The organism is Brachybacterium sp. AOP42-C2-15, from assembly GCF_052377065.1.
Lineage (GTDB): Bacteria > Actinomycetota > Actinomycetes > Actinomycetales > Dermabacteraceae > Brachybacterium.
Map to the genome: position 1 here is coordinate 1 of NZ_JBQSWK010000022.1, position 56944 is coordinate 56944.

The 56944-nt window shown below is 70.1% G+C and carries 50 protein-coding genes and 1 pseudogene (1 of these 51 cut by a window edge); 31 read left to right on the plus strand and 20 right to left on the minus strand.

From position 1 onward, the window contains the following. Nucleotides 1-407, plus strand: a pseudogene (locus tag ACT3SQ_RS12465) (hypothetical protein); the annotation flags it as partial. Nucleotides 408-556: 149 nt separating this feature from the next. Here ACT3SQ_RS12465 and ACT3SQ_RS12470 read toward each other — a convergent pair. After that, nucleotides 557-4024: a bifunctional proline dehydrogenase/L-glutamate gamma-semialdehyde dehydrogenase gene (locus ACT3SQ_RS12470; protein ID WP_444592139.1), complete on the minus strand. Its 3468-nt coding sequence runs from the start codon at nt 4022-4024 to the stop codon at nt 557-559. A gap of 264 nt (nt 4025-4288) precedes the next feature. Here ACT3SQ_RS12470 and ACT3SQ_RS12475 point away from each other — a divergent pair, with 264 nt between their 5' ends. Beyond that, nucleotides 4289-4657, plus strand: coding sequence for a hypothetical protein (locus ACT3SQ_RS12475; protein ID WP_444592138.1), 369 nt, complete (start codon nt 4289-4291; stop codon nt 4655-4657). Between the two features lie 43 nt (nt 4658-4700). On the opposite strand, the gene ACT3SQ_RS12480 is transcribed toward ACT3SQ_RS12475, so the two are convergent. Further along, nucleotides 4701-5309, minus strand: a complete 609-nt coding sequence (locus ACT3SQ_RS12480) for a thymidine kinase (RefSeq protein WP_444592137.1) — start codon at nt 5307-5309, stop codon at nt 4701-4703. A 28-nt stretch (nt 5310-5337) separates the two neighbouring features. Next, the gene (locus ACT3SQ_RS12485; RefSeq protein ID WP_444601175.1) at nt 5338-6570 is read right to left on the minus strand and encodes a GNAT family N-acetyltransferase; all 1233 of its coding nucleotides are present in this window, start codon (nt 6568-6570) and stop codon (nt 5338-5340) included. A gap of 66 nt (nt 6571-6636) precedes the next feature. On the opposite strand from ACT3SQ_RS12485, the gene ACT3SQ_RS12490 reads away from it, so the two are divergent. The 5 genes from ACT3SQ_RS12490 to ACT3SQ_RS12510 all read left to right on the plus strand — a co-directional run bounded on the left by ACT3SQ_RS12490 (nt 6637) and on the right by ACT3SQ_RS12510 (nt 13172). After that, nucleotides 6637-7611: a sugar phosphate isomerase/epimerase family protein gene (locus ACT3SQ_RS12490; RefSeq protein ID WP_444501904.1), complete on the plus strand. Its 975-nt coding sequence runs from the start codon at nt 6637-6639 to the stop codon at nt 7609-7611. 77 nt (nt 7612-7688) lie between these two features. After that, on the plus strand, nt 7689-8720 hold the full coding sequence (locus ACT3SQ_RS12495) for a 3-oxoacyl-ACP synthase III (protein WP_444501903.1): 1032 nt from the start codon (nt 7689-7691) through the stop codon (nt 8718-8720). A gap of 53 nt (nt 8721-8773) precedes the next feature. Continuing rightward, complete coding sequence (locus ACT3SQ_RS12500) at nt 8774-11407, plus strand: alpha/beta fold hydrolase (protein WP_444601180.1); 2634 nt, start codon at nt 8774-8776, stop codon at nt 11405-11407. Next, on the plus strand, nt 11404-12396 hold the full coding sequence (locus ACT3SQ_RS12505) for an NAD-dependent epimerase/dehydratase family protein (RefSeq protein WP_444501902.1): 993 nt from the start codon (nt 11404-11406) through the stop codon (nt 12394-12396). The genes ACT3SQ_RS12500 and ACT3SQ_RS12505 overlap by 4 nt, the downstream gene beginning before the upstream one ends. Nucleotides 12397-12467: 71 nt before the next feature. After that, nucleotides 12468-13172, plus strand: a complete 705-nt coding sequence (locus ACT3SQ_RS12510; protein ID WP_444601176.1) for a vitamin K epoxide reductase family protein — start codon at nt 12468-12470, stop codon at nt 13170-13172. Between the two features lie 85 nt (nt 13173-13257). On the opposite strand, the gene ACT3SQ_RS12515 is transcribed toward ACT3SQ_RS12510, so the two are convergent. From ACT3SQ_RS12515 to ACT3SQ_RS12525, 3 genes are all read right to left on the minus strand, one after another. After that, on the minus strand, nt 13258-14577 hold the full coding sequence (locus ACT3SQ_RS12515) for a TRAP transporter large permease (RefSeq protein WP_442332486.1): 1320 nt from the start codon (nt 14575-14577) through the stop codon (nt 13258-13260). Nucleotides 14578-14579: 2 nt separating this feature from the next. Continuing rightward, nucleotides 14580-15224: a TRAP transporter small permease gene (locus ACT3SQ_RS12520; protein WP_442332487.1), complete on the minus strand. Its 645-nt coding sequence runs from the start codon at nt 15222-15224 to the stop codon at nt 14580-14582. Nucleotides 15225-15293: 69 nt separating this feature from the next. Continuing rightward, nucleotides 15294-16349, minus strand: coding sequence for a TRAP transporter substrate-binding protein (locus ACT3SQ_RS12525; protein ID WP_442332488.1), 1056 nt, complete (start codon nt 16347-16349; stop codon nt 15294-15296). A gap of 343 nt (nt 16350-16692) precedes the next feature. Here ACT3SQ_RS12525 and ACT3SQ_RS12530 point away from each other — a divergent pair, with 343 nt between their 5' ends. The 3 genes from ACT3SQ_RS12530 to holA are packed head-to-tail and all read left to right on the plus strand — an operon-like array spanning nt 16693 to nt 20900. Next, complete coding sequence (locus tag ACT3SQ_RS12530) at nt 16693-17517, plus strand: helix-hairpin-helix domain-containing protein (RefSeq protein ID WP_442332489.1); 825 nt, start codon at nt 16693-16695, stop codon at nt 17515-17517. Further along, entirely contained in the window at nt 17514-19877 is a 2364-nt protein-coding gene (locus ACT3SQ_RS12535) for a ComEC/Rec2 family competence protein (RefSeq protein WP_442332490.1), read from the plus strand. Before ACT3SQ_RS12530 ends, ACT3SQ_RS12535 begins: the two co-directional genes overlap by 4 nt. A 36-nt stretch (nt 19878-19913) precedes the next feature. Continuing rightward, nucleotides 19914-20900, plus strand: a complete 987-nt coding sequence (gene holA / locus ACT3SQ_RS12540) for a DNA polymerase III subunit delta (protein WP_442332491.1) — start codon at nt 19914-19916, stop codon at nt 20898-20900. A gap of 94 nt (nt 20901-20994) precedes the next feature. Here holA and rpsT read toward each other — a convergent pair whose 3' ends face one another. Together rpsT and ACT3SQ_RS12550 are read right to left on the minus strand one after the other, a co-directional pair. Further along, nucleotides 20995-21261, minus strand: coding sequence for a 30S ribosomal protein S20 (gene rpsT / locus ACT3SQ_RS12545; protein WP_444501901.1), 267 nt, complete (start codon nt 21259-21261; stop codon nt 20995-20997). A gap of 270 nt (nt 21262-21531) precedes the next feature. Beyond that, nucleotides 21532-22164 carry a type II toxin-antitoxin system PemK/MazF family toxin gene (locus tag ACT3SQ_RS12550; RefSeq protein WP_442332493.1) on the minus strand — a complete coding sequence of 211 codons (633 nt, stop codon included), beginning with the start codon at nt 22162-22164 and terminating at the stop codon, nt 21532-21534. A 64-nt stretch (nt 22165-22228) separates the two neighbouring features. Between ACT3SQ_RS12550 and ACT3SQ_RS12555 the strand changes: the two genes are divergently transcribed. The 6 genes from ACT3SQ_RS12555 (at nt 22229) to ACT3SQ_RS12580 (ending at nt 29071) form a co-directional block, all read left to right on the plus strand. After that, on the plus strand, nt 22229-23887 hold the full coding sequence (locus ACT3SQ_RS12555) for a circularly permuted type 2 ATP-grasp protein (protein ID WP_442332753.1): 1659 nt from the start codon (nt 22229-22231) through the stop codon (nt 23885-23887). Further along, a complete protein-coding gene (locus tag ACT3SQ_RS12560) occupies nt 23874-24791 on the plus strand; it encodes an alpha-E domain-containing protein (RefSeq protein ID WP_442332754.1) in 918 nt (305 codons plus the stop codon). Before ACT3SQ_RS12555 ends, ACT3SQ_RS12560 begins: the two co-directional genes overlap by 14 nt. An 87-nt stretch (nt 24792-24878) precedes the next feature. Then, nucleotides 24879-26804, plus strand: coding sequence for a translation elongation factor 4 (gene lepA / locus ACT3SQ_RS12565; RefSeq protein WP_442332755.1), 1926 nt, complete (start codon nt 24879-24881; stop codon nt 26802-26804). Beyond that, the gene (locus ACT3SQ_RS12570; protein WP_442332756.1) at nt 26801-27520 is read left to right on the plus strand and encodes an MOSC domain-containing protein; all 720 of its coding nucleotides are present in this window, start codon (nt 26801-26803) and stop codon (nt 27518-27520) included. The genes lepA and ACT3SQ_RS12570 overlap by 4 nt, the downstream gene beginning before the upstream one ends. Further along, complete coding sequence (hemW, locus tag ACT3SQ_RS12575; protein WP_441442915.1) at nt 27517-28665, plus strand: radical SAM family heme chaperone HemW; 1149 nt, start codon at nt 27517-27519, stop codon at nt 28663-28665. Before ACT3SQ_RS12570 ends, hemW begins: the two co-directional genes overlap by 4 nt. 25 nt (nt 28666-28690) lie before the next feature. Continuing rightward, nucleotides 28691-29071 carry an iron chaperone gene (locus ACT3SQ_RS12580; RefSeq protein WP_441442916.1) on the plus strand — a complete coding sequence of 127 codons (381 nt, stop codon included), beginning with the start codon at nt 28691-28693 and terminating at the stop codon, nt 29069-29071. Between the two features lie 75 nt (nt 29072-29146). Here the strand turns inward: ACT3SQ_RS12580 and ACT3SQ_RS12585 are convergent, their stop codons facing one another. Together ACT3SQ_RS12585 and ACT3SQ_RS12590 are read right to left on the minus strand one after the other, a co-directional pair. After that, nucleotides 29147-29848 carry a DUF4870 domain-containing protein gene (locus ACT3SQ_RS12585; protein WP_442332757.1) on the minus strand — a complete coding sequence of 234 codons (702 nt, stop codon included), beginning with the start codon at nt 29846-29848 and terminating at the stop codon, nt 29147-29149. 122 nt (nt 29849-29970) lie between these two features. Beyond that, entirely contained in the window at nt 29971-30849 is an 879-nt protein-coding gene (locus ACT3SQ_RS12590; protein WP_441442918.1) for a DUF3097 domain-containing protein, read from the minus strand. Nucleotides 30850-30974: 125 nt separating this feature from the next. Here ACT3SQ_RS12590 and hrcA point away from each other — a divergent pair, with 125 nt between their 5' ends. The 3 genes from hrcA to ACT3SQ_RS12605 all read left to right on the plus strand — a co-directional run bounded on the left by hrcA (nt 30975) and on the right by ACT3SQ_RS12605 (nt 34024). Next, entirely contained in the window at nt 30975-31985 is a 1011-nt protein-coding gene (gene hrcA, locus ACT3SQ_RS12595; protein ID WP_441442919.1) for a heat-inducible transcriptional repressor HrcA, read from the plus strand. Nucleotides 31986-32090: 105 nt separating this feature from the next. Then, nucleotides 32091-33215, plus strand: coding sequence for a molecular chaperone DnaJ (gene dnaJ / locus ACT3SQ_RS12600; RefSeq protein ID WP_441442920.1), 1125 nt, complete (start codon nt 32091-32093; stop codon nt 33213-33215). 20 nt (nt 33216-33235) lie between these two features. Beyond that, nucleotides 33236-34024, plus strand: coding sequence for a 16S rRNA (uracil(1498)-N(3))-methyltransferase (locus ACT3SQ_RS12605; RefSeq protein WP_441442921.1), 789 nt, complete (start codon nt 33236-33238; stop codon nt 34022-34024). A 4-nt stretch (nt 34025-34028) separates the two neighbouring features. Here the strand turns inward: ACT3SQ_RS12605 and ACT3SQ_RS12610 are convergent, their stop codons facing one another. After that, nucleotides 34029-34757 carry a TetR/AcrR family transcriptional regulator gene (locus ACT3SQ_RS12610; protein WP_441442922.1) on the minus strand — a complete coding sequence of 243 codons (729 nt, stop codon included), beginning with the start codon at nt 34755-34757 and terminating at the stop codon, nt 34029-34031. Nucleotides 34758-35032: 275 nt separating this feature from the next. Between ACT3SQ_RS12610 and ACT3SQ_RS12615 the strand changes: the two genes are divergently transcribed. After that, nucleotides 35033-36544 (plus strand): GMC family oxidoreductase, encoded by a 1512-nt coding sequence (locus ACT3SQ_RS12615; RefSeq protein WP_441442924.1) that lies wholly within the window; start codon nt 35033-35035, stop codon nt 36542-36544. Nucleotides 36545-36902: 358 nt separating this feature from the next. Here ACT3SQ_RS12615 and ACT3SQ_RS12620 read toward each other — a convergent pair whose 3' ends face one another. Further along, nucleotides 36903-37445 (minus strand): NADPH-dependent FMN reductase, encoded by a 543-nt coding sequence (locus ACT3SQ_RS12620; protein ID WP_441442925.1) that lies wholly within the window; start codon nt 37443-37445, stop codon nt 36903-36905. A gap of 77 nt (nt 37446-37522) precedes the next feature. Here ACT3SQ_RS12620 and ACT3SQ_RS12625 point away from each other — a divergent pair, with 77 nt between their 5' ends. The 6 genes from ACT3SQ_RS12625 to leuA all read left to right on the plus strand — a co-directional run bounded on the left by ACT3SQ_RS12625 (nt 37523) and on the right by leuA (nt 43801). After that, nucleotides 37523-37897 carry a histidine triad nucleotide-binding protein gene (locus ACT3SQ_RS12625; protein ID WP_441442926.1) on the plus strand — a complete coding sequence of 125 codons (375 nt, stop codon included), beginning with the start codon at nt 37523-37525 and terminating at the stop codon, nt 37895-37897. Continuing rightward, nucleotides 37894-38940 carry a PhoH family protein gene (locus tag ACT3SQ_RS12630; protein ID WP_441442927.1) on the plus strand — a complete coding sequence of 349 codons (1047 nt, stop codon included), beginning with the start codon at nt 37894-37896 and terminating at the stop codon, nt 38938-38940. The genes ACT3SQ_RS12625 and ACT3SQ_RS12630 overlap by 4 nt, the downstream gene beginning before the upstream one ends. A 2-nt stretch (nt 38941-38942) precedes the next feature. Continuing rightward, on the plus strand, nt 38943-39404 hold the full coding sequence (gene ybeY / locus ACT3SQ_RS12635; RefSeq protein ID WP_441442928.1) for an rRNA maturation RNase YbeY: 462 nt from the start codon (nt 38943-38945) through the stop codon (nt 39402-39404). Nucleotides 39405-39450: 46 nt separating this feature from the next. Beyond that, nucleotides 39451-40785, plus strand: a complete 1335-nt coding sequence (locus tag ACT3SQ_RS12640) for a hemolysin family protein (protein WP_444601177.1) — start codon at nt 39451-39453, stop codon at nt 40783-40785. Next, nucleotides 40775-41761: a GTPase Era gene (era, locus tag ACT3SQ_RS12645; RefSeq protein ID WP_441442930.1), complete on the plus strand. Its 987-nt coding sequence runs from the start codon at nt 40775-40777 to the stop codon at nt 41759-41761. Before ACT3SQ_RS12640 ends, era begins: the two co-directional genes overlap by 11 nt. Nucleotides 41762-42091: 330 nt before the next feature. After that, the gene (leuA, locus tag ACT3SQ_RS12650; protein ID WP_441443054.1) at nt 42092-43801 is read left to right on the plus strand and encodes a 2-isopropylmalate synthase; all 1710 of its coding nucleotides are present in this window, start codon (nt 42092-42094) and stop codon (nt 43799-43801) included. Nucleotides 43802-43895: 94 nt separating this feature from the next. Here the strand turns inward: leuA and ACT3SQ_RS12655 are convergent, their stop codons facing one another. Next, nucleotides 43896-45011 carry an EamA family transporter gene (locus ACT3SQ_RS12655; RefSeq protein ID WP_441442931.1) on the minus strand — a complete coding sequence of 372 codons (1116 nt, stop codon included), beginning with the start codon at nt 45009-45011 and terminating at the stop codon, nt 43896-43898. Between the two features lie 91 nt (nt 45012-45102). Here ACT3SQ_RS12655 and ACT3SQ_RS12660 point away from each other — a divergent pair, with 91 nt between their 5' ends. Both ACT3SQ_RS12660 and ACT3SQ_RS12665 read left to right on the plus strand, forming a co-directional pair. Beyond that, complete coding sequence (locus tag ACT3SQ_RS12660) at nt 45103-46029, plus strand: LysR family transcriptional regulator (protein WP_299304017.1); 927 nt, start codon at nt 45103-45105, stop codon at nt 46027-46029. A 75-nt stretch (nt 46030-46104) separates the two neighbouring features. Beyond that, nucleotides 46105-48402, plus strand: coding sequence for a M28 family peptidase (locus tag ACT3SQ_RS12665; protein ID WP_444601178.1), 2298 nt, complete (start codon nt 46105-46107; stop codon nt 48400-48402). A 67-nt stretch (nt 48403-48469) separates the two neighbouring features. On the opposite strand, the gene thpR is transcribed toward ACT3SQ_RS12665, so the two are convergent. Both thpR and ACT3SQ_RS12675 read right to left on the minus strand, forming a co-directional pair. Next, complete coding sequence (thpR, locus tag ACT3SQ_RS12670; RefSeq protein WP_441442933.1) at nt 48470-49057, minus strand: RNA 2',3'-cyclic phosphodiesterase; 588 nt, start codon at nt 49055-49057, stop codon at nt 48470-48472. Continuing rightward, on the minus strand, nt 49057-49773 hold the full coding sequence (locus tag ACT3SQ_RS12675) for an EcsC family protein (protein ID WP_441442934.1): 717 nt from the start codon (nt 49771-49773) through the stop codon (nt 49057-49059). The genes thpR and ACT3SQ_RS12675 overlap by 1 nt, the downstream gene beginning before the upstream one ends. Nucleotides 49774-50000: 227 nt before the next feature. On the opposite strand from ACT3SQ_RS12675, the gene recO reads away from it, so the two are divergent. Beyond that, nucleotides 50001-50735 (plus strand): DNA repair protein RecO, encoded by a 735-nt coding sequence (recO, locus tag ACT3SQ_RS12680; protein WP_441442935.1) that lies wholly within the window; start codon nt 50001-50003, stop codon nt 50733-50735. A 47-nt stretch (nt 50736-50782) separates the two neighbouring features. Next, on the plus strand, nt 50783-51589 hold the full coding sequence (locus tag ACT3SQ_RS12685) for an isoprenyl transferase (RefSeq protein WP_441442936.1): 807 nt from the start codon (nt 50783-50785) through the stop codon (nt 51587-51589). A gap of 26 nt (nt 51590-51615) precedes the next feature. Here the strand turns inward: ACT3SQ_RS12685 and ACT3SQ_RS12690 are convergent, their stop codons facing one another. Genes ACT3SQ_RS12690 through ACT3SQ_RS12710 form a run of 5 tightly spaced genes read right to left on the minus strand, consistent with a single transcriptional unit; the run spans nt 51616 to nt 55490 of the window. Beyond that, nucleotides 51616-52224, minus strand: coding sequence for a DedA family protein (locus ACT3SQ_RS12690; protein ID WP_442331696.1), 609 nt, complete (start codon nt 52222-52224; stop codon nt 51616-51618). Then, entirely contained in the window at nt 52221-52691 is a 471-nt protein-coding gene (locus ACT3SQ_RS12695; RefSeq protein WP_441442938.1) for a Fur family transcriptional regulator, read from the minus strand. Before ACT3SQ_RS12695 ends, ACT3SQ_RS12690 begins: the two co-directional genes overlap by 4 nt. Before the next feature lie 35 nt (nt 52692-52726). Continuing rightward, entirely contained in the window at nt 52727-53650 is a 924-nt protein-coding gene (locus tag ACT3SQ_RS12700) for a metal ABC transporter permease (RefSeq protein WP_441442939.1), read from the minus strand. Further along, complete coding sequence (locus tag ACT3SQ_RS12705) at nt 53647-54489, minus strand: metal ABC transporter ATP-binding protein (RefSeq protein ID WP_441442940.1); 843 nt, start codon at nt 54487-54489, stop codon at nt 53647-53649. Before ACT3SQ_RS12705 ends, ACT3SQ_RS12700 begins: the two co-directional genes overlap by 4 nt. Continuing rightward, nucleotides 54486-55490, minus strand: a complete 1005-nt coding sequence (locus ACT3SQ_RS12710) for a metal ABC transporter substrate-binding protein (protein ID WP_441442941.1) — start codon at nt 55488-55490, stop codon at nt 54486-54488. Before ACT3SQ_RS12710 ends, ACT3SQ_RS12705 begins: the two co-directional genes overlap by 4 nt. A 137-nt stretch (nt 55491-55627) precedes the next feature. Between ACT3SQ_RS12710 and ACT3SQ_RS12715 the strand changes: the two genes are divergently transcribed. Further along, on the plus strand, nt 55628-56944 hold the 5' portion of the coding sequence (locus tag ACT3SQ_RS12715; RefSeq protein ID WP_441442942.1) for a glycine--tRNA ligase. 75 nt of this gene lie beyond the right edge of the window; 1317 of the gene's 1392 nt are visible here — the first part of the coding sequence; its start codon is at nt 55628-55630; its stop codon lies beyond the right edge, outside the window.

The following is a 56944-nucleotide window of genomic DNA, read 5'->3' on the forward strand; positions in this document are numbered from 1 at the left end:
TCCACGGAAGGGGTGCCCGCAGGCTCCAGGCGGCGGTAGCGCAGGTGCGTCGCGACAGCGATTCGCCCGCCGAGACCACGCTGCGGCTCGCCCTGGTCAGGGCCGGGCTCCCGGAACCGCTGGCGAATGTGCGCCCGGTCGGTGGAGTCGACAGGCTCGGGGCCGGGATCGATCTCGGCCAGCCCGATCTGCACTGGCCGACGTGGCGGGTCGCGCTCGAGCACGACGGGCCCACTCATCTCACTCCGGAGCAGCAGGCGAAGGACATCGCCAGGGGCGAGCGGCGGGCCCGGGCAGGATGGGTCGAGGTGCGCACCACGGCTGAGGATCTTCAGTACGGCTGTCGCAAGGCCGTGGACCGTGTCCGCGACGCCTTGCTTCGGCAGGGCTGGACGGCGTCGGCGTGACCACGGCGAAGCACCGAGATCGACGTACGGAGCAGGATGCTTGTTGCAATCTGTACCGAACGTCGATCTCGACGCGAGCCGGGGCCGGAGGGGGCCGAATCGGCGCGAGACGACGCGAGCCGGGTGCGAGCTGCGTGCTGGGTCGGGGCTCAGTCCCGGCCGCGGGCCCAGCCCTGGCCGCCGGTGAGATCCAGCGGGTGGGGGAGCGGATTGCCGTAGCGGTGATCCGTGGCGCTGATCGCCTGCTCGTGCAGGAACGGGAGCAACTCGATCCGTCCGCTGGAGACCACCACTCCGGTGAACAGTGCCACCTCGATGTGCTCCGCGATCGCCCGGCGCAGCGCCGCGTCGGGCTCGCCGATCAGACGGATGCGGGACTGGGTGAGGGCGGGGATGCGACCTGCGAAGGCGACGCTGTCCTCGAGCGTGACCGCGGTACCCGCCGCTTCGGCGACGGAGACCAGCTCATGGTCCGCGACGGAGACCTCCACCTCGGCGCCGACGGTCGCTGCGGCATGCAGCACCCGCTCGAGCTCCTGCGGGGCTGCGCCGGAGGCGGCGCGGATCAGCACCGGGAGCGGCAGGTAGCGCAGCACGTTGATCTCCCCGTGCAGCTCCTGCACGTCGCGGGGAGCGAAAGTGCTCGAGAAGTGCTCGCGGTCGCTGTGTCGTGCCGAGGCCAGCCAGGTCTCTGGGTCGGACAGCGCGTCGGAGGTGGCGGGGGCGTCGGCCCAGTCCATCAGGTGGACCAGATAGTTCGGCCCGCCCGCCTTCGCGGTCTGGCCGATGGCCGAGCGCTTCCAGCCGCCGAAGGGCTGCCGTTCCACGATCGCCCCGGTGATACCCCGGTTCACGTAGAGGTTCCCGGCCTCGACGTGCTCCGTCCACCAGGCGACCTCGGCGGGCTCGAGCGAATGGAGCCCGGCGGTGAGCCCGAAGGCGGTGCCGTTCTGGATCCGCACCGCCTCCTCGAGGGACTCGGCGTGGATGACCCCGAGCACCGGTCCGAAGTATTCGGTGAGGTGGAAGGCGGAGCCCTCCTCGACACCGGTGCGCACGCCCGGGGAGAACAGGGTGCCGGAGTCATCCAGCTGGCGGGGTCGGGAGAGCCAGGCCTCACCGTCCGCGAGCTCGGTCAGCCCCGAGCGGAGCTTCTCACCGGGGGCCTCGACCACGGGGCCCATCTGTGCGGTCGGGTCGGTGGGCCGGCCCACGTGCAGGCTCAGCACCGCGTCGGCGAGCTGTGCGGTGAAGCGCCGCGAGGTGGTCACGGATCCTACGGTGATCACCAGGGAAGCGGCGGAGCACTTCTGGCCGGCGTGGCCGAAGGCGCTGGCTGCGACATCGCGGGCTGCCAGGTCGAGATCCGCCTGCGGGCTGACGATGATCGAGTTCTTGCCGCTGGTCTCGGCGAGGATCCGCAGCTCGGGCCGCCAGGAGGCGAACAGTGTGGCGGTGTCTGAGGCACCGGTGAGGATCAGCTGATCGATCCGCGGGTCCGAGATCAGCGCTCGGCCCACCTCGTCCTCCGGCACATCGACCAGGGTGAAGACGTCCTGGGGGACACCGGCCTCGTGGAGAAGCCTGCCTATCAGTGCGCCGCAGCGACGAGCCTGCGGAGCGGGCTTCATGATCACGCTGCTGCCGGTCACGAGTGCGGCGAGAGCGCCGCCGGTGGGGATCGCGACCGGGAAGTTCCAGGGCGGGGTGACCAGTGTCAGCGGCCGGGCCGTGGCCTGCAGATCGCCCTGCCGGGCGAGCTGCTCGGCCTGTTCGGCGTAATAGAGCGCGAAGTCGATCGCTTCGCTGACCTCCGGATCGCCCTGCTCGAGGGTCTTGCCGGTCTCCGCCGCCATCACCTCGAGCAGCTCGGCCCGATGCGCAGCGAGGGTGCCCGCCACTCGGCGCAGGATCCCGGCGCGCTTCTCCACTCCCAGACCCACCCAGGAAGGCTGTGCGGTCAGGGCGCGGGAGATGGTCGACGTGACGGCCTCCACGGTGGTGAGTCGCGCGGCGCGGGCTTCCTCGTCGCCGATCTCAGAGCCGCGGATGCGATGGGTGAGCTGCGCGGCCCACTGCTGGTTCGCGGGGGTCGAGAGGTCGGTGTCGGGGGTATTGCGGAAGGCGCCGGGCACCGCCGGCAGGCCGGGGGAGCCCAGCTGCAGCACGCCCCGACCCCCCACGACCTCGGCGATGCGGTCCTGGTCCCGATGGGTGGGCAGGGAGGTCTCCCGCAGCGCCCGCTCCAGGGCGCCGGTGAACCGCTGCCGCTCCCGCTCGAAGAGCTCCTCGGAGGTGTCCAGCTCGAACGCGGCGGACAGGAAGTTCTGCGAGGAGGCATTCTCCTCGAGACGGCGCACCAGGTAAGAGACGGCGACGTCGAAGTGGCGCGGGTGCACGATCGGCACGTACAGACGCATCGTGCCGGTGGCCTCGCGCACCACGGCCTGCTGCCCAGGGGCCATCCCGGCGAGCATCTCGAACTCCACGCCGTGGCCGGGACCGGCACCGATGTCTCGCTCGCGCATCAGCAGGTGCGCGAAGGCGACGTCGAAGAGGTTGTGGCCGGCGATGCCCAGGTGGACCGCGTCCAGTCGGCTGGGGTGCAGCGCCTCGAGCAGCATCCGCTTGTACTGCGCGTCGGTCTCCTCCTTCGACAGCAGCGGCGCCTGCCTCCAGCCGTGCACCGAAGCCTCGACCTGCTCCATCGCCAGGTTCGCGCCCTTGACCAGGCGCACCTTGATCGGAGCACCCCCGGCCGCCACCCGCCGCTCGGCGAAGCGCCGCACCCGGGCCATCGCGGAGGGCGCATCGGGCAGGTAGGCCTGCAGCACGATGCCCGCGTGGAGGTGCTCGAGCTCGGGACGGTCCAGGAGCTTCTCGAAGACCTGCAGGGTCAGCTCGAGATCCCGGTACTCCTCCATGTCCATGTTCAGGAAGGTGGGCTGCTCCCGGCGGGCGGCATCGAGGTAGAGGGGAAGCAGTGTCTCGACCGTGTGGTCTACCGTCTCGGCGGTGGCCCAGAGCGGCAGATGGTCCACGAGCGAGGAGACCTTGATCGAGACGTAGTCGATGTCCGGGCGGGCCACCAGCTCACGGAGCCCCTGCATCCGGCGGGAGGCCTCCTGCGCGCCGAGCACCGCTTCGCCGAGCAGATTGATGTTGAGCTCGGTGCCGTCGGCGGTGAGGCGTGCGATCGAGGCTCCCAGCTGGCGGGGGCGGGCATCGAGGATGAGGTGGCCGACCATGCGACGCATCGCGGCCTGAGCGGTGGGCACCACCACGCTCGGAGCGAGGGAGGAGGCGACGCCGCCGAGCCCCAGCACCCGGCGCAGCGGCGCCGGCAGGAAGGCCGGCGGGTCCTGGGCGAGGCGGCGGAGCTCCACGGCTGCGGCGCGCGGATCCTCGGGCCGGATCACGCGATCGACGAAGGCGAGGGTGAAATCCAGCCCTTTCGGGTCTCTCAGCAGATCGGAGAGCATCCTCGCGGGCCCCGGCACCGGGCGGAGCGCTGCCGCATGCACCCAGCTGTGGACCTGCGCGGCGACCTCCTCCACGGTCAACGAGGTGGTGGGGGAGTCGTCGAGCGGGGACTGCGAGGTGGGTACGGGGGACAACGAAGTCTCCTTCTCGTTACTGATCAACGCGGCATTGCGATCCTCTGATCGTAAGTCCTCGCCGAGCCTACGGGAGGGGCCGCGGAGACTCGGAGGTGGAGGTTCTGTGACCGAAAGGGAACCGAAGTGGGACGAGCGCGTCAGGCCTGAGGACAGGCCCGCTCACGGAGCTGCAATGGACCGCTCGGTCGGTGAAGTCCTTTCCCGACGCGCCTCCTGTGGCACGATGCGTGGCACAGACACCGGACGATGCTGGAGGCAGTGATGAAGAAGTTCATTTTCCTGGCCGGACTCGCGATCGGCTTCGTGGTCGGATCCCGTGCAGGTCGCGGACCCTATGAGTCGCTCGAGCGCACCGCACGGCAGGTGGCCGACGATCCCGAGGTCCAGCGACGTGCCGCGCAGGCGAAGGACACCGCGAACAGGGTCGCCCATGACACCGCCGACGCAGTCAAGGAGAAGGCCCCCGAGGTCGCCTCGAACGTCCAGGGTGCGGTGGCCGACGCGGCCGGCAGCGCCAAGGAGCGGATCGGCAGCGCTCGTGAGGATCACAAGAGCGGCGACGAGAGCTCCACCAGCCCCCATGCCGGTGGCGACGCCGAGGTGGGCGAGGACAAGCCGCTCAGCTCCTGAACAGTTCAGCTCCCGAGCAGCGCAGCTCCCGAACGCGCCGGTGTCACCCCAGGACGGTGACGCCGGCGCGTTCCTGCTCCTGCATGAAGCAGGGCCCGCACAGCGACATATAGGTCACCTCCGCACCGTCGATCGCCACCTGCTCCCCTTCGAAGACGAAGCGGCCGTCGACCATGCGGCAGTTGAACTCGGCCTGCGAACCGCAGCGGCACATCGTGGGCAGCTTCTCGATGTTGTCGGCGAGCTCGAAGAGCCGGCTCGCACCGGGGAACATCGCGGTGCGGAAGTCAGCGCGCAGCCCGTAGCAGATCACCGAGATCCCATCCTGCTTGGCGATCTTGAAAAGATCTCCGATCTGCGAGGGCTCGAGGAACTGCGCCTCGTCCACCAGCACGCAGTGCAGCGGGCGCAGCCCGCGCTCGTCGGCCGTCGCATGGACCCGGGCGCGCACATCGTCACCGGCGGCGGCGAGCACATCGACCAGGCGCCTGGCACCGCCGCGGGCCACCACCCAGTCCTCGCCCTTGGTGTCCAGCGCGGGCTTCACGGTGAGCGTGGCCAGCCCGCGCTCGTCGTAGTTGTACGCGGTCTTGATCAGTGTGTCGGACTTGCCGGAGTTCATCGCTCCGTACTTGAAATGCAGCTTGGCCATGCGGGTGCTCCGGAGTTCGAGGTCGGGATCAGAAGGCGTCCATGACGCTCGGCCGCGGACCGGCCAGCAGAGCATCCAGGAAGGTCTCGGCGGCCGGGTCGGCCGCTGCGGTGAGGTCGAGGCGACGGGCATCGGCGAGGGAACGCCCGCCCATCAGCAGCAAGGAGGCGGCATGGATGTCGAGGCGGACGGTGCCGAGGACCTCCGGCACCCTGGCACTCTCCGGCTCCGCCGCGATCGTGCCGCTGTCCGCGGAGACCAGGAAGGTGCCGGCGGCGCGGCAGGTGCCTGCAGGGACAGTCCCGTCCTCGACGACCAGGCGGATGCGGCCGCTCAGCTGCTCCGGTGCGCGGCGGGCGCGGAGGGTCGCGGCGGTGTCGATCACCCGCATCATCACCAGCGGCACCGGTTCCGGGCTGGGGCGGGTCCCGGCGCCGGGGAGCACATCGAGCACGGGGTCCTCGGTGCGCACCCGCAGCCGGACCAGCTCCGTGACCGTGGACCAGGAGCCCAGGGATCGCAGCAGGGCCAGCCGATCGGAACGGGTGCGGCCCATCAGCTCGTGCACGTCGAGGCCGACGCCGCGGGGGTCCTGGCCGTGCCGGGTCCAGGACAGGTAGCCGTGATTGGTGCCGAACTCGTCCTGGAGCAGCAGCGCGGACCAGCCCGCACCGGGCAGGCCCTCGGCGAACAGGGGAGGCTCTCGGCGGAGCATCGCGTTGTCGCCCGCGCTCAGGCGGTGGTAGAGCTCCCGCAGGCGGGGCATCGTGGCCGCCGTGACCGGGACCAGGCGCCGGTCCGGCACGGCGGGGATCCGCTGCAGCTCCACCAGCGGCACGATCAGCGACTGGCCCCGCGCGACCACCTGGTAGCCGTACCGGCGGTAGATCGCGGGATGCGAGGGATAGAGCATCGAGACCGGGAGGCTCTCCGCATCGCAGCGCGCGATCACCGCGGTGAGCAGCGTCCTGAACAGCCCGTCGCCGCGGTGGGCGGGGTGGACGACGAGACCGGCGATGCCGCCGCAGCCCACCAGGCCTCCGCCGAGAGTGATCTGGTCATGGCGGATCCGGGCGCCTGCGGCGAGGACCCCGTCCAGACCGCCCGGCAGCCCGGACGCATCGATGCCGAGCGCGGTCTCACCAAGGGAGAAGTCCTGCGGAGCGGCCGCGGAGGAGGGATCGTAGGACCCTCCGAAGGCACCGGAGCTCATCGTCTTGTAGGTGACGAAGTCCTGGGCGGTGAGATCTCGAACAGGCATGCTGAGGAGTCTAGGCGCGCCCGCTGTTGCATACTGACGAGGCCCGCTCAGCCCCGAGGAGATGCCGTGAGTCCACGCCGTGACCGTCCGTCGACGGACGCTTCGTCGGGCACTGCCCGAAAGCCCTACACCCGGCCCAGCACCGCCCAGCGCACCGCCCGCGAGAAGCTGTCCAAGCGGCTGTCGGCCGGCGATCCCCGCAGCGACCAGGATCCGCAGCGCCGGATCCCGGTGGGTCTGTCCACCTCCTCGGTCTTCCCCGCCGGGGTCGAGGAGGCGTTCCGGCTCGCGCACGAGATCGGGTACGACGGGATGGAGGTGATGGTCTCCTACCCCAAGGACAGCCAGGACCCGAAGCTCCTGCGCGAGTACTCCGAGCGGTTCGAGCTGCCGATCCTCTCCCTCCATGCGCCCACCCTGTTCCTCCTGCAGGGCCTGTGGGGTCGGGACGCCTGGGTCAAGATCGAGCGCACGATCGAGATCGCGAAGGAGCTCGAGGTGCCCACGATCGTGGCGCACCCGCCCTTCCGCTGGCAGGGCAGGTACGCGCGAGGATTCGTCGAGGGCGTCGCCGCGCTCGAAGAGGAGCACGGGATCGCGATCGCGGTGGAGAACATGTACCCCTGGCGGCTCGGGGTGCGGGAGCTGCTGAACTATCTGCCCGACCACGACCCCACCGACGAGGACTACGCCCACGTCACCGTCGACCTCTCGCATGCCGCGACCGCCGGCGATGACGCGCTGGAGATGATCGAGCGGCTCGGGGACCGGCTCACCCATCTGCATCTCGCCGACGGCTCCGGGAACTCGACGAAGGATGAGCACCTGCCCCCGGGCGAGGGGAACCAGCCCTGCGCCGAGGTGCTGCGCCGCCTGGCCAACCGCGGCTGGGAGGGGTCGGTGCTGCTCGAGGTCACCACCAGCAGCAAGCCCGAGATCCGCGAGCGCACCCTGCGACAGAGCCTCGCCTTCGCACGCCACCACCTGGGGCACCTGCTCGAGGACGGGGACGAGGGCGACGTGGGATCGGCCACCCCTTGAGCGTCTCCTCAGGCATGGGTGGAAGAATGACGCGATCCGGCCACGACACACACAGACTGACGAGGTAGCGCACGCTGATGGGGAACGGGAACACAGGGATCGTCCACAGGAACACCAGCCTGCTCGCGATCGAGATGAGCCTTCCGCAGGTCACAGTCACCTCGGATGAGATCGACGAGATGCTCACGCCGGCACGCAAGCGCCTGCGTCTGCCCAAGGGCGTGCTGCAGCGGGTCGCCGGGGTCTATGAGCGCCGCTGGTGGCGCGACACCCAGAACGGCTGGAAGCAGGGCGTGGTGCTCGCCGCCGAGCGCGCCATGGCCAAGGCCGGCATCATGCGCGACCAGGTGGGGCTGCTGATCAACGCCTCCGTCTCCCGCCAGCACCTCGAGCCCGCGGTCTCCACCGGGATCCACCACTCGCTGGGCATGCCTCCCGGCTGCATGAACTTCGACATCACCAACGCCTGCCTGGGCTTCGTCAACGCGATGACGATGGCCTCGGCCATGATCGATTCCGGGCAGATCAAGTACGCCCTGGTCGTGGGCGCGGAGGACGTCGAGGAGGTGCAGCGCGGGACCGTGGAGCGACTGAACTCGAAGACCTCCACCCGCGCGGACTTCAACAACCAGTTCGCCTCGCTGACCCTGGGATCGGGCGCCGCCGCCGCTGTCCTCGGACCGTCCGACGAACACCCGGAGGGCCACCGCCTGAAGCACACCCAGGCCCGCGCCGGGACCGAGCATCACGAGCTGTGCGTGGCGGACATGCACGACATGCGCACGGACTCCGCCGGCCTGCTCGAGAACGGCATCCAGCTCATCCTGGACACCTGGAAGGGCGCCAATGAGGCGGGGCACGATTTCAAGAACCTCGATCTCGTGATCCCCCATCAGGTCTCCACGGTGTACATCCGGAACTTCTCGAAGATCACCGGAGTGGGAATGGACCGCATCCCGATGACTCTCGGGGATTGGGGCAACGTCGCCGCCGAAGCGGTGCCGATGACTCTCGCGCACGTCCAGAACGACATCCAGCGCGGGCAGCGGGTGCTGCTGATGGGGGTCGGCTCAGGTCTGAACACGGCGATGATGGAGGTCGAGTGGTGAACACCGCCCGCAGCACGGGGCGCCGACGCGCGTCCACTGAGGAGATTCCGGCGATGCCCGGGGTCGATCCCCGGCTCAGCCGCACCCTCCAGGTGCGCGACCACTCGGGCGAGCAGCGTCGCTGGCACCTGCTGGACTCCGGCCCGCTGCTGGCCGAGCGCGGGATCACGCCGCGCGGCACGCTGCTGGCCGTCCATGGCAACCCCACCTACTCCTTCCTGTTCCGTTCGCTGGTGCGCGCGGACATCCCCTGGCGCCTGATCGCGGTCGACCAGCTGGAGATGGGATGGTCCGAGCGGACCGGCCTGAAGCGTCGCTATCAGGACCGCATCACGGACCTGTCCCTGCTCACCGACGCGCTGTCGCTGCGCGGCCCGGTGGTGACCGTCGGCCATGACTGGGGCGGCCTGATCTCCGCCGGGTGGGCGCTGGACAACCGCCACGACGTGATCGGGATGATCCTCACCAACACCGGTGTCCACCAGAAGCTCGAGGAGGCGCTCCCCAAGGCGCTGCAGCTCGCGACCGCGCCGTGGTTCCGCACCCCGTCGACCTCGGTGACCGACACCTTCCTGCGCACCACCCTGGCGCTGTCCAAGCCGGCGCTGCCGCGCGAGGTGCAGGACGCCTACCTCGCCCCGTATCGCGGCCGCACGCGCCGTCTCGGGATCGACCAGTTCGTCGCCGACATCCCGGCCGCCGAACACCACCCCTCCCGGCCCACCCTCGAGCGGGTCGCCGCCGGGATCCAGGAGCTGAAGGTCCCCACCCTGTTCGCCTGGGGGCCGAAGGACATCACCTTCAACGACCGCTTCCTACGCGACCTCATCCAGCGGGTCCCGCACGCTGATGTGCACCGCTTCGAGAAGGCCTCCCACCTGGTGTGGGAGGACGCAGACGTCGCCGGACTGGTCGCGGAGTGGCTCGAGACCACCTTCGGCACCGCCGAGGAGCCCCGCACCGAGGCACCCGCCTGGCGCGCCGTCTCCTCCTACGCCGAGGCCGCCCCCGAGCGGCACATCGGCGCACCCATCGCCGAGCTCGCCGGCGACCCCCGCCACGCCCACCGCCCCGCCGTGGTGGAGCTGGGCGGCGAGGACGGCGAGACCCGGGAGATCTCCTGGTCCCTGCTGAACCGCAGGGTCGACGACATCGCCGCCGGCCTGCTCGGCCACGGGGTGCGCCCCGGGGACCGGGTGAGCCTGCTGATCACCCCCGGCGCAGATCTGACGGGCGTGCTCTACGCCTGCTTCCGCATCGGCGCCGTCGCCGTGGTGGCCGACGCCGGGCTGGGCCTGCCCGGTCTCACCCGAGCCACGATCGGCTCCCATCCCGACTGGTTCATCGGCATCAAGAAGGCGCTCGTCGGCGCCCGCGCCCTGGGCTGGCCCGGTCGCCGGCTCTCCGTCGAGCAGCTGCCCACCGTGGACCGGGTAGCTCTCGGCGTGGAGACCTCGATCGCCGAGCTCGCCCGCTCCGGCTCGCTGCAGCGTGAGCTCGGTGCCCCGCTGGACGCCGCCTGGCCGTCACCGGACGCGGACGCCGCGATCCTGTTCACCTCCGGCTCCACCGGCCCCGCCAAGGGCGCGGTGCTCACCCACCGTCAGCTCGGAGCGATGTTCGCCGCAGTGGGGGACACCCTGGACCTGGCCCCCGAGCGCGGCCTGGTCGCCGGTTTCGCGACCTTCGCGCTGCTGGGCCCGGCGCTCGGTGCGCCGACGGTGGTGCCGGACATGGACATCACCCGTCCCGGCGAGCTGACCGCACCGGCGCTGGCCGCGGCGATCGACGCCCTCGGCGAGCCGGCTGTGTTCACGGCCCCGGCCGCGCTGCGGAACATCCTGGGCACCGCCGACCAGCTCGACGAGAACGGCCGTGCTGCGATGGCCCGCGCCGCGAGCTTCTTCTCCGCCGGCGCCCCTATCCCTGCGCACCTGCTGCGCGAGCTGCGCGACCTGATGCCGAATGCGCGCGCGCTGACGCCCTACGGCATGACGGAGATCCTCGCGGTGGCCGCGATCGACCTCGAGGGCATCGAGGCGGCAGGTGAAGGCGCAGGAGTCTGCGTCGGCCGCCCCGTGCCACGGGTCGAGATCGCGATCGCTGTGATGGACGAGCTGGGACGCACCACCGGGGAGGTCACCACGGAGCCCGGCGCGACCGGTGAGATTCTGGTCCGTGGCCCGCATGTGCGGGACCGCTACCTGATGCTCTGGCGCACCACCCACACCTCGATGCGTTTCACCGGCTGGCACGCCACCGGCGATGTCGGCCACCTCGACGCCGAAGGGCGGCTGTGGGTCGAGGGCCGCGCGGATCATGTGCTGGCCACGGCCGACGGCCTGTTCACCCCGGTCCAGGTCGAGGATGCCGCGGAGACGGTGCCGACGGTGCGCCGCGCGGGCGCCGCCGTCGTGGGCCCCCGCGGCACCCAGCAGGTGGTGGTGATCCTCGAGACCGAGGACGGCTACCGTCCCGGCAAGGCCGGCCGCCCCCACCCCGCGGAGCCGTCCTTGCAGGAGGCTGTGCGCCGCGCGGTGCGGGAGCGCTCCGGCGTCGAGGTGGTGGCGGTGTTCACCACCCGCGCGCTGCCGACGGACATCCGCCACAACTCGAAGATCGACCGTGCGGCCCTGTCCCGCTGGTCCGAGCAGACCCTGCAGGGCGAGAAGGCGGACGCTCTGTGAGCGCCCCCACGATCCTGGTCACCGGCGCCTCCGGGATGCTGGGCGGCGCGGTCGCGACCGCGCTGCGGGATCGCGGCGCCACCGTGCGCGCCTTCCAGCGCCGCCCTGCCGGGATCGACGGCGTCGAGGACGTGCGCGGCTCCCTCACCGAGGCGGAGGACGTGCGCCGTGCGGTCAGCGGCGCCGACGCGGTGATCCACCTCGCCGCGAAGGTGTCCATCTCCGGCCCGGAGAGCGAGTACCGCGCGATCAACATCGAGGGCACCCGCCATGTGGTCGACGCCCTGCGCGCGAACGGTGGGGGAGCACTGGTGAACGTGTCCTCGCCGTCGGTCGCGCATCTGGGCCGCGCGATCGTGGGCCTCGATGCGACCCTCGCAGACCCGACCCGCGCCCGCGGCAGCTACGCCCGCACCAAGGCCGCCGCCGAGCTACTGGCGATGGAGGCCGACGGGGCCGACGGGCTGCTGGTCACCTCGATCCGCCCCCACATCGTGTGGGGACCGGGGGACACGCAGCTGGTGGGCCGCATCGTGGACCGGGCCCGCAGAGGCCGGCTGCCGCTGCTGGACCAGGGCATGGCCCTGATCGACACCACCTATGTCACCAACGCCGCCGAGGCGATCGTCGCCGCGCACGACCGGATCCAGGACGTGCACGGGGAGAGCTTCGTGGTCTCCAACGGCGAGCCCCGCACCGTGCGCGATGTGTTCGCCGGCTGGTGCGAGGCCGCCGGCGTCCCGGCCCCGACCCTCAAGGTCCCCGGCTCCGCCGCCCGCTTCGCCGGTCGGGTGATCGAACGGATCTGGGAGAAGCGACCCGGATATGACGAACCGCCGATGACCGAGTTCCTCGCCGAGCAGATGTCCACCGCGCACTGGTTCGACCAGCGCCGCACCCGCGAGCGTCTGCAGTGGACGCCACGGGTGAGCATGGACGAGGGCAACGAGCATCTCGCCGCCTGGTTCCGTGAGCACCCGGTCACCTGAGAACCCGTTGATCGCCTGAGATTCCCCGATCTGAAGACCTGATCCCTCGCACGGAAGAGCACGGTCCTGCCATGAACGATGAGCCCGCCCTGGACCCCGCAGACCCCGCAGACCCCGCTGCTGACGGCGCCGACGACGCGGCGCTGCTGGCCGAGATCGATGCGGAGCTGGCCGCGGAGCGCTCCTCGAAGAGCCGAGCCGGACAGCGGCTCACCGGCCTGGTGCTGCTGATCGGTGCGCTGGTGGGATGGATCGCCTCGCTCGAGCTGCAGGTCGGCAAGGAGTTCCTGCTCGCGAACCCCGGCGGCAGCCTGTCCTGCGACGTGAACCCCTTCATCTCCTGCGGCAACGTGATGATGACCTGGCAGTCCTCGGCGCTGGGGATCCCCAACATGGCGATCGGGCTGGGCGGCTTCACGATCATGGGCGCGATCGGTGCGCTGATGGCCTCCGGAACCGTGCTGCCCACCTGGTTCCGCTGGGCCCGCCTGGGCGGGATGACCTTCGCCTTCGGGTACGTGCACTTCCTGGCGATCTCCGCGATCTTCCTGATCAAGGCGCTGTGCCCCTGGTGCATGGTGATCTGGACGGTCACGGCACCGATGTTCTTCGCAACCCTCGCCCGCACCATCGAGAGCGGTGACCTGCGACTGCCGACGCCGCTCGCGAACGCGCTGCGCCACTGGGTGGTGGCGACCCTGCTGTGGTACCTGCTGGTGATCATCGTGATCGCGCTCGTGTTCCGCCAGCAATGGCTGACGATGCTGGGCATCTGAGGGACAGCTCCCGCCGGAAACGCAACGATCCCCGCAGCCCCTGGTGACAGGGTCTGCGGGGATCGTCGTCCCGGGGCAGAGCGGGTCACAGCATCCCGAGCACTCCCGGGATGGCCAGCGAGAGCTGGGGCACGAACACCACCAGGAACAGGCCGGCGATCACCGCGAGCAGGAACGGGATCAGACGGGCGATGACCGGTTCGATCTTCAGACCGGCGATCCTTGCCCCGACGAACAGGACATTGCCCACCGGGGGCGTGATCACGCCGACGCTGAAGGCGTAGACCACCATGGTGCCGAAGTGGATCGGGCTGATGCCCAGATCGGAGACCATCGGCAGGAAGATCGGCACGAAGATCAGGATCGCCGGGGTGGGATCCATGAAGGTGCCGACCGCCAGCAGGATCACCATGACGATGATCAGGATGAGCGTCGGGTCCGAGGTGACGCCCAGGATCAGATCGGCGATCAGGTCCGGGATCCGCGCGAACGCCATCACGAAGGACAGCGCGGAGGACACGCCCACCAGCAGCATCACGATCGAGGTGGTGCGGCCCGCCTCGACCAGGATCTTCGGCAGGTCCTTCACCTTCAGGGTGCGGTAGATCAGGCCCAGGACCAGGCAGTAGACGACGGCGATGGCCGCGGACTCGGTCGCGGTGAAGAAGCCCGAGAGGATGCCGCCGATGACGATCACGATCATCAGCAGCGAGGGGACCGCCCGCCACAGGGTCTTCAGCGCGAGCGCCGGGGTCAGCGTGATGGCCGCGGCGGTGTTCTGCCCGGTGCGGAAGCGCTTGTGGGTCGCTGCCACCACCAGCATCACCGCGATGGCCCAGATGATGCCCGGCCCGATGCCGGCCATGAACAGCGCCGCGATCGAGGTGGAGGACACCAGCGAGTACACGATGAAGGTGTTCGAGGGCGGAATCAGCATGCCGGCCGGGGCGGAGGCGACGTTGACCGCTGCGCTCCAGGGCTTGGAGTAGCCCTCCTTCTCCAACCGGGGCCCCATCACGGAACCGACGGCGGCGGCCGAGGCGACCGCGGCACCGGAGACGGCGCCGAACATCGCGTTGGAGACCACGTTGGTGTGCACCAGCCCGCCGGGCAGCTTGCCGACCACCACGCGGGCGGCGTCGACCAGGCGTCCGGCGATGCCGCCCTGGTTCATGAGGCCGCCGGCGAGGATGAAGAACGGTATCGCCAGCAGCGTGAAGCTGTTGATGCCGGTGAACACCTCGGAGGCCGTGTTCATCGTCGTGGTGGTGGGATCGTTGCCCAGCAGCACGAAGATCGCGAGGAACGAGGTCACACCGATCACGACGGCGATCGGGACACCGAGGGCGATGCCGATGATGATGCCGATCAGCAGGATGAGTCCTGCGACTGCGGTGACGTCCATGATCAGCGCTCCTTCGAGTCGTTGTCGCGCGGGGTGCCGGCACTGTCATCGGTGCCGGCGCTGTCCTCGGGGTCCGAGGTGCGCTCGCGCTCGGCGAGCGGCGAGTCCTCGACGGCATCCTCGAGGCCGGCGATCACCGGGACCTCCTCCTCGGTGCGCGCGACGGCGCTGGTCAGCGGGCCGGTGCCGCGCAGGTCCTCGACGATGTGGAGCACTGCGATGAGCGAGATGATCACGCCGGTGATCGGGAGGACGAGGTAGGCCTGGCCGATGGTGCCCGGCAGCGCCGTGAGCTGCTGGGACCAGGTGTTCTGCGCGGCGAGGACGCCGCCGTACACCAGGATGGCGAGGGCGAAGAAGAGGATCACCAGCTGGATCAGGACTGCCACGCCCATGCGGACGGGGCGAGGCAGGCGCTCGACGACGAAGGTGACCGCGATGTGGCCGCGCTCGGAGAACACCAATGCGGCGCCGACGAGCGAGGTCCAGACGAAGACGTACTTCGCGAGCTCCTCGGTCCAGGCGGCGGGGCTCTGGATCACCTCACGGGTGAACACCTGCCACACGACCGCGAGGACCATGATGGTGAAGAGGAGCGCCGTGGCGACCCTCAGGGACCGGTTCAATCCCCTGTTGAGCAGTTGCATCTGTTTTCCCTTCTGCACGGCAGGAGGCCGGGCCTGGCGGCCCGGCCTGCTGCGTGGAGGTGTGGCTGGTCAGCCCTGGGCTCCGCGGACCGCGTCCCACAGGGCGGTCTGGGACTCGGAGGTGAGGAACTCCTCGGGCAGGGCGGAGAGCGCCTCCGCGAAGGCGGCGGTGTCGACCTCGTTGAAGGTGGCGCCGCCCTCTTCCGCATCGGCGATCGCCTGCTCGGTCTGCTCGATCCAGAGCCCGGTGTGCTCCTCGACGGCCGCGGCCCAGCCCTCGTCGAAGGCGGTGCGGTCCTCCTCGGACATCGAGTTGAGGGTGTCGGTGTTGATGATCAGGTAGTCGGTGCCGACCAGGTGACGGGTGAAGGAGAAGTACGGCGCGACCTCGAAGTGGGCCTGCGTGAAGTACGAGATCTCGTTGTTCTCCGCCGCGTCGATGACGCCGGAGTTCAGGCCGGTGTACACCTCGCCGTAGGCGAGCGGGGTGCCCGTCGCGCCGAGCGCGGCGGCCATCGCCAGGTGCAGGTCCGACTCCTGGACGCGCATCTTCTGACCGCTCAGATCGGCCGGGGTGTTGATCGGGCCGACGGTGCTGTAGGCGCTGCGCTCGCCCTGGGTGAACCCGCCGATGACGGTGATGTTCTGGGACTCCTCGAGGGAGGCGAACAGGTCGCCGACGATCGCGGGGTCCTGCAGGATCTGCATCTGCTTCTCGATGCTGTCGAACGCGCCGGGCATGTTCAGGGTGAGGAAGTCGGGGTTGAGGTTCTCCAGCTGCGTGCCGGAGACGATCGACATCTCCACCGAGCCGTTGGAGGCCATCTGCAGCGTCTCCTGCTGCGCGCCCAGGGTCTCGTTGGGGAAGACGTCGATGCCCCAGGCGCCGCCGGTGGACTCCTCGAGGGCTGCGCCGAAGTTCTCGAGCGCGATGAACGAGGGGTGGGTCTCGGTCTGGTTCAGGGCCAGGCGCATCACCGTGCCGGAGCCGCCGCCGGCATCGGAGGCACCTGACCCGCTGCCACCGCCGCAGGCGGCGAGCGTCGCGGCGATACCGGCGAGCCCGGTGGCTCCGAGCAGGGTGCGGCGGTTCAGGGAGCGAGGGGTGAAGGATCGAAATGTCATGGGACTACCTCTCATCATCGAGTCGGGCAGAGCACCGGAGGACGCATCGTCCGGGGTGCCGACGTCGTTATCGGATACTCCTGATCCTGTGCTCGATGTCTTTCTGGCGCTCGCTGTTGCCTCGGGTTGCTCCCCTGTTTCCAATCCGTGACCTCACTGTTTCACCTTTTCGCACCACGTGCTCACATCTGTGGCGAACTGTCCAGAGGCTCAGGAGGGTGATCTTCGTCCACCGCGAAGCGCCGGGCGCTGCGGCGGTGACCGTTCCTCCCCAGTGCCCGGTCGTCCCCAGTGCGGGACCTGTCGTGCCCCTGCAGGGAGCGTCCCGCCTAGGTTCGCGGGCATGGGAGCACACACCGGATCCGACGGGCCGACGCAGCGCCGCGCCGGGACGCACCGCCGCACCGGTCAGGCGCTGATCGAGCGCCGCGACCACATCGCCGAGACGTCGCGTCGCCGGCTCTCGATGCCCGCACCGTCCCCCTCGGCGCTGGTGGGGATCGCGGTCCTGGTGCTGATCGGGGTCGGCGTCATCCACCTCTCCGGATCGGGTTCTGCGGTGCCGCTCGAGGCGGAGCCGACTGCGCTGGTGCAGCCGGAGGAGGCCGAGGGAGGAACGACCGGCGGTGACGGTCCGTCCTCAGCGCAGGCGGAGCACACCCCGGGTGACGCTCCCGCCGCCGTCGCCGGGGAACCCCCTGCCGCGGGGTCCGAGCTCGTGGTGCATGTCTCCGGGGCGGTGGCCGCGCCCGGGGTGGTGCATCTGTCCGCGGGGGCGAGGGTCGACGATGCGCTGCAGGCCGCCGGCGGGCCCACCGACGATGCCGATCTGTCCGCCGTGAATCTCGCCCGGCCGGTGGGTGATGGCGAGCAGATCCATCTGCCGGTGCCGGGGGAGGAACCTCGCGCAGCAGAACCGGGAGGGGCGGGTCCCGGATCCTCCGAGGCAGGGGAGGCACCCGCTGCGGGCTCCACGGGGGTGATCAATCTGAACACGGCGAGCGCTGGGGAGCTCGAGGAGCTGCCGGGGGTGGGGCCCGCGATCGCCCAGCGAATCGTCGAGCATCGGGAGAAGAACGGGACCTTCACCAGCGTCGACGGTCTGCTCGAGGTCTCCGGGATCGGCCCGTCCACCCTGGAGAAGGTCCGCGACCGGGCCACCATATGACCCGGGCCGATCTGCGGCTGCTCCCCGCCGCCACCTGCGTCTGGGCCCTCGCGGTGCTCGGCGTGACCGTCGGCACCGCGGCCGCCGTCGCCGGGTGCGCCGTACTGGTGGCACTGGGGCTGACCGTGATCACGGTGAGCGGCGGCACCCGCACCGCGAGTGGGATCTTCGCCCATCTGGGCATCGTGGTGCTGGCCGGGGTGCTACTGTTCCCGGCCCTCCAGCGCCATGGCACCACGGACGAGCTGTTCGAGGAGGCCGCCGCCCAGGGATTGATCGTGGAGCTGACCGTGGTCGCCGCTGCGGACCCCGCCACCCCCGCCAGCGGCCCGGAATGGTCCCGAGACGGATTGCAGATGCGATCACGGACCGTCCGCGGCCCCGCCCGCATCGGGCGTGAGGAGGCAGCTCTGCCCGCGTCCCTGCCGCTGCTGGTGCGCGCCGCCGGCGAGGGGGAGAAGGGCATGGCGCGGGTACGGGACGGCGATGCTGCACAGCTGCGTGGCACCGTCACGATCAGCGGGTCCCTGGTGATCCTGCGTGCCACCGACGTGACGGCGGTGCCGGTCCCGGGAATGACCGGCCGGGCGCAGTCCGCCCGTCACTCCTTGCGGGAGCTGGCGCGGGAGGCCACTTCGCATCTCCCGGCCGACGAGGCCGCGCTGGTGCGCGGTATGACCACCGGTGACACCAGCGGCATGAGCGAGCGCACCGAGGAGATCATGCGCCGGGCCGGTATCTCCCACCTGGTCGCGGTCTCCGGGGCGAATATCGCCCTCGTGCTCGCCGCAGTGCTGATCCCGCTGCTGCTGGCCGGGGTGCGCCGCCGGCCCCGCCTGCTCGCCGGCGCCATCGTGATGGTCGGCTATGTGTGGCTGGTGGGGGACGAGCCCAGCGTCCAGCGGGCCGCGACCATGGCCGCCCCGCTGCTCGCCGCTCGCTTCGCCGGAGTCCGTGCCTCGCCGGTCGCGGCGCTCGCTCTCACCGTGGTCCTGTGGTCGGTCCTCGACCCCGTCACCGCCGCCTCCGTCGGCTTCCTGCTCTCCGCCCTCGCGACCGCCGCGATCCTGGTGGCCGCCCCGCCGCTGGCCACGGCCCTGTCAGAGCTCAGCGGGGATCGGCTGGGTCGCACCGCCGCGCTGGTGCTCGCGGTGCCGCTGGTCGCACAGCTCGCCTGCACCCCGCTGCTGATCCTGCTCACCCCGGAGATCTCGCTCTGGGCGGTGCCGGTGAACATGATCGTCGGCCCACTGGTGGGTCCGGCGACCGTTATGGGGCTGCTCGCCCTGGTGGTCGGGGTGCTCTGGCCGCCGGCGGCCGCGGTCCTGTATACCGCTGCAGCGGGTGGGGCGCACCTCGTGCTCCTGATCGCCAGTACCGCCGATGCGCTGCCCGGCTCGCGCATCGCCGTCCCCGACGGTGCCACCGGGGTGCTGCTGACGATCGCCGTGATCCTCGTGGCCGCGATCGCCCTGGCCGCCCGCCGCATCCCCCGGGTGCGTTGGGTGATGGCCGCACTGCTGGTCGTGGTCCTCGCCCCGGGGATCGGCCGGCTGCTGCCGTTCGGGACCGCCCCCGACTGGAGCCTTGCGATGTGCGCGGTGGGGCAGGGGGATGCGCTGCTGCTGCGTCCCCAGGCCACAGCCAGGGACGCACCCACGGTGCTCATCGACACCGGTCCCGACCCGGCCGCGCTGCGCCAGTGCCTGGACCGGCTGCGCGTGGAGCGGATCGACCTGCTGGTGCTCACCCATCCCCACCGCGACCACACCGGCGGCCGGGAGGCGCTCACCGGGCAGCGGACACCCGCCCAGCAATGGGTATGCCCGCTGCCGGACGCCGTCCGCGACGTGGTTCCCGGCGCCCCCGTGGTCGCGCCTTCCACCGGGGAGACCTGGCACCGACCCGGCCTGTTCCTGCGGGTGCTGTGGCCGGGTTCCGCCGAGGATGCGCTGCGGGCGAACGCCGCCGAGCAGGGATCAGGAGAGGGGGACGCGGCCAACGACTGCTCGCTCGCGATCGAGGTGATCTGGGCGGACGGCACCCGGCTGGTCGCACTCGGCGATCTGGAACCTGCGGCGCAGGCGGAGCTCGCCGCGCTCACCCCCGGTCCGGCGGAGATCGTCAAGGTCGCGCATCATGGATCTCGCTTCCAGCACGCCCCGCTGTACGAGCAGCTCGACCCTGGTCTCGCGCTCGTGCCGGTAGGACAGGAGAACAGCTTCGGGCACCCCACCGAGGAGCTCCTGACAATGCTGGACCAGCTCGATGCGCAGGTCCTGCGCACCGACGTCCATGGCACCGTGGTGCTGCCGGCCGATCGGCAGTCGCCGCCGCGCAGCGTCGGCCCGGCCCGATAGGATCGTCCAGTCCCTTCCCAGCAGTCAGGAGCCCCCGTGAGCGATGTCGAGTGGCACAGCGTCGCCCTCGCACCGATCGTGCTGATCCATGGCACCGAGACCCTGATCGCCGATCGTGCCGTCCAGCGGCTGCGCGGCCTGGCCCGCGAGGCGGATCCCTCGGTCGCGGTCCATGATCTCTCCGGTGACGCGCTCGGTCCGGGTGCCCTCACCCAGGTGACCAGCCCATCGCTGTTCGGCGAGCCCCGCTTCGTGGTCGTCCCCGAGCTGCAGGCCGCACCGGATGCTCTGGTCGCCGAGCTGCTCACCTATGTCACGACCCCGGAACAGGACGTCACCCTGGTGCTCGTCCACCGCGGCGGCAACCGCGGCAAGAAGCTGCTGGACACGCTCAAGAAGGCCGGGTTGCCGCGAGTGGATGCGAGCCCCGTCAAACGGGCGGGAGACAAGCAGACCTTCGTCGCCGCCGAGTTCGCCCGCGCCCAGCGCCGGATCCAGCCCGAGGCGCTGGTCGCCCTCGTGGACGCCTTCGGCACCGACCTCGCCGAGCTCGCCGCCATCAGCCACCAGCTCATCGAGGACACCACCGCCGACCCCGGCGAACAGGCCATCCAGGTGACCCTCGCGGAGGTGCACGCACTGACCGCCGGACGAGTGGAATCCACCGCCTTCGCCGTCGCCGATGCTGCGATCGCCGGCCGTGAGCAGGAAGCACTCCAGCTGCTTCAGCAGGCCCAGCTGGCCGGCGCCGACCCGGTACCGATCGTCGCCGCGATCGGGTCCAAGATGCGCTCCCTGGCCAAGGTCAGCACGCCCGGCGCCAGCGCCCGCACCCTGGGCATGCCGGATTGGATGCTCCGCAACCTCTCCCGCGAGGCGAGGAACTGGAACGACCGCTCCCTGGCCCGGGCCCTGGAAGCCATCGCCCGTGCGGATCATGAGGTCAAGGGTGCGGGACGCGACCCTCGCTGGTCCGTGCAGCGGATGGTGATGGGGATCTGCCGCGCCCGGCGCGCCGGCTGATCGGCGCATCCCGGAGACAGCGCACCCCGACGACGACGAGGCCCCGCACACCATCATGGTGCGCGGGGCCTCGTGGACTACGAGCGGGTGAAGCTCAGGCGCTCACCGCGGCGACCAGCTTCGCGAGACCGGACTTGCGGTTCGCGGCCTGGTTCTGGTGGATGACGCCCTTGGCGACGGCCTTGTCGAGCTTGCGCGAGGCGCTCTTGAGCGCCTCGCCGGCAACCTCGGCGTCACCGGTGGAGACGGCAGCCTTCACCTTGCGGGTGTAGGTGCGGAGCTCGGACTTGACGGCGCGATTGCGAAGGCGCGCCTTCTCGTTCGTCTTGTTCCGCTTGATCTGGGACTTGATGTTTGCCACGAAGACTCTTCTCTTGTGCTGCTGTGATGGATCTTCCGCGACGGCCGAGGATCGGTGCCGACAGGGACGGCGGTGGGGATTCGCCTGAGACGTCGGTACCGGGTCGCTGCCACGGGTACTCGCCCGGGTCGCATGAATCATCGCCCCTGACACGGCGGGACTATCCTGCGCACACCGAACGGTATGTCACACATACGGGGCAAGACTTTACCAGAGCAGTGCCCCCGGACGTACCCGGTGTGCGGCGTGTCTCTCCAGATTCCGGCTGGCTCAGCGCCAGCCATGGACCTCCCGCACCACGGCGGCGACGCGATCGTAGCGCGCACGGTCCAGCCGTCCGCCCTCACGGCGTGCAGCCCCTGGTGCCAGGCGCAGCAGTCGGTCAGCCCGCACCTCGGAGGCCCGCCCCTCCCGGTCCCACTCCCCGGCACCGATGTCGACCCAGGTCGAGCCGTGCTGATCGGTGGTGACCTCGCCATCGTCGGCGCGGTCGCGGGAGGTGAGCATGAGTGCCACCAGCACGTCGCCGGAGCCGTCGGACCCACCCGCGGCCGCCGCCTCCTCGGCGACGACCAGCACCGGACGGTCCTTGCCCTGAGCGAGGTCCTCCTCGTAGGGCACCCACGCCCACACCACCTCGCCCGGATCCGGATTGCCATCCTGGCGCGGGGCGTACTCGAGGGTGAGGGGTGTGGCTCCGCGGCGGTCGGCGAGCGCGAGGGCGCTGGCCGCGCCGGCGGCAGCACTTCCAGCCGCACTTCCAGGATCGTGCGCGCTCGTGCCGGGTCGGTGCTCCTGCACCGCCCGGATCGCCTGGTGGCTCAGCGAGCGGGCTCCTCGACGGACCGCGGGGCTGCGTGCTGCGGAGCGGAGGAGGGAGGTCAGTCGGGAGACCAGGGACATCAGGCTCTCGCTTCCTGGGCGGAGTGCGCCACAGACGGGGTGGGTCGGTGTGAGAATGGTAGGCATGTCTGCCTCCCCGCTGTTCCACAGTGCGCGGACCGGTTCCGGCGGCGATGAGATGTTCGCCCCCGACGGGACGGTCCGCCCCACCTATCAGGCGCTGCATGACGCTCTGTCCGGGCTCGGCACGGAAGAGTTCCGCTCCCGGTCCGACTCCCTGGCCCGCAGCTATCTCGACCAGGGCATCACCTTCGACTATGCGGGCGAGGAGCGTCCCTTCCCGATCGACGCGATCCCGCGAGTGGTCGCCGCCGAGGAGTGGACCCGGGTCTCGGCCGGGGTCGCCCAGCGGGTGCGTGCCCTCGAGCGCTTCCTCGATGACCTCTACAACGACCAGGCCGCGATCGCCGATGGGGTGATCCCCGCGGAGCTGGTCACCTCCTCCACCTACGTGGTCGAGGCGATGCGTGGCTACACACCGCCCAACGGCGTGCGGATCCACATCTCCGGGATCGACCTGGTGCGGGACGGAGCCGGCGACTTCCGGGTGCTCGAGGACAACGTGCGCACCCCCAGCGGTGTCAGCTACGTGCTCTCGAACCGGCGCGCGATGGCGCAGGGCTTCCCGGAGCTGTTCGCGCACCGGCCGGTGCGGCGGGTGGGCGAGTACCCGGGCAGGCTGCTCTCGGCGCTGCAGGCCGCCGCGCCGAACACCGCGGGGGAGGAGACCACCGTCGTGGTCCTGACCCCTGGCCGCTACAACAGCGCCTACTTCGAGCACTCCCTGCTGGCCCGCACCATGGGCGTGGATCTGGTCGAGGCGTCGGACCTGGTCGAACGGGGTGAGCGCATCTACATGCGCACCACCGCCGGACTGCGCCGCGTGGACGTGATCTACAAGCGCACCGACGACGACTTCCTGGACCCCGAGGTGTTCCGGCCCGACTCCGCGCTCGGAGTGCCGGGCCTGGTGCGCGCGATCCTCGCCGGCAACGTGGTGGTCGCCAACGCCATCGGCAACGGGATCGGCGACGACAAGCTCACCTACACCTATGTTCCCGACCTGATCCGCTACTACCTCTCCGAGGAGCCGATCCTGCCCAATGTCGACACCTGGCGGCTGGAGGAGCCCGACTCCCTGGCCGAGGTGCTCGACCGGCTCGACGAGCTGGTGGTCAAGCCGGTCGACGGCTCCGGAGGCAAGGGCATCGTGATCGGTCCCGCCGCCTCCCGCGAGGAGCTCGATGCGCTGCGGGAGCGGCTGCTCGCGGATCCGCGCGGCTGGATCGCCCAGCCCGTGGTCCAGCTCTCCACCATCCCCACCCTCGTCGAGGAGGGACCCGAGCCGCGTCACGTGGACCTGCGTCCCTTCGCTCTGAACAGCGGCGATGACGTCTGGGTGCTGCCCGGAGGGCTCACCCGGGTGGCCCTGCCGCGCGGTGAGATGATCGTGAACTCCTCCCGCGGCGGCGGGTCGAAGGACACCTGGGTGCTCGCCCCCGAGCGGACGACCGAAGGGTCTGCGCATCAGTCCCAGGCGCAGTCGCAGGCGCAGTCCCAGGAGTTCGAGGTGGAAGGGATCGAAGATCCGACGGATGACAGCTACGACGAGTTCGAGGACCCGCGTGAAGAGCAGATCGAGGAACGGGCACCCGAGCCCGACCCGGTGACCTCCGCGATCCCGATCATCGACGTCGAGGAGGCACCCCATGATGCTGAGTAGGATCGCCGACGCGATGTTCTGGATCGGCAGGTATGTCGAACGTGCGGACCAGACGGCCCGGATACTCGATGTGAAGCTGCAGTCGATCACCGAGGACACCCCGGAGGACTTCGCCGAGGCCTGCCGCGACGTCTACCAGATCTTCGGGCTCGAGCAGACCGACGAGTCCGACCACAGCGTGCAGCGGGTGCTGGACCGCCTGCTCACCGATCGAGGGAATCCGTCCTCGGTGGCCGGCGCGCTGCTGGCCGCCCGGGAGAACGCCCGGGGCGTGCGCGAGGTGCTCTCGACCGAGGTGTGGGAGTCGCTGAACACCACCACCCTGGGCCTGCCGCGCGGGGTGCGTCCCTCACGCATGCACGGCGCCTTCCAGTTCGCCAAGGACCGCTGTGCGGTGGTGAACGGACTGGTGGACTCCTCGATGACCCGTGACGAGGCATGGCTGTTCCTGCGGATCGGGCAGCTGCTCGAGCGGGTAGACATGCTGGCCCGCAACCTGCAGGATCACGACCTCGAGGATTCCTCGCCTGCCGCGACGGTGATGTTACTGCGCTCCTGCAGCGCGCACGAAGCCTATATCCGCTCCTACCGCGGGCGGGTCCGCGCCGCACGGGCGATCGAATTCCTGCTGCTGGACTCGATCTTCCCGCGCTCTGCGGTGCACTGCCTCGGGGAGATCGAGGAGGCGCTCGAGACCCTCGCGAAGCTGCACGGCAACAGCTTCGACCGGCTCGGCACCGCCGAGCCCGGCAGGCGGATCGTCGGCCGGGCGCTGGCGAGCCTGCGCTTCCGCTCCCTGGATGACATCGTCGAGAACTTCGACGAGGAGATGGAGCAGCTGCAGATGGTCACCGGCGCCGTCACGCGGGCGCTCGGCGCGACCTACTTCCATCCCGCGCACTGAGGCGGCGGGCAGCACGTCCCCTGTGACCTCTGTCCGGGAGCACCGCGGGATCAGGGACGGGAGCGTTCCCCATGAGACGATGGGCCGATGCCCGGCGCGAGAGCGTCCGGCCCGTTATCGACGAGAGGACGTAAGCCGGTGACCCCGAAGATCGCGGCCGACGAGGCGCGGGACATCCTTCCCGCCTCGACCCCCCAGGAGCGGCTCCGCAACTTCTGCATCATCGCGCACATCGACCACGGCAAGTCCACGCTGGCCGACCGCATGCTGCAGATCACCGGGATCGTCAACTCCCGTGACATGCGCGCCCAGTACCTCGACCGGATGGACATCGAGCGCGAGCGCGGCATCACCGTGAAGAGCCAGGCTGTGCGCATGCCGTGGCAGGTCGACGGCGTGAACTACGCACTGAACATGATCGACACCCCCGGGCATGTGGACTTCACCTACGAGGTCTCCCGCTCGCTGGCAGCGTGTGAAGGCGCGATCCTGCTGGTCGACGCCGCGCAGGGCATCGAGGCGCAGACGCTCGCGAACCTCTACTTGGCGATGGAGAACGACCTCACCATCATCCCGGTGCTGAACAAGATCGATCTGCCCGGAGCGGACCCCGAGAAGTACGCCGCCGAGATCGGGCAGCTCGTCGGGGTGGAGCCCGATGACGTGCTGCGCGTCTCCGGCAAGACCGGGGTCGGCGTCGAGGACCTCCTGGACCACGTGGTCCGGACCCTCCCGGCCCCGCTGGGCGACCCCGAGGCCCCCTGCCGCGCGATGATCTTCGACTCCGTCTACGACACCTACCGCGGCGTGATCACCTACATACGCATGATCGACGGATCGCTGAAGTCCCGCGACCGCATCGACATGATGTCCACCGGAGCACACCACGAGCTGCTCGAGATCGGCGTGAGCTCCCCGGAGCCCCACCCCACTCAGGGCATCGGTCCCGGCGAGGTCGGCTACCTGATCACGGGCGTGAAGGACGTGCGCCAGTCGAAGGTCGGCGATACCATCACCACCTCGATCCGTGGTGCGACGGAGGCCCTCGAGGGCTACGCTGATCCCAAGCCGATGGTGTACTCGGGCTTGTTCCCGATCGACGGCTCCGACTACCCGGTGCTGCGCGACGCACTGGACAAGCTCAAGCTCAACGACGCCGCCCTGAACTACGAGCCGGAGACCTCCACGGCCCTCGGCTTCGGATTCCGGGTCGGCTTCCTGGGCCTGCTGCACCTGGAGATCATTCGCGAGCGCCTCGAGCGCGAGTTCAACCTCGAGCTGATCTCGACTGCCCCGAGCGTCGTCTACCACGTGGTCATGGAGGACGGCACCGAGATCGAGGTGCTCAACCCGTCGGACTTCCCGAGCGGCAAGGTCCGCGAGATCAGCGAGCCGATGACCAACGCCACGATCCTGGTCCCCAGCGAGTTCATCGGCGCCGTCATGGAGCTGTGCCAGTCGAAGCGCGGGAATCTCGGCGGCATGGACTATCTCAGCGAGGACCGTGTCGAGCTGCGCTATACGCTGCCGCTCGCGGAGATCATCTTCGACTTCTTCGATCAGCTGAAGTCCAAGACCCGCGGCTATGCCTCCCTTGACTACGACATCTCCGGCTCCCAGGTCGCAGATCTCGTCAAGGTCGACATCCTGCTGCAGGGTGAGCCGGTGGATGCGTTCAGTGCCATCGTGCACCGGGACAAGTCCTACAACTACGGCGTCGAGATGGCCGGGAAGCTGCAGAAGCTCATCCCGCGCCAGCAGTTCGAGGTGCCGATCCAGGCCGCCATCGGCGCCCGCATCATCGCCCGCGAGAACATCCGCGCGATGCGCAAGGACGTGCTGTCCAAGTGCTACGGCGGCGACATCTCCCGTAAGCGCAAGCTGCTGGAGAAGCAGAAGGAGGGCAAGAAGCGCATGAAGAACATCGGATCTGTCGAGGTCCCGCAGGAGGCCTTCATCGCCGCGCTCTCCTCCGACGAGGGCGATATGCCCAAGGACAGCAAGAAGAAATGACCATGGAGACCGGACGCATCGCGGCGGTCTGCACCGTCGCCCAGCTGTTCCCGGTCGCGGCGAGCGGCCTGATGAGCGGCATCGACAAACGGCCGGTCGACGGACCGGTGCGGCTGCTCACCCACGGCGTGCTCGGCGACGTCCAGGGCGACCGCGAGCACCATGGCGGGATCTTCAAAGCGGTCTACGCCTTCTCGCGGGAGACGCGCGCGGCCCACGCCGCCGAGCGCGAGCTCGACCTGCCCGACGGGTCTTTCGGGGAGAACCTCGTGACCACCGGCCAGGACACCGACGAGACGGTGATCGGGGAGCGCTGGAGGATCGGCACCGCCGAGCTCGAGGCCACCTGCCCCCGCAACCCCTGCGGCACCTTCTCGGCCTGGATCGGGGACCGTCGCTGGGGCCGCCACTTCACCGCTGCAGGCCGCTGCGGTGCCTACTTCCGGGTGCTGGTGGAGGGCGAGACCTCCGCCGGTGACGGGATCGAGGTGCTCCATCGTCCTGAGCACGGGGTCACCGTCGGCGACGCCTTCCGCGGTCTCGACGCCGCGCGGGCCCGTGCGCTGCTGGACTGGGCCCGGGAGACCGACACCGTGCTGTACGACTCGCTCGTGGACAGCGCCCAGAATGCGCTGCGGCGCGCCGATCAGGACTCCGAGTTCCCGGACCGCCTGCGCTCCACCGGGCGAGGACTGGGATTGGGGATGGGCCTGTGAACCCGCTGTCCGTCTACATCCACGTCCCCTTCTGCGCCGTGCGCTGCGGGTACTGCGACTTCAACACCTACACCGCGACCGAGCTCGGCGGGGGCGGCTCCCAGGCCGAATACGCGCAGAACTCCATGCGTGAGATGGATCTGACCCTCGCCGCGGACCGCGAGGCCGGCTACGACTACGAGCAGGTCTCGACCGTCTTCTTCGGCGGCGGCACCCCGACCCTGCTGCCCGCTGATGACCTCGTCGCGATGCTCGACCATCTGCGCACGCTGATCCCGTTGGCCGAGGGCGCCGAGATCACCACCGAGGCGAACCCGGACTCCGTCACCCGGGCCTCGCTCTCGCGCCTCGCCGACGGGGGCATCACCCGCGTCTCGATCGGTATGCAGTCCGCGGTGCCCTCGGTGCTGGCCACGCTGGATCGCACCCACGACCCCGAGAAGGTCCCGCAGGCAGTGGCCTGGGCCCGCGAGGCCGGGTTGGATGTCAGCCTCGACCTCATCTACGGCACCCCGGGGGAGACCCTCGCCGATGTCGAGACGTCCGTGAAGGCAGCGCTGGCCTGCGGTGTCGACCATATGTCGGCGTACTCGCTGATCATCGAGGGCAACACCGCGATGGCACGGCAGCTGCGCCGCGGTGAGCTCGAAGCCCCCGATCCCGACGACATGGCCGACAAGTACGAGCTGGTCGATGACCTCGCACGCGCCGATGGGCTCTCCTGGTACGAGGTCTCCAATTGGGCCCGCACCGAGCAGCAGCGCTCCCGCCACAACCTCGCCTACTGGCGCGGCACCGACTGGTGGGGGATCGGCCCCGGCGCGCACCGCCACCGAGACGGGCTGCGCTCCTGGAACGTGAAGCACCCCAGCCGCTACGCCCGGATGCTCGCCGCGGGCGAGATGCCGGTGGCGGACTCCGAGCTGGTCGCCGCCGAGGACCGGCTGGTCGAGAGGATCATGCTCGAGCTGCGGATCGCCGACGGGCTCGCCGTCGAGGTGGTCCCCGCAGAGCGTCGGGAGATGCTCGCCGTGCACCGTGATCGTGGCCATCTCGACGCCGATGCCCTTGCCGCCGGACGAGCGGTCCTGACCCGGCAGGGGCGGCTGCTGGCCGATGCCGTCATCCGGGACCTGGTGCCCTGAGACGCTTTCGGGGCAGACTGCGGGAATGACTCCGTCAGCGAAGCCCACCACGGTCGACGAGTACATCGCGGCGTTCGACGGCCCGGCTCGCGCCCGCCTGCACGAGCTGCGGGCGCTGGCTCAGGAGGCCGTGCCCGAGGCGAGCGAGGCCCTCAAGTGGGGCTCTCCCGCGTACCTGCATCCACGGGGCACGATCCTGTTCGTCTGCAGCGCCCACCGTCATCACGCGAACTTCACGGTCACCCCCAGCACTCGGGAGGCCTTCGCGGCGGAGCTCACCGCGTACGAGACCGGCAAGGGGAGCGTCAAGCTGCCCTATACGACGCCGGTGCCCACGGACCTGCTGCGACGGATGATCGCCCACCGCGTCCGCGAGTTCGAGCACGACGGCGTGAACTGGATGTGAGGGCAGCGGAAGAGCCCCCGGGATCGTGGGATCCCGAGGGTTCTCGTGCTCATGGTGCAGTGGACGTACGACCGGTCACTTCACCAGGCGGAGGTTGAACGGGTAGGCCCAGTACTCGCCCTGGTTGGCCTTGACCGCGCCGACGATCGAGAACACCAGCTGAAGAAGTGCGGGGAGCCCGACCAGCGGGTACAGGATCGAGCCGACGCCGAAGGTGAAGATGGTCAGGATCGTGATCACGATGGTGAGGGCAACCTGAGCGATGAGCACGGCGATCGCGCCGTTGAGCGCTTCGGTGGCGTGGAAGCGCACGAAGCGATCGCGGTCCTTGTACATCAGGAAGATGATCAGCGGGCCGACCCAGCCGAGGAAGCCCCAGCTGATCACGTGCCCGAGGACCACGGCGAGCTGCGAGAACATCCCCCACATGCGGGAGTCGGAGCGATTCAGCGGCTGACCGCTCAGGGGCCCCTCGTAGACACCCTTGGTGCCGGGAGCCGGCTGGTCCGTCTGCTCCCCGCCCGGCGCCCCACCCGGTGCGCCACCCTGCGCGCGATATGCGCTGTGGCCCGCAGGAGCGGGAGCCGGCGCGGCGAGATGGGGGGCCTGCGCCGCGGGCTCACCGGCGCTCGGCGGCGACGGGACGCGAGAGGCGTCGGGACCGTAGGCGAAGGGGTCGTGCGGATGCAGCGAGGGATCCGAGGTGGGGGCGGCCTGCTCGGCGGGGGTGCCGGGCTCGATGCCGAACGGATCATGCGGATGCGGAGTCTGGCTCATGGTTCCTTCTTCGGGACGGGCCGGCTCTCACGCCGGCGACGGGCTGATGCAGCCAGCCTATAGAGCATCGCCTGCGGCGTCCGCGTGGCGTGCCGCCGTATCGACCGGGGGTTAACCCCCAGTCAGGAGTGGTCCACGGTCACGAAGTCGATGAGCTCCTCGATGCGGCCCGAGAGCGTCGGCTCGACGTCAGCGTAGGAGCGGACGGTCGACAGGATCCGCTTCCAGCCGAGTCCGATATCGGACTTGTCCGCATGGGGCCAGCCGAGCGCGGCGAGGGAGCCGACCTTGATGTCGGTGCCCTTGGGGATGTGCGGCCATGCCGTGAGCCCCACCCGGGCGGGTTTGACCGCCTGCCAGACATCGACGTACGGGTGTCCGACCACCGTGACATTGCCTCGGGCGCCAGGCAGCGCCATGACCTCGGCGGCGATGCGGGACTCCTTCGAACCCTTCACAAGATGATCCACGAGGATCCCGAGCCGGCGCCCGGGAGAAGGTCCGAACTCACGCACGCGCTCGGCGAGGTTGTCCGCGCCCTCGAGCTGTTCGACGACGATGCCCTCGATGCGCAGGTCGTGGCCCCACACCTTCTGCACCAGCTCCGCATCATGGGTGCCCTCGACCCAGATCCGGGAGGCGCGGGCGGTGCGTGCCTTCGCCCCTTCGACGAAGACGGACCCGGAGGCGGAGCGCCGGCGCACGGGTGCGGAGGCAGTCGCGACGGCGCGGGTGAGCACCACGGGCTGTCCATCGATCATGAAGCCGGGACCCAGCGGGAACGTCCGGCGGACGCCGCGGCCGTCCTCCAGCTCGACCACGAGCTCTCCGGCGATCTTCTCCACGCGGGTCACCGCGCCGGTGAACCCGGTGGAGGCCTCCTCGGCGACCAGGCCGCGCTGAGCGGGGACCTCGCGGGCCACGGGACGGCGACGATGATGGGCGGGCGGACCGGAGGACAGCACGTCGCGGCCGTACCGGTCGGGGAAGTCAGCAGGCACGCGCGACACCGTACACCCGTGGCGAACGCCTCCCCGCGCAGCGCGCCGGGGCGCGTAGGATTGGCACCTGGCATGAGAGAGTGCCAAATGAGAGACCACGACTTTGGACGCACGCAGCGCAGGAGGTGAGCGAGACGGACGCCCGCAAGCTCCAGATCCTCGGCGCGATCGTCGAGGACTACGTCTCCACCCGCGAGCCCGTCGGCTCCAAGTCGCTCCTGGAACGCCACGAGCTCGGGGTCTCCGCTGCGACAGTGCGCAACGACATGTCGCTGCTCGAGGAGGAGGGGCTGATCCATCAGCCGCATACCTCGGCGGGGCGTGTCCCCACCGACAAGGGCTACCGCACCTTCGTCGACCACGTCGCCACCATCAAGCCGCTCTCCGCCCCCGAACGCCGGGCGATCCGTACGCTGCTCGAGGACTCGGGCGATGTCGAGGAGCTGCTGGCTCGGACCGTGCGGGTGCTGGCGCAGCTCACCCAGCAGGTCGCGATGGTGCAGTACCCGGCCCGCAGGCAGGCCCGGATCCGGCATGTCGAACTGGTCAAGGTCGCCGACTCCCTGCTGCTGGTGGTGCTGATCACCGAGTCCGGCCGGGTGGATCAGCGCACCGTGCCTATCAACGCCGGCAAACCTGCCGAGTACTACGCGGTGCTGCGCGACCAGCTCAATCGTGTCGTCGCAGGCCGCGAGGTCACCGACCTCGCCACGCCGCTGGAGGACTTCCTCGAAGCGCTCACGCCCCCGGAGCGACCGGCCGCCGCCGAGGTGTCCGAGGCTCTCGCCGCGCTCGCAGCGACTCGTGCCGAGGGCCGGATCATGATGGCCGGCACCGCGAACATCGCGCGATCGGCTGAGGACTTCGCCCGTGACGTCGAGCCGTTGCTGGACGTGCTCGAGGAGCAGCTGGTGCTGCTGCGCCTGTTCACCGAGATGCACGCCTCGCCGGGCGCCGTCGAGGTGCGCATCGGGACCGAGCTCCAGGACCGGGCGCTGCATCAGGCCGCGGTCGTCGGCGCCGGGTACGGTGTCGGCTCGCATGTCGCGATCCTGGGACCCAGCCGGATGGATTACGTCACCGGCATCTCGACCGTCCAGGCCATCGCCCGTTACGTCTCCCGCTTTCTCGAATAGCCTCGGGCGGGCTCCGCGGGCTCACCCCCGCCCGGCCGCCCATGCCACTCGACGCCCCGTGCCCGCCGCCCGCGGCACCGACTCCCCGGTAAGGACCCCACTGCAGTGAACGACGATTACTACGACCTCCTCGGCGTCTCCCGCGAAGCGACGACTGATGAGATCAAGAAGGCGTACCGCAAGCTCGCCCGCACGCTCCACCCGGACGTCAATCCGGACCCCGAGGCGGCCGAGAAGTTCAAGCGGGTCTCCCAGGCCTACGAGACCCTCTCCCATGCGGACAAGCGCCGGCAGTACGACATGGGTGGCGGCCCGGGCATGGGCGGCTTCCCCGGTGGCGGCGGTGGCGGCTTCGACTTCAACGACATCTTCGACATGTTCGCCGGCGCCTCCGGCATGCGCGGCCGCAACCAGGGCCCCGTGCCCCGCCAGCGACGTGGCGGAGATGTGCTGCGCCGTGTGAAGATCGACCTGCGTGACGTGGTCTTCGGCACCGAGGAGAAGGTCACCTTCCGCACCGCAGTGCTGTGCGAGCGCTGCACCGGTTCCTGCTGCGAGCCCGGCACCAGCCCCACCCGCTGCACCGCCTGCAACGGCTCCGGCCACGTCCAGCGCGTCGCCCAGTCGCTGCTGGGCCAGATGGTCACCATGGCACCCTGCCCCACCTGCGAGGGCCACGGCGATGTGATCGAGAGCCCCTGCACCGGCTGCTCCGGTCATGGCCGCACCGCCTCCGAGCGCACGGTGACCGTGCGGATCCCCTCCGGTGTCGAGAACGGCACTCGGATCCAGCTGCGCGGAGAGGGCGAGACGGGCGAGGCGGGCGGGCCCTCCGGCGACCTCTTCGTCGAGCTGGCCGTCACCGACCACGAGATGTTCGAGCGGTCGGGCGACGACCTGGTCACCACGATCGCGGTCCCCATGACCACCGCCGCGCTCGGCGCCACCATCCCGCTGGATACCTTCGACGGCCCTCAGGATCTCGATGTGCGCCCCGGCTCGCAGCCCGGTGAGGAGATCGTCCTGAAGGGGCTCGGCGTCACCCCGCTGCGCCGCGAACGCCGCGGTGACATCCGCGTGGTGCTCGATGTGGATGTCCCCACCTCGCTCACCGAGGAGGAGCGGGATCTGCTCCAGCAGCTCGCCGCGCTGCGCGGCGACGAGACCACACGCCGCACCAAGGGCCACGGCCCGTTCGCGAAGCTCCGCGAGCGCCTGCGCGACTTCTGAGACCGACGGGAGAGCACCTGATGCCCACCACGCCGCCGAGCTTCCTGATCCTCGACGACACCCTGGCCGCCGTCGTCGCGGGCGATGCCCTGGTACTGGCGGGCGACGAGGGCCGACACGCCGCGAAGGTGGCGCGGATCGGCGTGGGGGAGCAGGTGCTGCTCACCGACGCCCCCGGCCGTCAGGTCCTCGCCGAGGTGACCGCCGCCCGCAAGGAGGCGCTGGACCTGTGCCTTCTCGCGGACCCCTCACCGGCCGTGCAGCGCCTGCCTCGCCTCACCCTGGTGCAGGCCCTGGCCACCGGCGGGCGCGACGAGCAGGCCGTGGAATCGGCCACCGAGCTCGGGGTCGACCGGGTGGTGCCGTGGATCGCGCGGCGCTCGGTGTCCGTCTGGCGCGGGGAGAAGCTGCGTAAGGGACGCACCAAGTGGGAGGCGACCGTGCGCGCTGCGGTCAAGCAGTGCCGTCGGCCCGGCATCCCCGCGGTCGGCGAGCCCGTGACCACGCCGCAGCTGGTCGCTGACCTGCGAGGACGAGAGGTCGAGGGGACGCTGGTGCTGGTGCTCCACGAGCAGGAGTCCGTGGGCCTGATGAGCCTCGCCGAGGATCTGCGCTCCGCGAGCGAGGACGGTCTCGAGGAGATCCTCGTGATCGTCGGCCCCGAGGGCGGCATCGATCCTGAGGAGCTCGCTCAGCTGCGCGAGACCGGCGCCCGCTCTGTGCTGCTCGGTCCCGAGGTGCTGCGCTCCTCGACCGCCGGCCCCGCCGCGATCGCTGTGCTCAGCGCCCTGGTGGGGCGCTGGGGCTGAGGCCTCACCTGCGGTCCGCCGCCGTCGGCGGGGTCGCAGGATCCATCAACCAGGCCGGCATCAGTACGGTCAGGTGCGCCATCACATCGTCCACCGTCGCCTCGAGCTCCCCGCGCACCCACATGCCGAGCAGGTGCGTGTATGCGGCAGCGAGGGCGGAGCTGATGGCCTCGGCGCTGATCCCCTCCGGCGGCGTGGCGACCTTCTCCAGCCGCGCCTGCAGTGCATCGGCCATCACGCGGGAGACCCGCCGACGCACCTCGGCGCCGGTGGGGAGCTCGAAGATCGTGGCGTAGAGCTCGCGATGCTGGTCCACGTACTCGGCGAAACGGCGGAAGGACTCCTGCTGCGCGTCCGGCTCGCTCCAGTGCTCAGGACCCTCGAGAGCTCGCTGCTGCCAGCTCGCGACCTCGGCGAGCGCCTGCTCGTGGATCATCACGATCACATCGTCGAGGTCGGCGAAATGCGTGTAGAACGTCGGACGGCTGACGCCCGCCTCCCGCACCACGGCGCTGACCGTCAGAGGCTTGCCGGCGGTGCTGAGCGACACCACGGCGGAGGCGATAGCGCTGCGCGTGGTCGTGGCACGTCCCACGGTCGAGGCGCGACGTCCCTCCCGCAGCCGGCGCATGGTCCCTGCGGCGATGTCGCCGTCGGCCATCCCGGAACGTGCGCGGGAGACGTGCACAGGCTCGGCGGGCTCGGAGGCGTCGGCCGCGGAAGCAGTGGTCATCCCTCGAGCTTAGGCACCTCAACCCTTTGACCTCCACCCCGCGCCGAACAGTTCTGTGCGTTGGGCGCCGCCACCGGCCACGAACGGCAACCCCTCGCACCGGGAATAGACGGGTGACTATTCTCGTTGGATGGGGCAAGCCCCCAATTTTTCGACGGAACAGTGAGGTATCCCAGATGACGACGATCCCCCAGGACTACGACTACGTGGTGGTCGGCGGCGGGTCCGCCGGAGCCATCGTGGCGGCGCGGCTCGCCTAGGACCCGGACAGCCGCGTGCTCGTCCTCGAGGCCGGCCCCGAGAACACCAGCTATTGGTCGCGCGTGCCCCTGGGCTTCGCGAAGATCCTCTTCAAGCCGAAGTTCATGTGGCTGGACTGGACCACGCAGCCGGACGAATCGCTCGGAGGGACCGTCTACGCCCTGCCCCACGAGAAGCTGCTGGGAGGCTCCAGCGCGATCAACGGCATGGTGCACGTGCGCGGCAACCCCTCCGACTACGACGCGTGGGCCGACAGCGGCGCCACCGGCTGGGACTACCGCTCCCTGCTGCCCTACTTCAAGAAGTCCGAGACGGACCACCGCGGGGCCACCGAGTTCCACGGCGGCGACGGGCCGTTCCGGGTCGAGCGCGCCCGCTGGCAGAACCCCCTGGCCGACGCCTTCATCGAGACGGCGGCGACCGTGCTGGACATCGGGAAGAACGACGACTTCAACCGCGACCGCATCGAGGGCGCGGGCTACTGGGATCTGGAGACCTGGAACGGGAAGCGGTCCAGCACCGACCTCGCCTACCTCAAGCCGATGCGCAAGCAGCCGAACCTCGAGATCACCACCGAGGCCACCGTCACCGGGATCGACTTCGACGGCAAGCGCGCCACCGGTGTGCGCTATCGCAAGGATGGTCACGAGTTCCAGGTCTCCGCACGGCGGGACGTGATCCTCAGCGCCGGGGCTCTGCACACCCCGCAGCTGCTCCAGGTCAGCGGCGTGGGCCCCGGAGCCCTGCTGCAGCAGCACGGGATCGACGTCGTCCACGACCTGCCGGGCGTCGGCGAGAACCTCATGGACCACGTCCAGTACGGCATCAAGTTCCGCACCAGCAGCCCGTACACGTTCAACAACGCCGCCGGGACGCTCGTGAAGCAGGGCCTGCAGGGGATGAAGCACTACCTGCTTCCCCGCAACGGACCGCTGAACATCGGCGCCTCGCTCGCGGGCGCGTTTCTCCGCACCGGCGAGCAGGCGCAGGACCCGGACCTCCAGCTGCACTTCCTGCCCTTCATGCCGGGCGAGAAGGGCTGGGACCTCGCGGACTTCTCGGGCTTCCGCCTCGGGATGTACCAGGGCCGCCCGCACTCGCGCGGCCACGCACGCATCTCCGGGCCCAGCGTGGACGATCAGCCCGACTTCGTGTTCAACCATCTCTCCGACGAGCGCGACGTCGCCGTCGCGGTCGCAGGACTGCGCGCCGCGATGAAGGTCGGCGCGGCGATGCCGTCCGAATTCGAGGTCGAGCAGATCGACCCGGGCATGAACCCGAGCGACGAGGAGCTGGTGACGTGGCTGAAGGCGAACTCCGACACCGCCTTCCACTTCGCCGGCACCGCACGCATGGGCACCGACGAGCAGGCCGTCGTGGATCCGACCACCATGCGGGTGCGGGGCATCGACGGGCTGCGCGTGGTCGACGCCTCTGTCATGCCCGGTGAGGTCACCGCCAACATCCACCCGGCGGTCATTGCGATCGCCGAGAAGGCCGCGGACCTCATCAAGCAGAGCCGCTGACGCAGACGTCAGCGATGTAGGTGCGGCCCCGGCGGTGACGAGAGCATCGCCGGGGCCGGTCCGGTCTGCCTGGTCCGGTCTGGTCTGCTCGTTCCGCTCAGCCGGCCCGCCCGGCCGCCCGCCGCGCCGATAGCGGAACGCCGAGAACACTGATTCCGTTCAGAAATGCGTGGAATCAGTGTTCTCGGCGTTCATGGTCCGGCGTGTCCCGAGCGATCCGGGACGTTTCCGACGGTCCGGCGCGTCCCGGGCGTCCGGCGTGTCCCAGGGAGCTTCCGATGGCCCGGCGTGTCCCGGGGGGTTTCCGGTGGTCCGACGTGTCCCGGTCTCCCGGTCGCACGGAACGCTCGCGGAAGGGTCAGCCGACGTTCGAGAGCGCGCGCTGAGTGATCGCGTTGAGATGCTCACCGAGCGCGGCGGTCTTCTCCTCGGCGACGAACAGCTCGCCCTCGACGGAGAGGTCCTCGCGGAAGCCCAGGCCGATCGAGCCGACGACGTCCGCGCCCAGGCGGGTCATCAGGGTCTCCAGCACCGGCAGCACCTCGCTGGCCGAGGCCCAGCCGTAGCCGACCAGGAGGGTGGGAAGGTCGCTCCACTCCTCATAGAGGAAGTCGATCGCGTTCTTCAGGGCCCCGGGGTAGGAGCCGTTGTACTGCGGGGTGAGGATCACCAGGGCGTCGAGGGCGTCGATCCGCTCGCCCCAGGAGCGGGAGTGGTCCGTCTCCTTGGGCAGGCCGGCCTTGGGGCTGCTCGTGCCGTCGAAGGCAGGCAGCGCGACCTCGCGCAGGTCGATCAGGTCCACGACGACCCCGGCGGGAGCGGCGTCGCGGACCCAGCGGGCGACGTGGTCCCCCACACGGTTCGGGCGAGCACTGGCGACGATGATTCCAAGTTTTGTCATAGTGATTAAAACTTCTCATAGATCTGAGGCGTTCCTCAAACAGAGGTGGCCTTCCTCGCTCCCGTAGACTCCGGGGCATGGGAAACAGCCTCACCGAGCACGTCACGCAGCGTCATGATCCGGACTGCATCTTCTGCAGGATCGTCGCCGGCGAGATCCCCTCCGAGCGGGTCCATGAGGACGATCAGGTGATCGCCTTCAAGGATCTGCATCCGCAGGCCCCGGTGCATGTGCTGGTGGTGCCGCGGGAGCATCGTCGCGATGTGACCGAGCTCGTCGAGGATCCGGCGCTGCTCGCCCACACCGCGCAGGTTGCTGCGCAGGTGGCCGCGGAGCAGGGCGATGGCGACTTCCGACTCATCTTCAACACCGGTGCGAGCGCCGGCCAGACCGTCTTCCACGTGCATGCGCACGTCCTGGCGGGCGGGAAGCTCGCAGAAGGAGAACTGTGACAGACGCCCTCGACCCGGCCCCCGGACGCCCTCCCGAGGTGCGTGAGCGGAAGCTGGCGATCCCCGATCACCTGAGCCCCTTCCAGGTGCTCGGGGAGAACGATCAGGCATTGGCGGCCCTCGAGGACGCGATCCCCGACACCGATGTGCACGTGCGCGGGCACCAGGTGACGCTGCGCGGCACGGAAGAGGCGCTGCGTCGGGGCGAGCAGATCATGCGCTCGATCATCGACCTGGCCGGCACCGGGCAGGCGGTCACCGCCGAGGCGGTGCAGCGCGCCGCGAACCTCTACGGCGATGAGCGCGCCAGCGGGAAGAAGCTCGAGCAGGTCCTCTCCCGCACGATCCTCTCCTCACGCGGCCGCACCATCCGGCCCAAGACGATGGGCCAGAAGACCTACATCGAGGCGATCGAATCCTCGACCATCACCTTCGGGATCGGTCCTGCCGGCACCGGCAAGACCTACCTCGCCGTCGCGATGGCGGTGCAGAAGCTGCTCAGCAAGCAGGTGGACCGCATCATCCTCACCCGGCCCGCCGTCGAGGCGGGGGAGCGGCTGGGCTTCCTGCCCGGGAGCCTGAACGAGAAGATCGACCCGTACCTGCGCCCGCTGTACGACGCTCTGCACGACATGCTGGACCCGGAATCGATCCCGCGCCTGATGAGCGCCGGCACCATCGAGGTCGCACCGCTTGCCTATATGCGCGGCCGCACTCTGAACGATGCCTTCATCATCCTCGACGAGGCCCAGAACACCACGCCTGAGCAGATGAAGATGTTCCTGACCAGGCTCGGCTTCAACTCCACCATGGTCATCACCGGCGATGTCACCCAGGGCGACCTTCCGGGCGGCCAGAAGAGCGGGCTGAAGGTCGTCGAGCAGGTGCTCTCGGGCATCGAGGACATCTCCTTCTGCCGCCTGTCCTCCCGGGACGTCGTGCGCCACAGTCTGGTCAGCGAGATCGTCGAAGCCTACGGGCGCTGGGAGATCCAACCCGGGGGCACCCGAGACCCCCGCCACCGAACCCACAAGGGGAACTGAGCATGACCATCGAGATCCGCAACGAGACCACGGCGGTCGTGGATGAGCGCGAGTTCGTCGACCTCTCCCGCTTCGTGTTCGAGGCGATGCACCTGCATCCGGCCACCGAGATGTCGATCCTGTTCGTCGACGAGGACGCGATGGAGAAGCTCCACGTGCAGTGGCTGGATCTGCCCGGCCCCACCGACGTGATGAGCTTCCCGATGGACGAGCTCATCCCCGGCAGCCCCGAGCACCCGGCGCCCGAGGGGCTGCTGGGAGACGTGGTGCTATGCCCGTCGGTCGCCACCAAGCAGGCTGCCGAGGCCGGCCACAGCGCTGTCGAGGAGATGCTGCTGCTGACCGTGCACTCGATCCTGCACCTGCTGGGCTACGACCACATGGAGGAGGATGAGCGCACCGTGATGTTCGACCTCCAGCGCAAGCTCCTGCTCACCTTCCTCGCCTCACGGCCCGCGCGCTGACCGCCCGGCCCATGACTCTGCCGAAACCTAGGCCCGGGTCCGTCCTATGCTGACCCTCGCCCTGTTCGTCCTGATCCCGCTGATCGTCGCCTCCGGGGTGGTGGCCGCCATGCTCACGGCGGTCGATGCGGCCCAGCTGTCCGTCTCCCGCGGCGTGCTGGAGAAGGCGCTGTCCTCCCGTCCCGAGTCCGTGCGTGCGCGGGTGCTCGCCCACCGGGAGGACGCCGCTCGTACCCTGGCCTCGGTGTCGCTGGGCCGGATGCTCGCCGAGACGGTGATGGTCGCCTCCGTGGCCGGGGTGACCGTGGCCGTCCGCGACCACCTGGGCCACCCGGGCCTGTTGCTGCCCGGGATCGCGACCGTGGTCGTCGCCGGACTGCTGGTGCTGATCGTGCTCGCGATCTCACCGCGGACCATCGGTCGCAGCCGCCCTGAGTCCGTGCTGATCTCCAACCGCTGGCTGGTCACCCTGGTGCGGGGGCTGCTATGGGTCCCCGCCGGGGCGCTGACGAGCGTCGGCGCCTCACTCGCGGCCCGTTCGGGCGGAGCGGAGACGCCCGAGGACGGCGTCGAGAAGGCGCGCAAGAACGTCGATCGTGCGCTCGAGGACGAGCACGTGCGCGACGGCGAGCGGGACATGATCCAGGGCGTCTTCGACCTGCGCGAGACCATGGTGCGCGAGCTGATGGTGCCGCGGCCCGACATGGTCACGCTCAGCGCGGACTCGAGCGCCGAGACGGCGATGCGTCTGTTCGTCCGCTCCGGGTACTCCCGAATCCCGGTGATCGGTGACAACGTCGACGATCTGCGCGGGATGCTGTACGTCAAGGACGTGATGCGGGCGATCCATTCGCCCTGGGACGCACGCCCCGAGCGGCCGGTGCACGAGGTCATGCGCGCGGCACGCTTCGCACCAGAGTTCGTCGCGGCCGACGAGGTGCTGGCGCAGATGCAGACCAGCCATGTGCACATCACCGTGCTGGTCGACGAGTACGGGGGAGTGGCAGGCATCGTGACCATCGAGGACATCCTCGAGGAGATCGTGGGCGAGATCGCCGACGAGCACGACCGGGCGGAGCCGGAGATCCAGGATCTCGGCGAGGGCCGCTACCGGGTCCCCGCCCGGGCCGGGCTCTCGGAGGTCGGGGACCTGTTCGACCTCGAGCTCGACGACGATGACATCGACAGCGTGGGCGGCCTGCTGGCCAAGGTGACCGGGCGGGTGCCGATCCCCGGCTCCCACGCCATCGCGCTCGGGCTCGAGCTGGAGGGGGAGAGAACCGCGGGCCGCCGCAAGCGGCTCTCCACCGTGCTGGTGCGCAGAGCTCCGCAGGACGAGGACCACGAAGACACCGACCAGGAGGACGACTATGACCGCTGACCAGGACCCCAACCCCGACACCACCGAGGATTCCGTCGCGGAGCCCGTGCACCGCTCCGGTTTCGTCGCCCTGGTGGGCCGGCCCAACGTCGGGAAGTCCACGCTGACCAATGCGCTGGTGGGCGAGAAGGTCGCGATCACCTCGAGCAAGCCGCAGACGACCCGCCGCGCGATCCGCGGCATCGTCACCCGCGACGACGCCCAGATCATCCTGGTGGACACCCCCGGTGTGCACCGCCCTCGCACCCTGCTGGGCGAGCGGCTGAACGACCTGGTCCGTGAGACCCTCAGCGAGGTGGATGTGGTGGGCTTCTGCCTGCCCGCAGATCAGAAGATCGGCCCTGGTGACCGCTTCATCTGCGAGGATCTGGTCGAGCTCCGCACTGGTCGGCGCGGCCCGCGGGTCGTCGCCGTCGTCACCAAGACGGACCTGGTGACCCGGGACCGTCTGGCCGAGCACCTCATGGCCGTGGACCAGATGATGGATTTCGACGAGATCGTGCCGATCTCCGCCGTCAAGGGAGACCAGATCGACGTGCTGCTCGAGGTGATCACCCGCCAGCTCCCCGAGGGGCCGCAGCTCTACCCGGATGACCAGCTCACCGAGGAGTCCCGCGATGATCGCATCTCCGAGCTGATCCGCGAGGCCGCCCTCGAGGGTGTCCGCGACGAGCTCCCGCACTCGATCGCGGTGGTCATCGAAGAGGTCGTCGAGGTGGATCCCGACGGCGATGCCTTCACCCCGGTCGAACCCGGCACCGGACGTCTCGTGGTCCGAGCGTCCCTGTTCGTCGAGCGTGACAGCCAGAAGGGGATCATCATCGGCAAGGGTGGCTCCCGCCTGAAGGAGGTCGGCTCCCAGGCCCGCGCCGAGATCAACCACCTGATCGGCCGCAAGGTGCACCTGGACCTCCGGGTCAAGGTCGCCAAGGAGTGGCAGCGCGACCCCAAGCAGCTGGGCCGCCTCGGGTTCTGACGCCAGCTGGAACCGGGACCGTCATCGCTGCCCGGTGTTCGCATGGTGAGAGGTCCCGAACCGCCGGTCAGACGGTGCTAACGTGAGGCTCATGCGTGGATCGCTGCTTCTGCTTCGCCGCCGCGACGGGTCCTGAACCGCCGGGAACCCGCCGCGGCTGACGTGCTGTCCGGCGACCGGTACCCCAGCGAGAAGGACCTCCAGATGACTGACTCCACGATCACCTCCACCCCCGCCGCACGCGGCACCGTCGCTCCCGTCGCGGCAGAGGGCGACCCGTCGGCCCCCGTCGTCGGCCCCACCGGCGACGCACCCCAGCAGCCGTCGGGCATGCCGACCCACAAGTACCTGCCCTTCCATGAGCAGATCCAGGTCGAGCTGCCGGACCGCACCTGGCCCGCCCGTCGCATCTCGCGCGCGCCTCGCTGGTGCGCGGTGGACCTGCGCGACGGCAACCAGGCCCTCATCGACCCGATGAACGCCGAGCGCAAGCTGCGGATGTTCGAGCTGCTGGTCCAGATGGGCTACAAGGAGATCGAGGTCGGCTTCCCCTCTGCCTCGAAGACCGACTTCGACTTCGTGCGCAGCCTCATCGAGGAGGACCGCATCCCCGAGGACGTCTCGATCCAGGTCCTCACCCAGTCCCGCGAGCACCTCATCGAGCGCACCTACCAGGCGATCGCCGGGGCGAAGCGCGCGGTGGTTCACCTTTACAACTCCACCTCCGTGGTCCAGCGCGACGTGGTCTTCCGCGCCGACGAGGACGCTGTCCTCGACATCGCCGTGCAGGGTGCGCTGCTGTGCAAGAAGTACGAGGAGACCATCCCGGACACCCAGGTCACCTACCAGTACTCCCCGGAGTCCTACACCGGCACCGAGCTCGAGTACGCGCTGCGCGTATGTAACGCCGTGATCGAGGTCTTCCAGCCCACGCCCCAGGACAAGATGATCGTCAACCTGCCGGCGACGGTGGAGATGGCCACCCCGAACGTCTACGCAGACTCGATCGAGTGGATGCACCGGAACCTGGACCGCCGCGACTCGCTCGTGCTCTCCCTGCACCCCCACAACGACCGCGGCACCGGTGTCGCCGCCGCAGAGCTCGGCTACCTGGCCGGCGCGGACCGCATCGAGGGCTGCCTCTTCGGCAATGGTGAGCGCACCGGCAACGTGGACCTGGTGACCCTGGGCCTGAACCTGTTCAGCCAGGGCATCGATCCGCAGATCGACTTCTCCGACCTCGGCGAGGTGCGCCGCACCGTCGAGCACTGCAACCAGATGCCGGTGCCCGAGCGCAGCCCCTACGGCGGCGACCTCGTGTTCACCGCCTTCTCCGGCTCCCACCAGGACGCCATCAAGAAGGGCCTGGAGCGCATGGAGGTCGACGCCGAGAAGGCCGGCAAGGATGTCGATGATCTGGTGTGGCGGGTCCCGTACCTGCCGATCGACCCGATGGACGTGGGCCGCTCCTATGAAGCGGTGATCCGCGTGAACTCGCAGTCCGGCAAGGGCGGGATGGCCTATCTGCTGCGCACCGAGCACGGCCTGGACCTGCCGCGCCGTCTGCAGATCGAATTCTCCGGCATCGTCCAGGAGCGCACCGACTCCGACGGCGGCGAGGTCAGCCCCGAGCAGCTCTGGGATGCCTTCACCGACGAGTACCTGCCCTCCCGCGACGAGTCGCGCCAGTGGGGCCACTACGGCTTCCGCGACGTGCACCAGGAGTCCACCGGCGAGGGCTCGGACCGCATCACCGCCACGCTCGTGGTCGACGGCGAGGAGCACCAGGTCACCGGCATCGGCAACGGCCCGCTGGACGGCTTCGTCAAGGCCCTCGCCGAGCGGAAGATCGACGTGCGCATCCTCGACTATGCCGAGCACGCACTCACTGAAGGTGACGACTCGCTGGCCGCCTCCTACATCGAGTGCGAGATCGGCGACCGGATCTTCTGGGGCGTCGGCATCGACGGCTCGATCACCCGCGCCTCCCTCGAGGCGATCACCTCGGCGCTGAACCGGGCGCACCGCGCCCGCGCCTGAGAGTGCGGTCCGCGACCGCGCCGCGGCCCGCCATGCCGTGAGAGGTGCCAGCTGACCGGCGCCCTTCACGACCTGGCGGGCATCACCGGGCAGATCAGCTGCGTGGGCCTGGCTCCTCCCGGCCCGACTCGTCGACCGCGTCGGACCAGGGGAGATCCCGCGGCTCGTACTGCCGCAGCTCCTCCTCGGTGAGCATCGGCATCTCGCCGGTGACCGTCGCATGGGTGGGCGTGGGCAGATCCCAGCCGGGCGACTCATCGGCGGGCTGCGGCTGATCCGGCGAGGTGCTGCGTGCGGTGAGCGTGACTCCGGCGCTCGCGGCGACCACCAGCACGGCGGCGGTCATCCGCAGCGGCGTCGCGTCCTGACCGATCAGCAGCACGCCGGCGAGCAGCGCGACCACCGGCTCGAGGCTCAGCATGATCCCGAAGACGTGCCGGGGCAGGCGCCGCAGCGCCCCGAGCTCGAGGGTGTACGGCAGCACGGAGGCGAGCAGCGCGGTGCCCGCTGCGAGGCCGAGCAGGCGCAGGTCCATCACACCCGTGACAGCGCCCTCGGCGCCGAGCGGCAGGATGGCGAGGGCACCGACAGCCATCGCGACGGCGAGGCCGTCCTGCCCGGGGACCAGCTGCCCCACCTTCGCGCTGGAGAGCACGTACAGGCCCCAGAACACGGCGGCGACGAGGGCGAAGAGCACGCCGAGGAGGTCCAGGGACGCCGCGCCGGTGAAGGACTCCACGCCGAACAGGCCCACTCCGCCGAGGGCCAGCAGCACCCACAGCAGGTCGGTGCGGCGCGTGGAGAGCACCGCGGCGACGGTCAGCGGTCCGAGGAACTCGATCGCGACCGCTGTACCCAGCGGGATCCGCTCGATCGAGGCGTAGAAGGCGCCGTTCATCGCACCGATCACCACACCGAAGATGATCACCGCGATCCACTGCTGGCGGGTGAAGCGGTGGACCTTCGGGCGGACGATCACCAGCAGGACGATCGCTGCGATGCCCAGGCGCAGCGCGGTGGTGCCCCAGGAGCCGATCGCGGGGAACAGCTGAGTCGCGAGCGCCGCCCCGAACTGCAGCGAGAAGCAGGAGCCGAGGATGAACAGCACCGGCGTCAGGGGCACCCCGCGGGAGGGGGCCGACGGGGTCGGCGCGGCGGTGGCCCGGGGGACAGGAGCGGGAGCGGGAGCGGGAGCGGACGAGGTTCTCACGCCTCCACTGTGCCCACCGTGGTCCCGCCAGGTCCAGCGAATGTTTCCGACCTGTACCGTGAAGCGGAACTTCACGATCGGAGGAGTGTCCGTGCTGAACCTGCACCGACTGTTCCTGCTGCACGAACTGCGCAGGCTGGAGACGATGACGGCGGTCGCCGGAGCCCATTCGATGTCCCCGTCGGCCGTCTCCCAGCAGCTCTCCCACCTTGAACGGGAGACGAAGACCACCCTCTTCCAGCAGGTCGGCCGACGGGTCGTGCTCACCGACGCCGGGGTGCGACTGGCCCGCCGGGCGGAGGAGATGCTGGGATTGCTGGAGACGGCGGAAGCCGAGCTCGCATGGGCCCAGGGAGAGGCCGGCGGACTGCTGCGGGTGGCGTCCTTCCAGACCCCGATGATCGCGCTCGCCCCGGCAGCTGTGAGCGTCCTCGCGCAGCAGCACCCCGACCTCCATCTGGAGATGGCGCAGCAGGAGGTGGAGTCGGCCTATGAGGGGCTGCTCGCGCATCGCTTCGACGTGATCCTCGGCGAGGACTATCCCGGGGGTCAGCGGGTGGTGCGGCGCGGCACCGATCGAGAGGCGCTGCTGCGCGATCCGCTCCTGCTGGTGCTTCCGGACTCCGGTTCCTGGGCCGACGCCCGCACCCTCGCGGACCTGGTCGACGCACCGTGGGCGCTGGACCCCTCGGGCAGCCGCACCGGGCTCTGGGCGCGGACGTATCTGCGCCAGGCCGGGCTCGAGCCTCGCATCAGCTTCACCACCCCCGACCCGCTGCTCCAGGTGCACCTCGTGCGCACGGGGCATGCGGTGGCCTTCGTCCCCGGGATCATCGCCTCCGAGCATCTCGGGGGCACACGGGTGGTGCGGCTGCCGGGGGATCCCCATCGTTCCCTGTACACCGCGGCCCGGGCGGGGGCGGCCGCGCACCCCTCGCTGCTCGCCTTCCGTGCAGCGCTGCTCGAGGCGGCTGGATCCCTCTCCGGCCTCGAGGGGCTGGAGACGTTCCCGTCCTGAACCCGGCGCGACACGATCGTGCATCTCCTCCGTCCGGGGGCAGCGGCGGGGTCCGGGACAGGGTAGAACCGTCCCATGACGACTGCTCCGGATCACGCCATCATTGCTGGGTCTGCCCCTCGCTGGCATGCCGCGGTGCTGCTGCTGGTGCTGCTGGCCGTGGTGGTCGCGGGCTTCGCCTTCCGCGGTGTGACGGCGCCACGTGATGCTGCGGCGCCCGAGGACGTCTTCAGCGCCGAACGCGCCGCGGCCTCCGTCGCTCCTGTGGTCGCGGTGCCGCGGCCGATGGGCTCGGTCGAGAACGACAGCGCCCATGAGGAGCTCGCCGCGCAGCTGAGCGCACTCGGCTTCGAGATCGAGACCCAGGAGGGGATCGGCACGCGCGTCCTCGACGGCGAGGCCTCGGTGGGGTACGTCCGCAATCTCGTCGCCACCCGGCCCGGCACCGACCCCACCGGCACCGTGGTGCTCGCCTCCCACATCGACTCGGTCCCCGGCGCGCCCGGCGCGGCCGACGCCGGGGTGGGCCTCGCCGTGATCCTCGGGACGGCCCGGGCGCTGGGCCCGGAGACCCTGCGCAATGACCTGGTGATCCTGCTGGTCGATGGCGAGGAGCGGGGCCTGCTGGGATCCGATGCGTACCTGGCCGGCCCGGGCCAGGAGCTCACCGCGCCGGTGGTGGTGCTGAACCATGAGGCGCGCGGCATCTCCGGCCGGCCGCTGGTGACCCGGGCGAGCGGGCCGATGCACGCCGTGATCGGCTCGTCACCGAGCCCCGAGTTCGAATCCTTCACCGACGCCCTGTTCGGGATCATCCCCAACTACACCGACTTCAGCTCCTACCGGGACGCCGGCTGGTGGGGGATGGACATGGCGATTATCGACGAGGCCTGGGCCTATCACTCCGCCCAGGACGATGCCGCGCATCTGGATGACGGCACCCTCCAGCACTACGGCGAGCTGACCCTGGCCCTGACCCGAGATCTCGGCGACCGGGATCTCGGCGCCCTCCAGGACCGTGCGGACGAGCATCCGGTGCAGACCACCGCGCCCTGGGGAGTGGTGCAGGTGCCGCCGCTGGTGATGACGGTGCTCGGCCTGCTGGCACCGCTGGCCGTGCTCGCCGCGATGCTCGTGCGACGCCGCCGCATGGAGGTCACGCTCCCCGGTGCTGTCGTGGGGGCGGTGGTGGGGCTGCTGGTTCTCGTCGGCGGGGTGCTCGCCGCGTTCCAGCTCTGGTCGGCCACCGCTGCGGCGACTCCCGAGATGCTCTCCCAGAGCATGGGTGAACCTGTGCGGGCCGAGCTCTTCCTCCTCGCGGAGATGCTCGCCGCGGCCGCGGTGGTGACGGCCGGCTGGGTGGTGGCCCGGCTGCTGATCTCGCGCGCCGCCGTTCTGCTCGGAGCTGCGCTCTTGGTCACGACGCTGCTGGCGGTGCTCGGGGTCTACTCGCCCACGCTCGGCAGCTCGATGATCCTGCCCGCCACGATCGCTGCTCTCGGCACTCTGCTCGCCGCGCTGCTGCCGCCGGTGCCGGGCCTGGCGGTGCGTGTGCTCGCCGTGCTTCCGACGGGCTGGATGCTGGGCACCCAGCTCTCGGCGCTGGCCGAGTTCGGCATCGCCTCGGCAGCCGGGGGACTGGCCGGGACCGCCCTGATCGGGCTCGGCGCCGCGGGCCCGCTGCTGCTCGGCAGCTTTCACGGTCGTTCCGGTGACCTGCCCGCCGGTCGGGCTGATGGCCGGCTTTCCGGCAGCGCCGCCGACCACCGTGGCCGTGCGCACTCCGCGCCTGGTGCCCGCCCGGCCCGTCGGCCCCATCGACTCCTGCTCCCGGTGCTGCCTGCGGTGCTCGCGCTCGGGCTCGCGATCGGTGGAACTGCGTGGACCCTGGCGTCGCCGGAACCGACCCAGGAGCGCCTCGTCGCGCATGTCGATGGCGGCACCGGAGAGACCACCTGGGAGGTCTCGGGCAGCACCGACTGGGGGCGGGCACTCGATGGGGCGTCGGCGACCTCTGACCTCGCCGTGCCGGCTGTGAGCGTGCAGGGCTCCGCCGAGGGGCCGCAGGAGATCTCGATCGAGGCCCCGAGGGACGCGTCCGCGCTCACTCTCGAAGCGAGCGGCGGTCTGCTCACCGCCGTCGCCGTGGACGGCGTGGCGGTGGAGTCCGCGGAGGGGCTCGAGCGGGTCACGGTCCATGGCGTCCGTGCCGGTCAGGCCGTGCGCATGACCGTGACCGTGCCTGCTGGGGCGGAGCTGATGCTGCGCGAGACGAGCTTCGATCCGACGCTCGCCACGGGCTGGGTCGCCCCCGGCGACGACGTCTCGCTCGTGCAGCCGCGCATGGAGGTGAGCATCGCCGTCCCGCGTTGAGCGGGGCCATGACGACCTTGCGCTCTCCTCGCCTCGCAGTAGCTGCGTCGACCGCGGGCACGTGACGTCAGCCCAGCGGCAGCGTGGCCAGCACCTCGTGGCGGGGGCCTCCGGACCGACCCTGCCCCAGCTGCGACTCGAGCAGCTCGAGCTCCGTCACCTCCCAGGTCGGCCCGCGATAGACCGACAGCGCTCGGACCGTCTCTGCGAGCAGCAGCTGCGTCGGATCCGGCGGCGGTTCCTCGCCCCGGCGACGGCGGCGCGGCCGAGGAGCGCGGGCCGAGACCCGGGCGACCGTCAGGTGAGCTCTGCGCCGTTCGCGGCTCTCGCCCTCGAGCAGCTCCTCGCCCAGCAGTGCGCCCAAGGCCTCCGTCGCGCCGCCCACGCCGATCCACAGCGTGCGGGCGCTGAACATCCCCGCACCGCTCAGCTGGAGCGGCATCGGCCGGTGCCGAGCTGCGATCCGGCCGAGCTCCCGGGTCGTGTCCTCGAGCGCCCCACCGGGCAGATCTGCCCGGAAGGCGAGAGTCAGATGCCACTGGGAGGGATCACCCCAGCGCAGCGCACGGCCCGCGCCCGCCCGCACCTCCTCGAGCGCCGAGTCCAGATGCTCGAGCGCCGTGGGGGAGGGACGGAGGGCGACGAAGACCCGCATCAGGCCACCGGCGGGAAGCTCTTCTTCGCGGCAGCCGCGATCTTGTTCAGCTGCGAGCGGTCGGCGAGCGCGCCGAGCACGGCACCCAGCCCCGGGATCGCCTTGCCGAACAGGCGTGCGGAGCGCAGCCCGAAGCGGCGCAGCAGGCGGCCGCCGATGGCACCGGCGAGCTCCGACTGCGGAGTCGTCGGCAGGCGCTTGGCGAGGCCGCGCGTGGCGACCCCGGCGATCGGCCCGAGGCCGACGTTCTTCAGCACGTCCCCGGACTCCTCGCCGAGCAGCGCCGCGAGCACCCGCACCCGGACCTCCTCATCCTCGAGGTCATAGCCGCGCACCGCCGCGATCGCCCCCACCATGCGGGTGGCCTGGACGTAGAACTCGACCACGTTCGTGGGCAGCAGGATCGGGAGGGTCACGAAGCCGCCGAGACCGGTGACGAAACCGCCCGCGGTCACGCCCCAGCGATGGCGGCGCACGAGACGGCGCACCGCGACCTGCGGGCGGCGCTTCCCCCGCCCGCGCTGGGCGTGACGGGCGATGTCCGCGGCCGAGGAATAGGCGAGCTTCCCGTCCAGGCCCACGTCGCGGATCAGCGTCACCACCCGCTCGAGGGCCCCATCCTGCGGTGACCGGTCACCGCGCCGGGCCTCCTTCATCGCCTCGCGCGCGGTGCTCCTGGCCGACTTGTCATGGCGCAGCATCGAGAAGATCCCCATGGCGCCTCCTTCCTCGTCGTGCACCGCGCAAGCGGCAGTGCGGCGGTCGATGGTGCCCATCATGCCGTGCGACCGGGCGCGGACACATGCACCTGACCGCTCGGTGGGGCGCGAATCAGCGGCGCGGGAGCCTGCGACGCGGAAGCCAGCGGGGTGAGCGACCTCCCGCTCGACACCGTGCCCGCCTGCGGTGCCGGGAGTCCCCGTGGTCGTAGGCTCCAAGGACCATGCAGCAGAAGCTCTACCGTGACGATGCGATCGTCCTGCGCACCCACCCCCTGGGTGAGGCCGATCGCATCATCACGCTGCTCACCCGGCGCCACGGCAAGGTGCGGGCGGTCGCCAAGGGCGTGCGCCGCACGGGCAGCCGCTTCGGTGCCCGGCTGGAGCCGTTCAACCTGGTCGACGTGCAGCTGCACGCCGGCAAGAGCCTGCACACGGTCACCCAGGTGGTCACGATCGACGCCTTCGCCGTGGGCATCAGCGCTGATTACGGGCGCTTCACCGCTGCCAGCGCGATGCTCGAGACCACGGACCGGCTCACCGACGAGATGGTCGATCCCCACCAGCGGGGCTTCCTGATGCTGGTCGGGGCCCTGCGGGCGATGGGCGAGGGCCGGCTCGCACCGCCGCTGGTGCTGGACTCCTTCCTGCTGCGCACCCTCGCCGTCTCGGGCTGGGCGCCGGAGCTGAGGGTCTGCGCCTCGTGCGGTGCGGAGGGACCCCACCACGCCTACGACATCCGCGCCGGCGGTCTGGTCTGCACACCCTGCCGGAAACCGGGAGCGATCGCGGTGCGCCAGTCCACGATCGAGCAGCTGATCTTCCTGCTCGCCGGAGACTGGGAGAATGTGCTCCAGAGCGAGGAGTCCGTCATGCAGGAGGCGGGCCGTCTTATCACCGACACGGTGACCTGGCACCTCGAACGCTCCGTGCGCTCCCTGCACTACGTAGAGCGCTGAGCACGCGCTCGATCCCCGCAGCCCTGCGACCGATCCAGGAGGACCTCATGCCCGGTGCCGCCCGTCACGGGTACCAGGAGCCGTTCGAGCACCCCAGCGGTGCACGGCCCCCGCAGCTGCCCGCCCCCACCATCCCCGCCCATGTCGCGGTGGTCATGGATGGCAACGGGCGCTGGGCGAACCAGCAGGGCCTGCCCCGCACCGCAGGGCACGAGGCGGGGGAGGCCGCACTGCTGGACGTGGTCGCCGGGGCCCTGCAGATCGGCGTGACCCATCTGAGCGCCTACGCCTTCTCCACGGAGAACTGGAAGCGCTCCCCGGAGGAGGTGCGCTTCCTGATGGGCTTCTCCCGCTCCGTGCTGCGCCGCCAGCGCGACACCCTGAACTCCTGGGGGGTGCGGATCGTATGGATCGGTCGCGAGCAGCGACTGTGGGGGAGCGTGATCAAGGAGCTGCGCGAGGCCGAGCAGCTCACCCGCGAGAACACCCGCATGACGCTCTACATGTGTGTGAACTACGGCGGGCGGGCCGAGATCATCGACGCGGTCCGGGAGATCGCGGAGGAGGCCCGCGCCGGCCGCCTCAGCGCCAGGGGCATCACGGCCAAGAGCTTCGCACGCCACCTGGACGATCCCGATATGCCGGACGTCGACCTGTTCCTGCGCACCAGCGGAGAGCAGCGCACCTCGAACTTCCTGCTCTGGCAGGCTGCCTACGCCGAGCTGGTCTTCGTGCCCGAGCTGTGGCCGGATGTCGACCGTCGGGTGCTCTGGCGGGCGATCACTGACTACGCGCGGCGGGACCGCCGCTACGGGGGCGCGATCGACGCTCCGGATCAGCCCCCGACGGACTGACTCGACGGACTGACTCGACGGACCGATCAGCCCTCGACGGGATGGTCTTCGCGCTCGGTGCTGCGAGCGTGCGCCGAGGCGCCGTGCTCTGTGGCGCCGTGCTGAGAGGCGCCGAGCGCCGATCCGGCATCCTCTGCGCTCTCCGCGGTGCCCGGGGCCGATGCCATCACGCCGCCGGTGCGACGCCGATGCCGCAGCAGGACCCAGACCAGCAGCACGAGGATCCCCAGCGCCGCGACGGCGGCCCAGGGGGAGAGCAGGAACAGTTCGAACCAGGCCATGAACGCCACCAGGCCCACGGTCGCGTAGATGACGGCCCAGGCGAGCCCTCCGATCGCGAGAGCGGGCAGATACCGCTTGGCCGGCATGCCGGTGAGTCCGGCGGCCGCGTTGGCGGCGGTCTGGAACCCGATCGTGAGGAAGCTGAGCGCCACCACCGGCGCTCCCCACCGGTTGATCAGCTCGGTGGCGCGCCGCACGCTCGGAGAGTTGAGGAACGCGGCGATGCGCCCCCGGTCTGCGGCTCTGCGGGCGCCGCGCCCCAGCAGATAGGTGGCGCCGGCGCGGCACCAGATCACGACGTACAGGAATGCCACTGCAGGCAGCAGCGGCAGGTTCCCGACCCACTCCATCATCGTGCGGCGTCCTCTGCTTCGTCTCCGTCGTCGACGTCGTCCTCGTCTGTGTCCTCGTCGAGGTCCTCGTCAGGCTCGGCGGCCTGCTCTGCATGGTCCCCGCAGAGGCCGAACACCTCGAGCGTGTGGTCCACATCGGTGAAGCCGTGCTCGTGGGCGATCGCGGTCATCGCATTCTCGAGCTTCGGGGCCAGGAACTCGACGGTGCGGCCGCACTCCCGGCACACCAGGTGATGGTGGTGCCCGGTGTCCTCGCACTGGCGGTACAGCGATTCGCCGTCGCCGGCCACCAGCACGTCGAGCCGACCGGAGCGGGAGAGGACCTGGAGATTCCGGTACACGGTGGCCAGGCCCACGGTCTCCCCGTCGGCCCTCATCTGCTCATGGATCTGCTGGGCGCTGCGGAAGTCGTCCTGCCGCGAGAGCGTCTCGAGGATCGCGGTCCGCTGGCGGGTGTTCCGTTGCATACCGACATTCTCCTCCACGGCGACCAGGACTTCTATCAGTCGTGGGGCGTTGCACGTGCGGCGAGGGGCAGGGCATCAGCCCGCCCCGGGCCGGGACCGCCGAGCGCAGAGATCGGCCGTACGGGCCGCAGCGCCCGGAACAGCAGGCCGAGGATGTAGGCGGCGATGGTCAGCAGCACGATCACGCCGCCCGGCGGCAGATCCACGTACACGGTGATCAGCAGTCCGCCCAAAGAGCAGAGCACGGCGATCACCATCGCGGTGCGCATGGTCCGGGCGAAGCCGACCACCAGATGCTGGGCGGCGGCGACGGGGACGATCATCAGCGCGGAGACCATCAGAGCGCCGACGATCCGCATCGAGAGGGTGACGGTCAGCGCGGCCATCACCGCGATCAGCACGTTCACCACGCGCACCGGCAGTCCGGAGGCACGCGCGAATTCCTCATCCGCCGTGACCGCGGCGAGCAGCCCGGAGAGCCCCACCCCGATCGCCAGCACCAGCACCGCGAGCACCAGCGCGATCACGGTGTCCGGTGCGGTGACGGTGGACAGGGAGCCGAAGAGATAGCCCATCAGGTTCTGGGAGGTGCCTCCGGCGAGCTGGATGATCACCACGCCACCGGCGATGCCGCCGTAGAACAGGATCGCCAGCGCCACGTCGCGGCTGGTGTGGCTGACCTCCCGGACGTATTCGATCAGCACGGCGCCGATCACCGAGGCCGCCAGGGCGCCGGGGATCGCCAGCAGGTCCGCGGGGGAGGCGGTGAGCCAGGCACCCACCAGCCAGCCGACGGCCACGCCGGTGAGGGCGACGTGACCGAGCCCGTCGCCGAGCAGGGACAGCCGCTTCTGGACCAGGTAGGTGCCGACCACGGGGGCGGTGAGCCCAATGAGCACCGCGATGATCAGCGGGTAGCGCAGCAGGTCGGAGGTGAGGATGTCGAGGGGCGAGATCACAGGGGGTTCATCTCCTGGCCGAGGCACTGATCGATCGGGGCGGCATCCTCGGGATGGCCGTGCCCGGGATGGAGGCGCGGGCGGTCCTCGACGGGTCCGTCGTGCACCACATGGCCGTGGTCGAGCACGACGGCGCGATGGATGTCTCCGGTCAGCGGACCGGTCTCGTGAAGGACCACCAGGATCGAGGTGCCGGTGGCGGACAGCTCGCGGAAGAGCTGGGAGATGAGGTCCTGGGTGGGCAGGTCGACCCCGGAGAACGGCTCGTCGAGCACCAGCAGGTCAGGGTCGCGCACCAGGGCGCGGGCGATCATCACGCGACGCCGCTGCCCGCCGGACATCCGGGTGATGGGACGAGCGGCAAGATCCGACATCCCGACCTGCTCGAGGGCCTTCAGGACCCGGGGGTCACGGCGGCTGGGCCACCACGACCGAGCACCCAGCAGGCCGCTGGCGACAGTCTCCTGAGCGGTCGCGGGGATGGACCCCGCCTCTGCGGAGTCCTGCGGCACGTAGCCGAGACGGTCGTGGGCGAGGCTGCGATGGACCGGCTCTCCGAATAGCCGCGCGCTGCCGGAATCGAGCGGCAGGATCCCCACCGCCGCGCGCAGGAGAGTCGACTTGCCGGAGCCGTTGGCGCCCAGCAGGGCCACCAGCTCACCGGGGACGATGCGGAGGTCTACGTCGTGGAGCACGCGCTGCCCACCTCGGCTGACGGAGGCCGCAGTGACCTCGACGACGGGCACGGTGTCGATAGAAGCGTCGCTGACTGCGTCAATGGCCCGGCCGGCGGCGGGGCGGGCGACGGGACCGGCGGCAGAGGTGATGTCGCCGCTCACGTCCAGCTCGCGACCAGGGCAGTGCAGTTGTCTCGCATGACCTGAGGATAATCCGCGTCCTCCGACTGCTGGGTCTCGAGATTGTCGAGCTCGGCGCTCTCGATGCCCAAGTTCTTCGCGAGGGTCTGGGCGACCTTGGGGGAGGCGGAGGATTCGAAGAAGATCGTGCTCACGCCTTCGTCCTCGACGACTCCCTCGAGCGCGAGCAGGCGCTGCGGGGACGGCTCGGTCTCGGGATCGACACCAGAGATGCCGATCTGGTGCAGCGCATAGCGCTCGGCAAGGTAGGCATACGCGGCATGGCTGGTGATGAAGGGCCTCTCGCCGCTCACTGCACCGAAGGACTCCACGAGCTCGGCGTCGAGCTCCTCGAGCTCGGTCCGGAGGGTGCTTGCCGCGTCGGTGAAGGACTGCGTGCTCTCCGGGGAGTGCTCACCCAGGCGAGCGGCGATGGCGTCTGCGAGATCGGCCATGCGCAGCGGGTCGTGCCAGAAGTGGGGATCGTTCGGGCCATGGTCATGACCGTCGTGGGAGCCGCCGCCATCGGAGGCGTGCTCGGCGTGCTCCTCCTCGGTCTCGCCCTCGTGGTCCGCCTCGGCGTGCTCCTCATGGGAGCCTTCGGCGCCGACGGGCAGCAGGCTGATGGCGGTGGAGACGTCGAGCACGTTGCCCTCGCCATGGGAGGCGATGGCGTCGTCCACCGCATTCTGGAAGCCGGGGATCTGGAGCACCAGGTCGGCCTTCTCGATGGCCATGACCTGCTTGACCGAGAGCTCCAGGCCGTGCGCGTCAGCTCCCGGCGAGGAGAGGTCCTCCAGCGCGACGTGCTCCCCGCCGATCCTGGAGACCAGGTATGCCAGGGGATACGCCGAGGTCACCACCGACAGCTTCCCGTCGGCCGCACCGCTCTCGCCCCCGCACGCCGCGAGGAGGGCGGTGCCGACGGTGAGGCCGGCAGCGGTGAACAGGGAGCGCCGGGTGGGGCGGGACGGAAGCGACATGACAATCATTCTCACCACCGTTCCGGCGGTGTGCAAGTGGATCGGCCGCTCAGGTCCCCTCGCGTGGGGACCGTCACAGTGCGGGAGGTGACTATGCTGGGGCGGTTCCGACCCACACCGTCACCAGGAGTATCCCCGTGGCCAAGGCCCCCGCCAGCACGCTGGACAACGTCATCGCACTCGCCAAGAAGCGCGGCTTCGTGTTCCCGGCCGGTGAGATCTACGGCGGAACCCGCTCCGCCTGGGACTACGGACCCCTGGGCGTGGAGCTCAAGGAGAACATCAAGCGGCAGTGGTGGCGCACCTTCGTCCAGTCCCGCGGCGACATGGTGGGTCTGGACTCCTCGATCATCCTGCCCAGGCAGGTCTGGGAGGCCTCCGGCCACGTCGAGACCTTCACCGACCCGCTGGTGGAGTGCAAGAGCTGCCACAACCGGTTCCGTGAGGACCACCTCCTGGAGGCCTTCGAGGAGAAGAAGGGCCGCGCCCCGGAGGGCGGCATGGCGGAGATCGCCTGCCCCAACTGCGGCACCCGCGGCGAGTTCACCGAGCCGCAGCAGTTCTCAGGCCTGGTGAAGACCTTCCTCGGCGCCGTCGACAACGAGGCGGGCCTGTTCTACCTGCGCCCCGAGACTGCGCAGGGAATCTTCGTGAACTTCCTCAACGTGGTCACGGCCACCCGACAGAAGCCGCCCTTCGGCATCGGTCAGGTCGGCAAGGCGTTCCGCAACGAGATCACCCCCGGCAACTTCATCTTCCGCACCCGCGAGTTCGAGCAGATGGAGATCGAGTACTTCACCCCGCCGGCGGAGGCCGATCAGCAGTTCAAGGACTGGGTCGAGGCCTGCTGGGACTGGTTCATCGATCTGGGCATCGACTCAGAGAATCTGCGCCGCTTCGACGTGCCCGAGGATGAGCGTGCCCACTACAGCGCCGGCACCATCGATCTCGAGTACCGCTTCGGCTTCCAGGGCAGCGAGTGGGGCGAGCTGATGGGCATCGCCAACCGCACCGACTTCGACCTCGGCGCCCACACCGACGGCTCCGGCACGAAGATGCAGTACTTCGATCAGGCGGCGAACGAGCGCTACACGCCGTACGTCATCGAGCCCTCCTTCGGCCTCACCCGCGCCATGATGGCCTTCCTGGTGGACGCCTACAGCGAGGACGAGGCACCCAACGCCAAGGGCGGCGTCGACAAGCGCACCGTGCTCAAGCTCGACCCGCGCCTGGCCCCGGTCAAGGTCGCGGTGCTCCCGCTGTCCAAGAGCGAGGACCTGGTCCCGCGGGCCACGCAGCTCGCCGACCAGCTGCGCAAGCACTGGAATGTCGAGATGGACGTCACCCAGGCCATCGGTCGTCGCTACCGCCGTCAGGACGAGATCGGCACCCCGTTCTGCATCACGGTGGACTTCGAGACCGCCGAGGACCAGTCCGTCACCATCCGCGAGCGC

Bases quoted from the DNA above. Each gene is read 5' to 3' on its own strand.
- ACT3SQ_RS12475 (WP_444592138.1), top strand. From the start codon at position 4,289: ATGAAGAAGTTCATTTTCCTGGCCGGACTCGCGATCGGCTTCGTGGTC.
- ACT3SQ_RS12480 (WP_444592137.1), bottom strand. From the start codon at position 5,309: ATGGCCAAGCTGCATTTCAAGTACGGAGCGATGAACTCCGGCAAGTCC.
- ACT3SQ_RS12485 (WP_444601175.1), bottom strand. From the start codon at position 6,570: ATGCCTGTTCGAGATCTCACCGCCCAGGACTTCGTCACCTACAAGACG.
- ACT3SQ_RS12495 (WP_444501903.1), top strand. From the start codon at position 7,689: ATGGGGAACGGGAACACAGGGATCGTCCACAGGAACACCAGCCTGCTC.
- ACT3SQ_RS12500 (WP_444601180.1), top strand. From the start codon at position 8,774: ATGCCCGGGGTCGATCCCCGGCTCAGCCGCACCCTCCAGGTGCGCGAC.
- ACT3SQ_RS12510 (WP_444601176.1), top strand. From the start codon at position 12,468: ATGAACGATGAGCCCGCCCTGGACCCCGCAGACCCCGCAGACCCCGCT.
- ACT3SQ_RS12515 (WP_442332486.1), bottom strand. From the start codon at position 14,577: ATGGACGTCACCGCAGTCGCAGGACTCATCCTGCTGATCGGCATCATC.
- ACT3SQ_RS12520 (WP_442332487.1), bottom strand. From the start codon at position 15,224: ATGCAACTGCTCAACAGGGGATTGAACCGGTCCCTGAGGGTCGCCACG.
- ACT3SQ_RS12525 (WP_442332488.1), bottom strand. From the start codon at position 16,349: ATGACATTTCGATCCTTCACCCCTCGCTCCCTGAACCGCCGCACCCTG.
- ACT3SQ_RS12530 (WP_442332489.1), top strand. From the start codon at position 16,693: ATGGGAGCACACACCGGATCCGACGGGCCGACGCAGCGCCGCGCCGGG.
- ACT3SQ_RS12535 (WP_442332490.1), top strand. From the start codon at position 17,514: ATGACCCGGGCCGATCTGCGGCTGCTCCCCGCCGCCACCTGCGTCTGG.
- ACT3SQ_RS12550 (WP_442332493.1), bottom strand. From the start codon at position 22,164: ATGTCCCTGGTCTCCCGACTGACCTCCCTCCTCCGCTCCGCAGCACGC.
- ACT3SQ_RS12555 (WP_442332753.1), top strand. From the start codon at position 22,229: ATGTCTGCCTCCCCGCTGTTCCACAGTGCGCGGACCGGTTCCGGCGGC.
- ACT3SQ_RS12560 (WP_442332754.1), top strand. From the start codon at position 23,874: ATGATGCTGAGTAGGATCGCCGACGCGATGTTCTGGATCGGCAGGTAT.
- lepA (WP_442332755.1), top strand. From the start codon at position 24,879: ATGCCCGGCGCGAGAGCGTCCGGCCCGTTATCGACGAGAGGACGTAAG.
- ACT3SQ_RS12570 (WP_442332756.1), top strand. From the start codon at position 26,801: ATGACCATGGAGACCGGACGCATCGCGGCGGTCTGCACCGTCGCCCAG.
- ACT3SQ_RS12580 (WP_441442916.1), top strand. From the start codon at position 28,691: ATGACTCCGTCAGCGAAGCCCACCACGGTCGACGAGTACATCGCGGCG.
- ACT3SQ_RS12585 (WP_442332757.1), bottom strand. From the start codon at position 29,848: ATGAGCCAGACTCCGCATCCGCATGATCCGTTCGGCATCGAGCCCGGC.
- ACT3SQ_RS12605 (WP_441442921.1), top strand. From the start codon at position 33,236: ATGCCCACCACGCCGCCGAGCTTCCTGATCCTCGACGACACCCTGGCC.
- ACT3SQ_RS12610 (WP_441442922.1), bottom strand. From the start codon at position 34,757: ATGACCACTGCTTCCGCGGCCGACGCCTCCGAGCCCGCCGAGCCTGTG.
- ACT3SQ_RS12620 (WP_441442925.1), bottom strand. From the start codon at position 37,445: ATGACAAAACTTGGAATCATCGTCGCCAGTGCTCGCCCGAACCGTGTG.
- ACT3SQ_RS12625 (WP_441442926.1), top strand. From the start codon at position 37,523: ATGGGAAACAGCCTCACCGAGCACGTCACGCAGCGTCATGATCCGGAC.
- ybeY (WP_441442928.1), top strand. From the start codon at position 38,943: ATGACCATCGAGATCCGCAACGAGACCACGGCGGTCGTGGATGAGCGC.
- ACT3SQ_RS12640 (WP_444601177.1), top strand. From the start codon at position 39,451: ATGCTGACCCTCGCCCTGTTCGTCCTGATCCCGCTGATCGTCGCCTCC.
- era (WP_441442930.1), top strand. From the start codon at position 40,775: ATGACCGCTGACCAGGACCCCAACCCCGACACCACCGAGGATTCCGTC.
- leuA (WP_441443054.1), top strand. From the start codon at position 42,092: ATGCCGACCCACAAGTACCTGCCCTTCCATGAGCAGATCCAGGTCGAG.
- ACT3SQ_RS12665 (WP_444601178.1), top strand. From the start codon at position 46,105: ATGACGACTGCTCCGGATCACGCCATCATTGCTGGGTCTGCCCCTCGC.
- thpR (WP_441442933.1), bottom strand. From the start codon at position 49,057: ATGCGGGTCTTCGTCGCCCTCCGTCCCTCCCCCACGGCGCTCGAGCAT.
- ACT3SQ_RS12675 (WP_441442934.1), bottom strand. From the start codon at position 49,773: ATGGGGATCTTCTCGATGCTGCGCCATGACAAGTCGGCCAGGAGCACC.
- recO (WP_441442935.1), top strand. From the start codon at position 50,001: ATGCAGCAGAAGCTCTACCGTGACGATGCGATCGTCCTGCGCACCCAC.
- ACT3SQ_RS12685 (WP_441442936.1), top strand. From the start codon at position 50,783: ATGCCCGGTGCCGCCCGTCACGGGTACCAGGAGCCGTTCGAGCACCCC.
- ACT3SQ_RS12690 (WP_442331696.1), bottom strand. From the start codon at position 52,224: ATGATGGAGTGGGTCGGGAACCTGCCGCTGCTGCCTGCAGTGGCATTC.
- ACT3SQ_RS12695 (WP_441442938.1), bottom strand. From the start codon at position 52,691: ATGCAACGGAACACCCGCCAGCGGACCGCGATCCTCGAGACGCTCTCG.
- ACT3SQ_RS12710 (WP_441442941.1), bottom strand. From the start codon at position 55,490: ATGTCGCTTCCGTCCCGCCCCACCCGGCGCTCCCTGTTCACCGCTGCC.